Annotated in this window: 57 protein-coding genes, 1 other RNA gene and 2 pseudogenes (1 of these 60 running past the window's edge); 17 read left to right on the top strand and 43 right to left on the bottom strand. The window is 40.6% G+C overall.

Going from position 1 to position 57,671, the window contains the following annotated elements:
- The 13 genes in view from A9479_RS00310 to mraZ are tightly spaced (at most 42 nt apart) and all read right to left on the bottom strand, a layout consistent with a single transcriptional unit that may run on beyond the window.
- Positions 1-610, bottom strand: the 5' portion of a protein-coding gene (locus A9479_RS00310; protein WP_064662409.1) for a cell division protein FtsQ/DivIB. 152 nt of this gene lie to the left of the window's left edge; 610 of the gene's 762 nt are visible here — the first part of the coding sequence; its start codon is at positions 608-610; its stop codon lies beyond the left edge, outside the window.
- A gap of 1 nt (position 611) precedes the next feature.
- On the bottom strand, positions 612-1,532 hold the full coding sequence (locus A9479_RS00305; protein WP_064662408.1) for a D-alanine--D-alanine ligase: 921 nt from the start codon (positions 1,530-1,532) through the stop codon (positions 612-614).
- Positions 1,529-2,938 (bottom strand): UDP-N-acetylmuramate--L-alanine ligase, encoded by a 1,410-nt coding sequence (gene murC / locus A9479_RS00300; RefSeq protein ID WP_231893535.1) that lies wholly within the window; start codon positions 2,936-2,938, stop codon positions 1,529-1,531. Before murC ends, A9479_RS00305 begins: the two co-directional genes overlap by 4 nt.
- Positions 2,939-2,980: 42 nt before the next feature.
- Positions 2,981-4,057: an undecaprenyldiphospho-muramoylpentapeptide beta-N-acetylglucosaminyltransferase gene (gene murG / locus A9479_RS00295; RefSeq protein WP_064662406.1), complete on the bottom strand. Its 1,077-nt coding sequence runs from the start codon at positions 4,055-4,057 to the stop codon at positions 2,981-2,983.
- A complete protein-coding gene (gene ftsW, locus A9479_RS00290; protein WP_008465286.1) occupies positions 4,054-5,229 on the bottom strand; it encodes a cell division protein FtsW in 1,176 nt (391 codons plus the stop codon). The genes murG and ftsW overlap by 4 nt, the downstream gene beginning before the upstream one ends.
- On the bottom strand, positions 5,226-6,560 hold the full coding sequence (gene murD / locus A9479_RS00285) for a UDP-N-acetylmuramoyl-L-alanine--D-glutamate ligase (RefSeq protein WP_013464055.1): 1,335 nt from the start codon (positions 6,558-6,560) through the stop codon (positions 5,226-5,228). The genes ftsW and murD overlap by 4 nt, the downstream gene beginning before the upstream one ends.
- The gene (mraY, locus tag A9479_RS00280) at positions 6,561-7,643 is read right to left on the bottom strand and encodes a phospho-N-acetylmuramoyl-pentapeptide-transferase (protein ID WP_008110692.1); all 1,083 of its coding nucleotides are present in this window, start codon (positions 7,641-7,643) and stop codon (positions 6,561-6,563) included.
- On the bottom strand, positions 7,637-9,025 hold the full coding sequence (gene murF / locus A9479_RS00275; RefSeq protein WP_008110694.1) for a UDP-N-acetylmuramoyl-tripeptide--D-alanyl-D-alanine ligase: 1,389 nt from the start codon (positions 9,023-9,025) through the stop codon (positions 7,637-7,639). The genes mraY and murF overlap by 7 nt, the downstream gene beginning before the upstream one ends.
- Positions 9,022-10,500, bottom strand: coding sequence for a UDP-N-acetylmuramoyl-L-alanyl-D-glutamate--2,6-diaminopimelate ligase (gene murE / locus A9479_RS00270; RefSeq protein WP_013464054.1), 1,479 nt, complete (start codon positions 10,498-10,500; stop codon positions 9,022-9,024). Before murE ends, murF begins: the two co-directional genes overlap by 4 nt.
- Complete coding sequence (locus A9479_RS00265) at positions 10,493-12,310, bottom strand: peptidoglycan glycosyltransferase FtsI (protein ID WP_013464053.1); 1,818 nt, start codon at positions 12,308-12,310, stop codon at positions 10,493-10,495. Before A9479_RS00265 ends, murE begins: the two co-directional genes overlap by 8 nt.
- Positions 12,307-12,633: a cell division protein FtsL gene (gene ftsL / locus A9479_RS00260; protein WP_008110697.1), complete on the bottom strand. Its 327-nt coding sequence runs from the start codon at positions 12,631-12,633 to the stop codon at positions 12,307-12,309. The genes A9479_RS00265 and ftsL overlap by 4 nt, the downstream gene beginning before the upstream one ends.
- A complete protein-coding gene (gene rsmH / locus A9479_RS00255) occupies positions 12,630-13,568 on the bottom strand; it encodes a 16S rRNA (cytosine(1402)-N(4))-methyltransferase RsmH (protein WP_008110698.1) in 939 nt (312 codons plus the stop codon). Before rsmH ends, ftsL begins: the two co-directional genes overlap by 4 nt.
- A gap of 28 nt (positions 13,569-13,596) precedes the next feature.
- The gene (mraZ, locus tag A9479_RS00250; RefSeq protein WP_008110699.1) at positions 13,597-14,055 is read right to left on the bottom strand and encodes a division/cell wall cluster transcriptional repressor MraZ; all 459 of its coding nucleotides are present in this window, start codon (positions 14,053-14,055) and stop codon (positions 13,597-13,599) included.
- Positions 14,056-14,629: 574 nt separating this feature from the next.
- On the opposite strand from mraZ, the gene A9479_RS00245 reads away from it, so the two are divergent.
- From A9479_RS00245 to A9479_RS00235, 3 genes are read left to right on the top strand one after another with little or no spacing between them, the layout of a single operon-like run.
- Positions 14,630-14,947, top strand: coding sequence for a hypothetical protein (locus A9479_RS00245; RefSeq protein ID WP_013464052.1), 318 nt, complete (start codon positions 14,630-14,632; stop codon positions 14,945-14,947).
- Between the two features lie 5 nt (positions 14,948-14,952).
- Positions 14,953-15,393 (top strand): hypothetical protein, encoded by a 441-nt coding sequence (locus A9479_RS00240; RefSeq protein WP_036955990.1) that lies wholly within the window; start codon positions 14,953-14,955, stop codon positions 15,391-15,393.
- Positions 15,394-15,406: 13 nt separating this feature from the next.
- Positions 15,407-15,649 (top strand): hypothetical protein, encoded by a 243-nt coding sequence (locus tag A9479_RS00235; protein ID WP_008110702.1) that lies wholly within the window; start codon positions 15,407-15,409, stop codon positions 15,647-15,649.
- A gap of 22 nt (positions 15,650-15,671) precedes the next feature.
- Here A9479_RS00235 and A9479_RS00230 read toward each other — a convergent pair whose 3' ends face one another.
- A complete protein-coding gene (locus A9479_RS00230) occupies positions 15,672-16,517 on the bottom strand; it encodes a pirin family protein (RefSeq protein ID WP_036955988.1) in 846 nt (281 codons plus the stop codon).
- 253 nt (positions 16,518-16,770) lie between these two features.
- Here A9479_RS00230 and A9479_RS00225 point away from each other — a divergent pair, with 253 nt between their 5' ends.
- A complete protein-coding gene (locus A9479_RS00225; protein WP_064662405.1) occupies positions 16,771-19,797 on the top strand; it encodes an EAL domain-containing protein in 3,027 nt (1,008 codons plus the stop codon).
- Positions 19,798-19,820: 23 nt separating this feature from the next.
- On the opposite strand, the gene A9479_RS00220 is transcribed toward A9479_RS00225, so the two are convergent.
- The gene (locus A9479_RS00220; protein ID WP_008465271.1) at positions 19,821-20,768 is read right to left on the bottom strand and encodes a YihY/virulence factor BrkB family protein; all 948 of its coding nucleotides are present in this window, start codon (positions 20,766-20,768) and stop codon (positions 19,821-19,823) included.
- A gap of 123 nt (positions 20,769-20,891) precedes the next feature.
- Between A9479_RS00220 and A9479_RS00215 the strand changes: the two genes are divergently transcribed.
- Positions 20,892-21,995 (top strand): mechanosensitive ion channel family protein, encoded by a 1,104-nt coding sequence (locus A9479_RS00215; RefSeq protein ID WP_064662404.1) that lies wholly within the window; start codon positions 20,892-20,894, stop codon positions 21,993-21,995.
- A gap of 227 nt (positions 21,996-22,222) precedes the next feature.
- Here A9479_RS00215 and rnpB read toward each other — a convergent pair.
- Positions 22,223-22,588, bottom strand: an RNA gene (rnpB, locus tag A9479_RS00210) — RNase P RNA component class A.
- A gap of 42 nt (positions 22,589-22,630) precedes the next feature.
- On the bottom strand, positions 22,631-23,488 hold the full coding sequence (rsmI, locus tag A9479_RS00205; RefSeq protein ID WP_064662403.1) for a 16S rRNA (cytidine(1402)-2'-O)-methyltransferase: 858 nt from the start codon (positions 23,486-23,488) through the stop codon (positions 22,631-22,633).
- A 60-nt stretch (positions 23,489-23,548) separates the two neighbouring features.
- Here rsmI and A9479_RS00200 point away from each other — a divergent pair, with 60 nt between their 5' ends.
- From A9479_RS00200 to dolP, 4 genes are all read left to right on the top strand, one after another.
- A complete protein-coding gene (locus tag A9479_RS00200; RefSeq protein ID WP_013464046.1) occupies positions 23,549-25,429 on the top strand; it encodes a penicillin-binding protein activator in 1,881 nt (626 codons plus the stop codon).
- Between the two features lie 9 nt (positions 25,430-25,438).
- Entirely contained in the window at positions 25,439-25,810 is a 372-nt protein-coding gene (locus A9479_RS00195; RefSeq protein ID WP_058154142.1) for a YraN family protein, read from the top strand.
- Between the two features lie 151 nt (positions 25,811-25,961).
- The gene (locus A9479_RS00190; RefSeq protein ID WP_013464044.1) at positions 25,962-26,555 is read left to right on the top strand and encodes an SIS domain-containing protein; all 594 of its coding nucleotides are present in this window, start codon (positions 25,962-25,964) and stop codon (positions 26,553-26,555) included.
- Positions 26,548-27,114 (top strand): division/outer membrane stress-associated lipid-binding lipoprotein, encoded by a 567-nt coding sequence (gene dolP / locus A9479_RS00185; protein ID WP_064662486.1) that lies wholly within the window; start codon positions 26,548-26,550, stop codon positions 27,112-27,114. Before A9479_RS00190 ends, dolP begins: the two co-directional genes overlap by 8 nt.
- A gap of 1,382 nt (positions 27,115-28,496) precedes the next feature.
- Here dolP and A9479_RS00170 read toward each other — a convergent pair.
- The 6 genes from A9479_RS00170 to A9479_RS00145 all read right to left on the bottom strand — a co-directional run bounded on the left by A9479_RS00170 (position 28,497) and on the right by A9479_RS00145 (position 33,134).
- Positions 28,497-28,934, bottom strand: a complete 438-nt coding sequence (locus tag A9479_RS00170; protein WP_028834446.1) for a ClpXP protease specificity-enhancing factor — start codon at positions 28,932-28,934, stop codon at positions 28,497-28,499.
- Positions 28,934-29,560, bottom strand: coding sequence for a stringent starvation protein SspA (gene sspA, locus A9479_RS00165; protein ID WP_013464041.1), 627 nt, complete (start codon positions 29,558-29,560; stop codon positions 28,934-28,936). Before sspA ends, A9479_RS00170 begins: the two co-directional genes overlap by 1 nt.
- A gap of 79 nt (positions 29,561-29,639) precedes the next feature.
- Entirely contained in the window at positions 29,640-30,383 is a 744-nt protein-coding gene (locus A9479_RS00160; protein WP_008110862.1) for a cytochrome c1, read from the bottom strand.
- The gene (locus A9479_RS00155; RefSeq protein WP_008110864.1) at positions 30,380-31,645 is read right to left on the bottom strand and encodes a cytochrome b N-terminal domain-containing protein; all 1,266 of its coding nucleotides are present in this window, start codon (positions 31,643-31,645) and stop codon (positions 30,380-30,382) included. The genes A9479_RS00160 and A9479_RS00155 overlap by 4 nt, the downstream gene beginning before the upstream one ends.
- The gene (petA, locus tag A9479_RS00150) at positions 31,645-32,235 is read right to left on the bottom strand and encodes a ubiquinol-cytochrome c reductase iron-sulfur subunit (protein WP_008110867.1); all 591 of its coding nucleotides are present in this window, start codon (positions 32,233-32,235) and stop codon (positions 31,645-31,647) included. Before petA ends, A9479_RS00155 begins: the two co-directional genes overlap by 1 nt.
- A 551-nt stretch (positions 32,236-32,786) precedes the next feature.
- Positions 32,787-33,134 (bottom strand): four helix bundle protein, encoded by a 348-nt coding sequence (locus tag A9479_RS00145; RefSeq protein WP_064662485.1) that lies wholly within the window; start codon positions 33,132-33,134, stop codon positions 32,787-32,789.
- A gap of 168 nt (positions 33,135-33,302) precedes the next feature.
- On the opposite strand from A9479_RS00145, the gene A9479_RS00135 reads away from it, so the two are divergent.
- A protein-coding gene (locus A9479_RS00135) for an IS3 family transposase (RefSeq protein WP_128860809.1) occupies positions 33,303-34,471 on the top strand; the annotation gives its coding sequence in 2 pieces (ribosomal slippage) (positions 33,303-33,573 and positions 33,573-34,471; 1,170 coding nt in all).
- 153 nt (positions 34,472-34,624) lie between these two features.
- Here A9479_RS00135 and rpsI read toward each other — a convergent pair.
- Together rpsI and rplM are read right to left on the bottom strand one after the other, a co-directional pair.
- The gene (rpsI, locus tag A9479_RS00130) at positions 34,625-35,017 is read right to left on the bottom strand and encodes a 30S ribosomal protein S9 (protein ID WP_024600778.1); all 393 of its coding nucleotides are present in this window, start codon (positions 35,015-35,017) and stop codon (positions 34,625-34,627) included.
- An 8-nt stretch (positions 35,018-35,025) separates the two neighbouring features.
- Positions 35,026-35,454 carry a 50S ribosomal protein L13 gene (gene rplM, locus A9479_RS00125; RefSeq protein ID WP_002957960.1) on the bottom strand — a complete coding sequence of 143 codons (429 nt, stop codon included), beginning with the start codon at positions 35,452-35,454 and terminating at the stop codon, positions 35,026-35,028.
- 178 nt (positions 35,455-35,632) lie between these two features.
- Here rplM and A9479_RS20210 point away from each other — a divergent pair, with 178 nt between their 5' ends.
- Positions 35,633-35,806: a hypothetical protein gene (locus A9479_RS20210; RefSeq protein ID WP_369118550.1), complete on the top strand. Its 174-nt coding sequence runs from the start codon at positions 35,633-35,635 to the stop codon at positions 35,804-35,806.
- 104 nt (positions 35,807-35,910) lie between these two features.
- Positions 35,911-36,258 carry a four helix bundle protein gene (locus tag A9479_RS00115; RefSeq protein WP_064662399.1) on the top strand — a complete coding sequence of 116 codons (348 nt, stop codon included), beginning with the start codon at positions 35,911-35,913 and terminating at the stop codon, positions 36,256-36,258.
- A 45-nt stretch (positions 36,259-36,303) separates the two neighbouring features.
- Here the strand turns inward: A9479_RS00115 and mutM are convergent, their stop codons facing one another.
- A complete protein-coding gene (mutM, locus tag A9479_RS00110) occupies positions 36,304-37,113 on the bottom strand; it encodes a bifunctional DNA-formamidopyrimidine glycosylase/DNA-(apurinic or apyrimidinic site) lyase (protein WP_064662398.1) in 810 nt (269 codons plus the stop codon).
- A 12-nt stretch (positions 37,114-37,125) separates the two neighbouring features.
- Positions 37,126-37,626, bottom strand: a complete 501-nt coding sequence (locus A9479_RS00105; protein ID WP_064662397.1) for a hypothetical protein — start codon at positions 37,624-37,626, stop codon at positions 37,126-37,128.
- Positions 37,627-37,743: 117 nt separating this feature from the next.
- Here A9479_RS00105 and A9479_RS00100 point away from each other — a divergent pair, with 117 nt between their 5' ends.
- Positions 37,744-38,667: a manganese-dependent inorganic pyrophosphatase gene (locus A9479_RS00100; RefSeq protein ID WP_013464036.1), complete on the top strand. Its 924-nt coding sequence runs from the start codon at positions 37,744-37,746 to the stop codon at positions 38,665-38,667.
- A gap of 667 nt (positions 38,668-39,334) precedes the next feature.
- Here A9479_RS00100 and A9479_RS00095 read toward each other — a convergent pair.
- On the bottom strand, positions 39,335-39,706 hold the full coding sequence (locus A9479_RS00095) for a GxxExxY protein (protein WP_064662396.1): 372 nt from the start codon (positions 39,704-39,706) through the stop codon (positions 39,335-39,337).
- 683 nt (positions 39,707-40,389) lie between these two features.
- Between A9479_RS00095 and A9479_RS00090 the strand changes: the two genes are divergently transcribed.
- The 3 genes from A9479_RS00090 to A9479_RS00080 all read left to right on the top strand — a co-directional run bounded on the left by A9479_RS00090 (position 40,390) and on the right by A9479_RS00080 (position 44,136).
- Entirely contained in the window at positions 40,390-41,772 is a 1,383-nt protein-coding gene (locus A9479_RS00090; protein WP_064662395.1) for an MBL fold metallo-hydrolase RNA specificity domain-containing protein, read from the top strand.
- Between the two features lie 58 nt (positions 41,773-41,830).
- Complete coding sequence (locus A9479_RS00085) at positions 41,831-42,175, top strand: four helix bundle protein (protein WP_013464033.1); 345 nt, start codon at positions 41,831-41,833, stop codon at positions 42,173-42,175.
- A gap of 593 nt (positions 42,176-42,768) precedes the next feature.
- A complete protein-coding gene (locus tag A9479_RS00080; RefSeq protein ID WP_064662394.1) occupies positions 42,769-44,136 on the top strand; it encodes an MFS transporter in 1,368 nt (455 codons plus the stop codon).
- 369 nt (positions 44,137-44,505) lie between these two features.
- On the opposite strand, the gene galU is transcribed toward A9479_RS00080, so the two are convergent.
- Positions 44,506-45,390, bottom strand: a complete 885-nt coding sequence (galU, locus tag A9479_RS00075; protein ID WP_064662393.1) for a UTP--glucose-1-phosphate uridylyltransferase GalU — start codon at positions 45,388-45,390, stop codon at positions 44,506-44,508.
- A 155-nt stretch (positions 45,391-45,545) separates the two neighbouring features.
- Positions 45,546-46,406 (bottom strand): UDP-N-acetylglucosamine--undecaprenyl-phosphate N-acetylglucosaminephosphotransferase, encoded by an 861-nt coding sequence (wecA, locus tag A9479_RS00070; protein ID WP_082918282.1) that lies wholly within the window; start codon positions 46,404-46,406, stop codon positions 45,546-45,548.
- A 5-nt stretch (positions 46,407-46,411) separates the two neighbouring features.
- Between wecA (A9479_RS00070) and A9479_RS19570 the strand changes: the two are divergent.
- Positions 46,412-46,579: pseudogene (locus A9479_RS19570) on the top strand (MBL fold metallo-hydrolase RNA specificity domain-containing protein); the annotation flags it as partial.
- 321 nt (positions 46,580-46,900) lie between these two features.
- Here the strand turns inward: A9479_RS19570 and rfaH are convergent.
- The 13 genes and pseudogenes from rfaH to A9479_RS00005 form a co-directional block, all read right to left on the bottom strand.
- Entirely contained in the window at positions 46,901-47,383 is a 483-nt protein-coding gene (rfaH, locus tag A9479_RS00065) for a transcription/translation regulatory transformer protein RfaH (protein ID WP_064662392.1), read from the bottom strand.
- 347 nt (positions 47,384-47,730) lie between these two features.
- Positions 47,731-47,937: pseudogene (locus A9479_RS00060) on the bottom strand (UTP--glucose-1-phosphate uridylyltransferase); the annotation flags it as partial.
- A gap of 16 nt (positions 47,938-47,953) precedes the next feature.
- A complete protein-coding gene (locus A9479_RS00055) occupies positions 47,954-48,559 on the bottom strand; it encodes an SDR family oxidoreductase (protein ID WP_064662390.1) in 606 nt (201 codons plus the stop codon).
- Entirely contained in the window at positions 48,556-49,005 is a 450-nt protein-coding gene (locus A9479_RS00050) for an adenylyltransferase/cytidyltransferase family protein (RefSeq protein WP_064662389.1), read from the bottom strand. Before A9479_RS00050 ends, A9479_RS00055 begins: the two co-directional genes overlap by 4 nt.
- Positions 49,006-49,189: 184 nt before the next feature.
- Positions 49,190-50,260, bottom strand: coding sequence for a UDP-N-acetylglucosamine--undecaprenyl-phosphate N-acetylglucosaminephosphotransferase (wecA, locus tag A9479_RS00045; RefSeq protein WP_064662388.1), 1,071 nt, complete (start codon positions 50,258-50,260; stop codon positions 49,190-49,192).
- Between the two features lie 129 nt (positions 50,261-50,389).
- Positions 50,390-51,490, bottom strand: coding sequence for a dTDP-glucose 4,6-dehydratase (rfbB, locus tag A9479_RS00040; RefSeq protein WP_064662387.1), 1,101 nt, complete (start codon positions 51,488-51,490; stop codon positions 50,390-50,392).
- A gap of 52 nt (positions 51,491-51,542) precedes the next feature.
- A complete protein-coding gene (gene rfbD / locus A9479_RS00035) occupies positions 51,543-52,418 on the bottom strand; it encodes a dTDP-4-dehydrorhamnose reductase (RefSeq protein WP_064662386.1) in 876 nt (291 codons plus the stop codon).
- Between the two features lie 11 nt (positions 52,419-52,429).
- Positions 52,430-52,990, bottom strand: coding sequence for a dTDP-4-dehydrorhamnose 3,5-epimerase (gene rfbC, locus A9479_RS00030; protein WP_064662385.1), 561 nt, complete (start codon positions 52,988-52,990; stop codon positions 52,430-52,432).
- Positions 52,990-53,868 carry a glucose-1-phosphate thymidylyltransferase RfbA gene (gene rfbA / locus A9479_RS00025; protein ID WP_064662384.1) on the bottom strand — a complete coding sequence of 293 codons (879 nt, stop codon included), beginning with the start codon at positions 53,866-53,868 and terminating at the stop codon, positions 52,990-52,992. Before rfbA ends, rfbC begins: the two co-directional genes overlap by 1 nt.
- A 51-nt stretch (positions 53,869-53,919) precedes the next feature.
- Positions 53,920-54,741 (bottom strand): 2OG-Fe(II) oxygenase, encoded by an 822-nt coding sequence (locus A9479_RS00020; protein WP_064662383.1) that lies wholly within the window; start codon positions 54,739-54,741, stop codon positions 53,920-53,922.
- Positions 54,742-55,815, bottom strand: a complete 1,074-nt coding sequence (locus A9479_RS00015) for a glycosyltransferase family 4 protein (RefSeq protein WP_064662382.1) — start codon at positions 55,813-55,815, stop codon at positions 54,742-54,744.
- 64 nt (positions 55,816-55,879) lie between these two features.
- Complete coding sequence (locus A9479_RS00010) at positions 55,880-56,635, bottom strand: glycosyltransferase family 2 protein (protein WP_064662381.1); 756 nt, start codon at positions 56,633-56,635, stop codon at positions 55,880-55,882.
- Between the two features lie 6 nt (positions 56,636-56,641).
- Positions 56,642-57,671, bottom strand: a 1,030-nt coding sequence (locus tag A9479_RS00005) for a hypothetical protein (protein WP_231893533.1), incomplete at its 5' end; no start/stop codon positions are given.

Below are 57,671 nucleotides of genomic sequence, written 5' to 3'. Positions count from 1 at the left end.
CTAAATTTAAACGCACACCGTTATCTAACCAAAGTTGCCACGAAAACCGCTCAGATAGCGCAAGGCTATTGAGCGTTAATGCATTGACTTTGAGCATTTCATCAAACTGTTTAAACGCTACCCATGCTTCTTTTTCACTGCCCTCTGGCCCATATAGTTGGGGTAAAGTGGCACTTAATTTATCACTTTTTGCTTCAAACGCGTCACCGCTTTGATTAATCAGCAAGTCACTATTCCAGTGAGCAACCGCTTGATGTTCTACCACGTAAACTTGAATGGTATCAGGCCATTGCTTTCTTACCGATACCGTTGCAACCCAAGGCAGCTCTTGTACTAAATGCTGAACTTGCTTTACGTTTAGCTCAAAAAAACTGCTTAAATCTGCTTTTTTTATTGCCGCTGTTATTGCTTTTTCATCGGTGTACTTAGGGTTCCCCAGCACCGTTAAATGCTTAATTTGTGCATCTTTATTTTCAACTAACCAGTGCGAAACCCCACTGGTTATTTCAATTAACCCTATCACCACGGCTAGAAAAAAACTCACTCCAAAAATCAGCGACCAGTTAAGTTGCTGTTTTAGTTGCTGCGCTTTCTCTAAAAAGGGATGCATATTAAAGGGTTTGCTCCAAAATGCGAACAACTAATTGCTCAAAACTTGCCCCGTTGGCTTTTGCTGCCATTGGCACCAATGATTTTTCTGTCATGCCTGGTACGGTATTCACTTCTAGTAAGTAAAAATGTCCTTGTTCATCTTGCATCGCATCGACTCGTCCCCAGCCACTTGCACCTACTAAATCAAACGCATCAAGCGCCATCGCTTGTAATTTTTGAGTATCCGATGGTGATAAATCAGCAGGGCAATGATATTGCGTACTACTTGACTGATATTTAGCTTGGTAGTCATAAAATCCGTTTGGGGTGCTCATTTCAATCACAGGTTGTACTTCATCACCCAAGACCGTAATGGTAAATTCACGACCCGTGATCCACTGCTCTACCAATACTTGGCTGTCGAACTTAAATGCATTAGTGAGCGCATCTTCAAGTTCTTCTGCAGAGCTTGCTTGCGCCATACCGATACTGGAGCCCTCGTGCGATGGCTTAACCATTACCTTTTTAAATTGCGCCATAATGGCATTGGCATCAAAGCCTTTTTTAGCATCAACCACGGCATAAGGTGCGGTGCTTAAGCCTGCCGATTTAAACAAATGCTTACAACGAATTTTATCCATTGCCAGTGCCGAACCCAGAACATTACTGCCGGTATACGGCAGGTTCATAAATTCTAGAGCACCTTGTACCGTGCCGTCTTCACCACCACGCCCATGTAAAGCAATAAAAACGCGATCAACGTTTAACGACTTTAATTCCCATAACGAACGATTTTGTGGATCAAACGCTATCGCATCAATGCCAACTTCTAACAGCGCATTTAATACCGCTTGACCAGATTTTAATGACACGTCACGCTCTGCTGAGTTTCCACCTAGCAGCACCGCTACTTTACCAAACTGGGAATTTACCTGTGTCATACTTCACCTTGCTTTAATTTTTCTATCGACATATTCGTGGCTGCTAAATTTTTAACAAGCTGACCTATGTTACCCGCACCTTGTGTGAGCACTAGGTCGTTATTTTGTATGCAGTTGGCAAGTACGCCCGCAAGCTCTGAGCTTGAGGCTACATGTAATGGCTCTTTGCCACGCTGGCGCAAACTACGGCATAAACTCTTACTATCAGCGCCAACAATCGGCTCTTCGCCAGCACTGTAAACATCGAGTAATAAAAGCTGATCAACCTCAGCCAATACCTTAACAAAATCTTCGTATAAATCACGAGTACGCGTATAACGGTGCGGCTGATACACCATCACTAAACGCTTATCAGGCCAGCCTTCTCGTGCTGCAGTGATAGTAGCGGCCACTTCTGATGGGTGATGGCCATAGTCATCAACAAGCATCACGCTGCCGCGTTCATTTTCAAATTCACCGTAGTGCTGAAAACGACGGCCAATACCTTCAAAAGTATCTAAAGCCGCTAAAATTGCATGATTCGCAATATTTTGATCTTTAGCGACGGCAATCGCTGCGGTTGCATTAAGGGCATTATGTTTACCCGGCATATTCAGCTTGGCGGTTAAACTCTCACCTTGTTTATTAGTCACCGTAAATTGGCATGTGTTCGCTGTTTGGCTAAAGTCACTCATTCGATAATCAGCCTCGTGTGACTCACCGTAAGTGATCACTGGACGACCAAAACGGGGGATCAATTCAGCAGCAACGTCTGAATCAATACACACCACCGCTAACCCGTAAAACGGCAGGTTATGAATGAATTCAACATAAGTATCTTTCATTTTCTCTAAACTACCGCCGTAGGTTTCCATGTGATCTTCTTCAATATTAGTGATCACCGACACCATAGGCTGTAAGTGCAAAAATGAGGCATCGCTTTCATCTGCTTCGGCGATTAAAAAGTCACTTTTACCTACCTTAGCATTGCTGCCAGCACTGTTAAGCAAACCACCAATAATAAAGGTTGGATCGAGCCCGGCTTGTGCATAAATGCTCGCAATTAAGCTGGTTGTGGTCGTTTTACCATGGGTGCCCGCAATGGCGATACCGTGGCGAAAGCGCATCAGTTCAGCTAACATTTCTGCTCGACGAACCACCGGAATACGTGCAGCTTGCGCGGCTTGAATTTCAGGGTTTGTTTTATCTATTGCACTTGAAACCACCACCACATTAGCGTCTTTTACATTATTTTCATGATGGCCAATAAATACTTCAGCACCGGCTTTAATTAAACGTTCAGTCATTGCGCTGTGAGCTATATCTGAACCGGTAATACGGTAACCTTCAAAAGCAAGTACTTCTGCAATGCCACCCATGCCTGCACCGCCTATCCCTACAAAGTGAATAGTTTCAATGCGGCGCATCGCTGGGCGTGTATATTTTTCTTTTGCTAATGTCTGTTTCACTTATGTTCTCTTATTTGTTACTTGCTCACAGTGCATCGCTACGCTTGCTGTGGCATCTAAAATAGCCTGCTGTTTTGCTTTGGCAGCCATTTTAGTTATTAATAAAGGTTCGGCTAAATAGGGGCTTAAAAGTTCAACAATACTGCGCTTATTAAATTGCCCCTGTGGCATTAATAACGCCCCTTCTGCCATTACTAAATACTGTGCATTGGCTGTTTGATGATCATCAACCGCGTGTGGAAACGGCACAAATACCGCCATTTTACCCGCTGCGGCAATTTCACTTACCGTAAGCGCACCCGCACGACAAATCACAATATCTGCCCAGCTATAAGCAGTATCCATATCATCAATAAATTCAGCAACGGTCACTTGCTCATTGCCCATTTGTTGCTGCTGGTAACTTTCACTTACACTAGCAAGGTGCCCTTTACCGGTTTGATGCCAAATATTAATGGCACAAGTATCATTCAAGCGCTTAAATGCTTCTGGCAGTGTTTGGTTGAGTACTTGCGCACCTAACGAGCCACCCACAACAAGCATATTGATTGGGCTTGATACTTCCCGCTTAGGTATATCAACCACACTCTGGCGCACAGGATTACCCACCAGCTCTGCTTTGCCATTGGCAAAAGCACTGGGGAAAGCCGCTAACACGCGATTAGCACATTTAGCCAACCACCTATTACTCATGCCTGCTACGGCATTTTGTTCGTGAATCACCAAAGGAATACCCAGGCTTTTTGCCGCAATACCTGTTGGGCCAGTTACATACCCCCCCATTGCTAAAACGACGTCAGGGCGTTGTTGTTTTAATACCTTACGCGCTTGCAATATTGCATTAATAACCATGAATGGCGCTTTAATAAGGCGTTTTAAACCATTCCCTCGCACGCCTTTTACATCAATAAAATCAATTTCTATGTTGTGCTTGGGCACGACACTGGCTTCCATTCTATCTGGGGTGCCTATCCAGCTAACTTGCCAACCTTGCTGTTTGAGATAATCAGCAACGGCAATCCCTGGAAAAATATGTCCACCTGTACCCCCTGCTACAACGACTATTTTTTTACTCATCGCTTAGCTCCACCTGACGTGGCTTGTTTCGTTGCCATCTTGGTCTCAAAATCTACACGTAATAAAATACCGGTTGCTATGGTCATCATTAATAAACTTGAGCCACCATAAGAAATAAACGGCAAGGTTAATCCTTTGGTTGGCAAAATACCGGCACTGGCGCCCACATTAACCATAGTTTGAAACGCAAACCAAATACCAATTGCTAAGGCTAAGTAGCCTTCATATTCTTTGCCGTTTTTAAGCGCGTTTTGGCCAATGAGTAAAGCTCTAAATACTAAAGTACCGAGTACCATTAAAATGCTCAGCACCCCCATAAAACCTAACTCTTCAGCAATAACAGCAAAAATAAAGTCGGTGTGCGCTTCTGGTAAATATTGTAATTTTTGTACGCTGTTTCCTAGGCCTTGGCCAAACCAATCGCCTTGACTATAAGCCATTAGTGATTGCACTAATTGGTAGCCTTTGCCAAAAGGGTCATCCCAAGGTTCTAAAAAGCCAACCACACGGGCCATACGATATGGCTCTAACACAATAAGCCCAACCACTAGCGCAATACCGGTTAAAATAAGTGCAAAAAACTGCCAAAGCTTGGCACCGGCTAAAAACAACAAACCAACCGTAGTAACAAACATCACCACCACAGTCCCTAAATCGGGCTGCATTAAAATAAGTGCTGCATAAACTGCAAATACCGCTATGGGTTTAGCAAAGCCTTTTATGTTTTCTTGAACTTCATTGCGCTTACGTACTAAGTAGCCTGCGATATAACTAAAAAAGAACAACTTAGCTAGCTCCGAGGCTTGAATATTAAACGGTCCTACGGGTATCCAGCGGGTCGAACCATTGACTTCACGTCCTACAATAAGTACCACTAATAACAGTACTAAACCGATTAGTAATAAATAGGGGTTAGCTTTTTTCCACCACGACATAGGTACTTGAGTACTAATGCAAAATAAACAAAACGATAGCCCTAAAAAAATGCCATGGCGGATAGTAAAATGATAAATATTACCAAACAGTCTATCGGCTGTCGGCATTGAGGCACTGGTTACCATCACAAAGCCCACACCAATCAGCATTAGCATGCAATAAAGCAGTGGCACATCATAAAGCTGCGCTGAAGGTTTAGGGGTGAGAGCCTCTTTAATATCCGCAAAAGCAATCATGACTGCCCCTGCAATACAGATTGCACAAAATCATCGCCGCGTTGCATATAATTGTTATACATATCAATGCTGGCACAGGCAGGGGCGAGTAAAACGGTATCGCCCGATTTACTTAATTGCTTTGCAAGCGCCACAGCCTCAGACATATTATTGGTTAAATGACCTTTAGCACTCAGTGCCACTAAATCTTTGGCATCTTTACCAAAACAAATCAGCGCTTTTACATGCTTTTCAATATAAGGCTTTAACACCTCTAAATCCGCGCCTTTTGCATCACCACCAGCAATAACCACTAAGTTTTGTTGTTCACCCGCTAAACTATCAATAGCGGCAATTGTTGCGCCTACATTGGTGGCTTTAGAATCATTAAAATATTTAACGTCATTAAACTCACCCACAAACTGACAACGGTGCGCTAAGCCATTAAATTGAGCTAATGCGGTTTTGTAATGCGCCTTAGTAATTGTAAATGGGCTGAGTAACGCCATCACTGCCAAGGTATTTAAATAGTTATGCTTACCCACAACGGCTAAAGTACTTACTGGTAAATAAGCTTCGTCCTTTACCATAAAGTGCGCTTCGTTATTGTGCTGTGCTAAGTGGTAATCACCTTGTGTTTCACCAAAACTCAGTTGTGGTGCTAACGTGCGACTCACTGGGTGTGTTTGTATGTCATCAACATTAATCACTAAGTGTTCAGCACCGTTATAAATACTTAATTTTGAATCTATATAGGCTTGGTAACTATCATAACGATCTAGATGATCTTCTGAAATATTAAGCACGGTTGCACTAGTCGTTTTTAGGCTGCGTGTGGTATCAAGCTGAAAACTTGATAGCTCCAATACAAATACATCAAAGTCACCGTCAAGCAAATCCAGTACCGCTGTGCCAATGTTGCCACCGAGTGCCACCTTATAACCTGCGGTTTTTAATACTTCGTAGGCAAGTGTTACTACGGTTGATTTACCATTAGAGCCGGTTACAGCAACGACTGGTTTGCTATTAATGCGCGCAAATAACTCAACATCACCAATCACTTCAACGCCTGCGTTAATTGCCTTCGCAACCGCAGGGGTTTTTAAGCCCAGCCCGGGACTAATAATAATCATATCGCAAGCACTGAGCGCCGCATTTTCTAGGTTACCAAAGTGAGTTTTTAATTGAGGTGCGTGCTGATTGAGCCAATCAACACCTGGCGGATTCTCTCTGCTATCGACCACATAAGGCTGTATTGATTGAGATAATAAAAAACGCACAATGCCCAGACCGGTTACACCGAGTCCGAGCACTGTTATGTGTTTATTTTTTATCTCGTTTAAATACTGCATTTATCGGATCTTTAATGTCGCAAGGCCAGCGAGTACCAGCACAATAGAAATTATCCAAAAGCGCACAATAACGCGTGGCTCCGGCCAACCTTTAAGTTCGTAATGGTGATGAATAGGCGCCATTCTAAAAATGCGTTGCCCACGTAATTTGTAAGAGCCAACTTGTAAAATTACAGATAGCGCTTCCATTACAAACACGCCCCCCATAATAATCAGTAACAGCTCTTGGCGAACAAGCACGGCAATAATCCCCAATGCACCACCCAGTGCTAATGAGCCTACATCGCCCATAAATACTTGCGCCGGATACGTGTTAAACCATAAAAAACCTAACCCAGCCCCTACAATAGCGGTACATACCACAACCAACTCACTCGCCAGTGGTAAATGCGGAATATGCAAATAAGCCGAAAAATTAATATTACCCGTTAAGTAAGCAATAATGGCCAGTGCTGCAGCCACTAAAATGGTAGGTACTATGGCCAAACCGTCTAGACCGTCGGTTAAATTAACCGCGTTTGACGTGCCCACCAACGCAAAGTAGGTGATCACGATATAAAACAGCCCCAGCTGTGGCAGTACATCTTTAAAAAATGGCACAACAAGAGATGTTTCTGTCGCTTGTGTGCTGCTCATGTAAAGCGCAGTGGCTACAACCAGTGCAATTACCGATTGCCAAAAGTATTTCCACTTTGCAATAAGTCCTTTTGGATCTTTACGGATCACCTTACGGTAATCATCAATAAAGCCCACAATACCTAATGAGCCAATTACAAATAAAGTGGCCCATACGTATTTATTAGACAAGTCTGCCCATAATAATGTGCTGGTAAAAATAGCCCCTAAAATAAGTAAGCCACCCATGGTCGGTGTACCCGATTTAGATAGGTGCGATTGCGGACCATCATCACGTACTGTTTGCCCTATTTGCATGCGTTGCAGCGCACGAATTAACTTAGGACCAAAATACAACGACATCATCAATGCGGTTAAAATACCTAAAATGGCACGCAGGGTTAAATACGAAAAAACATTAAAGCCACTATAATATTGAGTTAAATACTCAGCCAGCCAAACTAACATGATGATACTCCATTGATGGCTTGTTGCTGGCCATTAACTAAATCGGTTACTAAAAGCTCCATGCGAGAACTGCGTGATCCTTTCACGACAAGGGTAATTTTTTTATCTACTTTGCTAATGCTGTTTTGAATTTGCTGCAGCATTTGCTCACGATTAGAGAAATGGCGATTTGGCAGCCCAAATACATCACTGGCACATTTACTTAATACTCCGAGTGTAAATAACTCATCAATGCCTTGCGCTAATGCGTATTCACCGACTTCTTGATGATATTTACGGGCATCTTCGCCAAGTTCACCCATATCACCGAGTGCCAAAATACGATGACCTTGAATATCACTAAGTAAATCAATCGCAGCTTTCACCGACTTTACGTTGGCATTGTATGTATCATCGATAATGGTGAGTGAATCACTGGCTTCAATTAGGTTAACCCGTCCTTTAACTTCACCCATGGTCGCTAACGCGCTGGCAATGTCCTCAAGTGACACGTCAAACTCACTGGTTAACGCCGCAGCAATAAGCGCGTTACTAATATTATGTTTACCTGGCAGTGCTAACTTAACCGGCACACTGTGTTGCTTGGTGCACAAAGTAAAGCTTGCGCGAGCTTGTGCATCTAGGCTGATGTCCTCAGCCCAAATATCGAGCTTTTCACTACTCGAAAAACATTTAATATTGCGCGTTGCTAACTTATCAAGCCAATATTGACTAAAGTCACTATCGCAATTGACGATGGCGATGCCATCCTCTTTTAATCCGTCGTAAATTTCACCTTTTGCTTGTGCCACACCTTGCAGGCTACCAAAGCCTTCTAAGTGGGCAGCAGCAACATTACATACCACAGCTACATCCGGTTTGGTCATCGCGGTGGTGTACGCAATTTCACCTATGTGGTTAGCGCCTAATTCAATAACCGCAAAGCGATGTTGTGGCTCTAATCTGAGTAAAGTTAACGGTACGCCAATGTCGTTGTTAAAATTACCTTTAGTGGCTAATACATCCCCTTTACTTGATAAAATAGCGGCACACATTTCTTTAACTGTGGTTTTACCTACACTGCCAGTAATAGCGATAGTTTTAGGTGCAACTTGCGCCATCACTGCTGTACCAATTGTGCCTAATGCAATACGGGTATCGGCAACTACAAATTGAGCAATATCGGTATCAACAGCGTGATCGACAATCACGCCTATAGCGCCTTTTTGTTTTGCTTGTTCAATAAATTTATGGCCATCAAAATTTGGGCCCTTAAGCGCCAAAAACACTTCACCATCACATAAAGTACGGGTATCGGTGTTTATATTTATCACCTTGCGATTATCACCTTGATAATCGGTTGCTAGCACATTAGCTAGCCAATCAAAATCCATCGGGATCATGCTTGAGACCCTCTTACTGCTTTTTTTAATTGTTGTTGTACAAATTGGCGGTCACAAAAATCGATGCGTGTATCGCCTATAATTTGATAGTCTTCATGCCCTTTACCGGCAATTAAAATAACCTCACCGGCTTTTGCGTTATCTATAGCAAATTGTATCGCGGCACCGCGATCGGCCTCTAAATGAGCGTTTTCTGGATGCTCTAATCCCGCAGCTACATCATTAATAATGTCATTAGGGTCTTCAGAGCGTGGGTTATCACTGGTAATGATCACTTTGTCTGCAAACTGCTCAGCAGCTTGTGCCATTAGTACACGCTTTCCTTTATCTCTGTCGCCGCCACAACCAAACACACAACTCACTCCACCTGGTACATGTTGCTGCAGCGCTTGTAACGCTAAAGCCAACGCATCTGGTGTATGCGCGTAATCAACAACGCAAGTAGGCATACTTGGCGCTGTAAATGCTTGCATCCTGCCGGCTACCGGCTGTAAATACTCACATCCTGCTACTAACTGTGTTAATGGATAGCCTAGCGCTAATAGCGTTGCTAACGCAGCCGTTAGATTATAAAGGTTAAATTCACCAAACAGCGGTGATTTTATGGCAACATCACCCCAGCTAGTAGTTAATTGCGCCGAAATACCGGTTGCTGAATACTGAACATCTGAAAAATACACAAACTGTGCATTTTTAGGGGCTAAGTTTTTACGGCCATAACAAATAAGACTATTAAAGCTGTATTTTTCAATCCATTGCTCTGCTTGTCCGTCATCCTGATTAAGAATGACATGATCAGCATCAAAATCACGAAACAGCATCAATTTAGCATCACCATAGCTTTGCATATCGCCATGGTAATCTAAGTGATCGCGCGACAAGTTAGTAAACACTGCAGCTTTAAAATAGCATTGATCAACACGGTGCTGTACCAAACCATGCGATGACACTTCCATAGCAACCAATTGGTGTTGCTCATTTTTTAAGTCGCTTAAAATACGCTGTAAATCGACTGCCGAAGGCGTAGTATTTTGCAGTGGTGTTAAATTATCTGGATGGCCGTAACCTAAGGTACCAATAATAGCGGCTTGGGTATGACAAAATTGCGCTAAATGAGCAATCATTGCTGTGGTAGTCGATTTACCATTGGTGCCCGTTACGCCAACTAAATCTAAGTGCTTGCTCGGTTGTTGGTAAAATTGACTCGCCAATACAGGCAGTTTCTTATTCAACTCTGAGACTAAATAAAGCGGCTCAAAATCACTTTCAAATTCACACAGTCTGTCGGCAATAATTGCACTGGCACCATTTTCAATTGCTTTACTAATAAAGTGCCCACCATCTAACTGGTGCCCTTTTATCGCCACAAACACATCACCTGGTTTTACATCGCGGCTATCTAAACGCAGCTCGTTTACCATTAAACGTGCTGCATCTATTTCTAAATGTTTTAAAATTGTGTGTAAATCACGCACCATCATCTTTGCCCTTCACGTATGCCACCGAGTCTTTGTCTGGGGCAACGTTTAAAATTCTTAATGAATTAGAGATTATTTCTGCAAACGCTGGACCTGCTGTTGCGCCGCCATAATAAACATCTCCACCGGGCTCGTTGATTAATACCACAACGGCTAATCGCGGGTTACTCGCAGGGGCAATGCCCGCAAAATAACCTACATATTCGTCACCATAGCCCCCTGCGGCGGCTTTTTTAGAGGTGCCTGTTTTACCAGCAGCGCGGTAACCATCCACTTTAACGCGGCGTGCGGTACCGCCTTCTTCAAATACGCTTTCCATCATATGGACAACGGCTTCAACATCTTCTTGTTGAAAGACACGCTCACCTTCAGGTATAGAATCTTGCTTTAGTACAGTAAGCGGACGATTAACCCCGCCTGCCCCTAACATGGCGTAAAAACGTGCCATTTGCGCGGTACTCACGGCAATATTGTAACCAAACGAGAGCGCTGCAATTTCGTGATCTGACCAACGGCGATTAGGGTAAAATAAGCCACTACTTTCGCCTACCATGCCAGTACCACTATCACTGCCAAACCCCACTTTTTGATACAGGCCCACAAAGTACTCTTTGGGTACTGTTTGGCTTATTTTGGTTACTCCCATATTACTGGAGTATTTTAAAATTTCGCGCAGCGTCATTTCGCCATGATTACGGGTATCTTGTACTAAGCTGCCCCCTAAGCGCATCCAGCCTGGGTAGGTATCAACTTTGTCATCCGGTTGGATTGTGCCGTAGTCTAATCCAGCTAAAATGGCTAGAGGCTTAACAGTTGAGCCGGGTTCAAACAAATCGGTAATAGCGCGGTTACGACGTTTATGAGGAGCCGCCCCGCTTAAGTTGTTAGGATTAAATGATGGGCTATTGACCATGGCCAAGACTTCACCGGTTTTAACATCTACTACCATGGCAGAACCTGAGGTCGCTTTATAAGTTAATACCGCTGATTTAACTGCTTTATAGGCAATGGCTTGAATTCGCTGATCAATACTTAGCTGAATGCTTTCAGGCTCTACTCGCTCGCGTTCATCAAGCACTTCAACTTCACGCCCTTGCGCATCTTTGCGAATGGTACGGCGACCTTCTTCACCGGTTAACGCGTTTTCATAAAGCTTTTCTATGCCCTCAATGCCTTTACCATCAATATTGGTAAATCCAATAACATGTGCGCTTACTTCACCAGCAGGGTAATAACGTTTTGATTCATCCAATAAATGAATACCAGGTAGGCGTAAATCACCGATGTAATTAGCCACAGCGGGAGTCACTTGGCGTTTTAAATACACAAAGCGACGAGTAGGATCATCAAGTAATCGCGTGTTAATTTTACTAGGCTCAATGCGCAACACATCAGCCAATTCACGCCAGCGTAAATCATTTTTATAATACAGGGCGGTACGCTTATTTAACTCAGCAACATTTTCACGAAGCGTTTGCTGATCTTCACCGTTTTTGCGTGCTTGCCTAAGTACTTTACTAACCAGTGATTTATGCAGGGCTTTAGGATCCGCATACACGCTTACCACAGGCACACTAACGGCAAGCTCTTTACCGTTACGATCGAAAATCATCCCGCGTTGCACATGCAGTTTTTCAATCCGTACCGTACGTTTATCGCTTTCAGAGCGCGCTTTATCAGGTTCAATTACTTGCAAGTACGCAGCACGCGATACCAAGGTCACAAACACTAAAAAAATCACCGCGCACACTAAAATAAAGCGCCATGCTATTAGGTTATTGACTGGTTTTTTGCCTCGCATTCTCATTGTAATATAATTACCTGCTCATCTTGGCTGGTTGGCCGCTTCATTTCGAGTTGTGACGTTGCCACTTCTTCAATGCGCGCATGTTGTGAATAAAACTCTTCTTCCACTAAAAAATAACGCCATTCTAAATCCAATTCGTCACGCTCTTGGAGCAACGAATCTTGCTCAATTAATTGCGCTCGAGAGAGATGAGTTACTTGCACCACACTCAAGCTTGATGCGAATATCACAACCAACAAGGCCAAGGTGATCTTGTTCGCACCTAGGCCTTTAATTATTTCAAGAAATAAATTGGGTTGGCGATAGCTCGCTTTTTTACTCATCCCAACCTCTGTGCGATCCTTAGCACTGAGCTGCGAGAGCGTGGATTACGCGCCACTTCATCAGCACTTGGTTTAATAGCTTTACCCACTGCTTTTAACGTCAGATTTTTATTTATTTGTGCGTCGGTTAAAGGCAGACCTCTGGGTATCGCTTCTCCCTTACTCTGTTTTTTAATAAATTGTTTAACAATGCGATCTTCTAAAGAATGAAACGAAATAACCACTAAGCGACCACCCGGCTTAAGAACTTTAATCGCCGCTTGTAATGCCGTTTGAATTTCCTCTAATTCGCTATTGATATAAATACGAATAGCCTGGAAAGTCCGCGTTGCAGGGTGTTTAAACTTATCTTTCACCGGTACGGCTTCATCGACTAAATCAGCGAGCTGCTTAGTGGTAGTGATTGGCGTGTGTTCACGCACTTCTAAAATTTTGTGCGCAATGCGCTTACCAAATTTTTCTTCACCTAGCTTTTTGATCACATGAGTAATGTCATCTAATTCAGCCTCAGCTAACCACTGCGCTGCGCTGCGACCTGTACTTGGGTCCATTCTCATATCAAGCGGACCATCTTTCATAAAGCTAAAGCCACGCGCTGCGTCATCTAGCTGCGGCGACGACACACCAATATCAAGTAAAATGCCATCAACCTGACCAATAAGATCGTTTTGCTCAGCTACCTCGTATAACTTTGAAAAACGAGAATGAGCAATTGAAAAACGCGGGTCATCAGCAAACTTTTCAGCAGACTTTATCGCTTGTGGATCTTGGTCAATGGCCTGCAAACGACCGCTTTCACCTAAGCGCGCTAATATTTGCCCTGAATGTCCGCCACGTCCAAAGGTACCATCCATGTATATGCCGTCTGGCTTAATTGCAAGTGCATCTATGGTTTCGTCCATTAATACGGATACGTGTTCAAATTGCGCTGTCATTAGCTGTTATTTGCCTTTTATTTTGCTGCTAGAGGGTGAAGTTATCTAAATCGTCATTCGGTTCAAAATCACCGAGCCTTTCAAGCTCAGTGTCTTGGCGCATCTGCTCGTGCCAACGTGCTTCATCCCAAATTTCAAATTTATTCATTAAACCCACCAGCATAATTTTTTTGCCAAGTTCTGCATGTGAGCGCAATGAAGGCGCCAACAAAATTCGACCGTTTTTATCAAGCTGATATTCTGTCGCATTACCTAACAACATACGTTGCATCCGTCGTGCTCTAGGATTCATATTAGATATTTTTGCTAAACGGCTTTCTATTTCTAGCCATTCAGCAAGAGGGTATAACCAAAGGCAAGGCTCATTGAGTGCAACTGTGCAAATTACCGTTCCCTGATCTTCAGACAATAGCGTATCTCGGTACTTTGTCGGTACCGCAAAACGTCCTTTATCATCCAAACTCAGTGAACTTGCGCCACGAAACATAAAAAGCCTATTGTAAATTTATTTTAATCAACTTTTTGATTAACCCGATCCAGTTTGATCCACTAAACACCACTTTTTACCACAGTGCTCCAGTTTAGGGCTTGACAAGCCTTTTTGTCAAGTAAGTCACCCAGCTTTAGCACCCCGCGAAGCCTGAAAAAATAAGGCTCCGATTAAAGCGGTTGAATTGTTTAATAAAAAATCTGATCAGCCAGTAAAAAATTTTTTATCGTGCTTTTTATTAGCTCGTTGGCATTATTTGCTTAATGAATAAACAGTGAATAATTACAATTTATTTGAGCCCTGCTGACCTTTGTGAATTAGAGTTTGGTCAAACTAGATGCGGTTTAATCACGTCGCGAGGTTTGTAACTGAGTGGACAAAGAAAAAATCAATCTCGAATGATCAACACGTCCTAGTTTGTAAAAATTACAAACTGTTGTCGCAATAGTTACAGCTATAAACCCACTCAAAATTCGTAAATAAAATACAATTCATATAAAACAACAGGTTAAAGACTGGTTTAATCATTGCATCTAAACAATTACTTTTAAAAAACTATTAAGGATTGATTATGGCTACGGCAACAAAGAGCAAAACTCCTATTGATGCAAAACAAGAGATTGAAGCACCGCTAACAGATAAAGCGACATCAGCAGCGCATGACGCAGTTGATGCATTATCAAGTAAAGCGGCGGTAGCTGAAAATGGTGTTCGTAAAGGCGCAAGCAGCTCAGCTGAAACGCTTAATGAAAAGCAGTTAGCCGCTCGTGAGAAACTAGCAGAGTGTTCGTCTAAAACGCGTCAACTCGCATCAGAAAACCCATTAGCAACGGCGGGTCTGGCGTTTGCTGCTGGTATGTTAGTTACAGCACTGTTTCGTCGTAAGTAATACTAATGCAAAACCAACACTCAACACCAAGTGAATCACAAGGGACAGATTCGGCGTCATCGGCAAAACACGCCGATGACTGGCAAGATCATGTTGCTAAGCTTGCTGATTATGCAGCGCAGCTCAAGGATGATTATCACCAACAAGGAAAGTTGACACATCAGCTGGCTACAGCTGAGTGGAAGCTGTCGTTAAGATCCTTAGCACTGATCACCATTCTACTAGGATGTTTTGCCAGTGGCTTGGTGTTATTGTGGGTGGGATTTTTAGGTATTGTAGGCTTTGCCACCTTTGATCTGTTTAGCTCTATCTGGCTGAGCATTGCAGTGGTGATCAGCCTACAAATTTTATGCTTAGTTTGGCTGTGGCGAAACGCCGTTTATCTAAGCAAAAAAATTGGCTTTACTAAAACGCTAAATAGCCTAAGGCAGCTGCTTAAATTATAAGGCACACACTATTATGTTAATCAATTATTTGATCAACTCACCGAACGCTCGCGTGCAACAGCTAGATAAAGAAGTTGTTATGCGATCAGAGCTAAAACGTCAGCATCTTGCAGCTATAAAATACAGAGCCAAACGCTTTGCAGCAACAAAAGTGGGGCTCGCCAGTGCGTTTGCAGCTGGCGCTGTAGTTGAGTCTGCTAAAGGTGATGCTAACACGATAAAAAAATACACTTGGTTATTAAAGCTACTTGCTTAAAAGTCATTCGCGCATCGATTTATCACGACAATGAGCCAAAAAAACCATTTTGATAATCGCTTACAGCCTGGCGAATTTCAGCCTCGGTGGTCATTACAAAAGGTCCCATGTGCGCAATTGGCTGGTTAAGTGGATCGCCTGCTAAAATAAGAACCCCCGCCGCTTTCTGTGCCTGTAATGCAATGTCACTCAATGGTTCTAATATAAGTAACTTACCCGCATTAAACACGTCACCTGTCTGAGATATTAATGAGCCTGTATGAATATAAATCATTACTTTTTGCTGTTTTAAAGCCGGTAAATTAAGCCCTTCACCCGCAGGCAAAACTACATCGGCTATAGCGCCATTAGCAGCTAAATTTTGTAAGCTTGCAGCCAATTGGTGTGATTCAAATTGCCATGTCCCTGCTAAGGCTTTAAGTGAAACACCTTGTTGATTAGTAAAACTCGGTGCTGGATGCTCTGTGGTATCTTGGTATTGAGGCTCACGCATTTTTTGAGCACTTGGCATATTGAGCCAAATTTGAAAACCATGTAAGCCTTGTTCAGCATCGGCAAGGGGCATTTCACTGTGCATAACACCGCTACCGGTACTCATCCATTGTACGTCACCCGCACGAATCGCCTTTTTGTTACCCATTTGGTCTTGATGTTCAAACCCGCCTTTTAAAATATAGGTAAAGGTTTCGATCCCGCGATGAGGGTGAGGAGGAAAACCACCAATATAGTCACTCTCATCATCAGATTTAAGCTCATCAATCATTAAAAATGGGTCTAAATATTTACCATCAAATCCTGGAATACGGCGGATATTGACGCCATCCCCATCTTGGGTAGCATAAGCGGTTAAAACTTTGGTTATTTTCATTTTTTGCCTAATATGTTATGTAAATATATAAGATATTAAATTATTACTTCATCATATTTTTTATACGTAAATTAATATATTTCAATTATATGCAACACTATTTTATTGCTAAATCTTAGATATAACCTTAGTACTTCAATGGTTATTTATAGTAGGATTATCAAGCGTCACTCTACTTTGCACTAATTTGGATACGATTATTTTTACTGCATCATTAAAACATCAACTCTACCGCCTTCTTATGCTAATTTGCATGCCTGTAGCTGCTATTATTTTAGTAACCTTGTGGTTTAGTCGTGACGCGGCTATTAAAGAGCACGAGAAAAAAGTGCGCTCTATCACTGAGCACCTAATTATCAAGCAGCAAAGCATGATTAATGATGTAGAGCATATTACTGAGTTTTTAGCAAAAAAGCAGAAAGACATTAAGTCTTTATCTTCTCGCTGCCCTTCGTATTTTTTAGATGTTAAGGCACTCAATGGCAATATCGCGAATATTGGTTTAGTAAACAAAGACGGCGATTTAATTTGTTCCTCAAATAATGGTGCCCCTAATATCAACGTTAGTGATCGTCCCTACTTTAAAAACGCACTCGCCAGTAAAGAGTTTAGTATTGGCCATTTCCAGCACGATCGCAGCCTTGAAGCCCAGAGCATTAACTTTGCTTCCCCTATTCTTAATGAAAACAATGATATTGAAGGCGTGATAGTAACTGTAATTGCTTTAGACTGGTGGAGCTCGGCACTTAATAGCTTGAATTTACCGACAGAAGTTCGAGTCGCCATCACTGACTCTAATAATCTTATTTTAGCCAACTCCCCTTTTTCAGCCGATAGATTAGGTTATAAATTGGAAGAGTTTGATTTAGAACATAATTTACAAGCAGGTGTCATTTTTAAAGGAAAAGATGGTATCCGTAGAGTTTTTCATCAAACGACTCTCTATCGAGATGGCAATGACAATAAGCTCTCTATTTATATTACTCAACCAATAGATAAAACACTTGAGCGGATAGATATTAACTTTGTAAAAATGGTTTTAGGATTTTTAATGACCATTCTTCTTTTAGCTGTATTAGCTAGACGACTGGTCAATAAAAGCATTTTAAATCCGATTAAAAGTCTAACGCAGGCGGTTAACCGCTTAGCGGCCGGTAATATGCCTCATGACGATGAGCAGCCCAATAGTCCTGAGCTAAATAGACTTTACCATCGTTTTAAATACATGGCCGAAACTCGCTTAACGGCTGAAGCATGCCTTAAACATAAGCATGACGAGCTCAATAGCCTGCTTAATGCATTACCCGATGCTTTTTTACGCGTAGATGTCAATGGCAATATTCTTGATACCGGTGGACGTATTAAATCGTTAAATTATAGCCATTCAACACCCCCTAAAAAATTATCGTGTTTATTCTCTGATGCTAATTTAAAACAAGTGCAAGGGTACTTAATACCCCTGAACGCCCCTGTCACTGTTGAGCTTGAACAAAAACAAGACAATCAGTTTTATGAAGCTAAAATTAGCCCAATGAAAAAAGCCGATGAGTTTATTATCGTTATTAGTAACATCACGCAACGAAAGCAAAATCAAGAATCGTTGCATTTAGCGTCATTAGTTTACAACAACAGCAGTGAAGGCATCGCAATCACGGATGAAAATGGGGTTATTTATGATGTGAACCCTGCGTTTTGTGAAACAACTTTGTATTCTCGAAAAGAAGTACTCAATAAAACGGTGGGTATTTTATCATCGGGTAAACACGATAAGCAGTTTTATAATTACATGTGGCAATCGCTCAATAAAACAGGGCGTTGGCAAGGTGAAATAACCAATCGTCGTAAAAATGGCGAGCTGTATGTTGAATGGTTAACCATCGATACTATTTACGATAAAAATAAAGCCCCGACTAGTCGTATTGCTATTTTTACCGACCTAACCGAGAAAAAACAAGCAGATGAATTAATTTGGCGACAAGCGCACTTTGATCATTTAACCGACTTGCCTAATCGATTAGAACTAAAAGAGCGCTTAAACCAACGATTCGCAAACCTTACCAATGCAGATCAAAAACTGGTCATTATGCTATTAGATATTGATCATTTTAAAGATATTAACGACACATTGGGCCACCATTACGGCGATAGATTACTTAAGTTAGTATCTGAGCGAATTGTGCAAACGGCCAAAGAGGCTGACTTTGTAGCACGAATTGGCGGAGACGAGTTTGTTGTTGTATTTAGTGATTTACATGGCAGCGATAATATAAAGCAAATGGCAAAATCACTTTTACTTAGCCTTGCCTCCACTATTTTTATTGAAGATGAAAAAGTGTATATCAGTGCCAGTATTGGTATTGCCTGCGCGCCAGATGATGGCCAAAATCCAGAGCAATTACTTAAAGCCGCTGACCAAGCTATGTATAAAGCAAAAAATAGCGGTCGCAATGGCTTTGAATTTTTCTCACATGATATGCGTGAAGATGCAAACGCAAGAATGCAACTACTCAAAGAGCTTCGCTCAGCTATAGAGCTAGAACAATTTGAATTGTATTACCAACCTATCGTATCGCTTGATGATTTACACGTTCATAAAGCTGAGGGACTTATTCGTTGGCAACACCCAGAAAAAGGCCTGATCAGCCCTGCTGACTTTATTCCTCTTGCTGAAGAAACCAGACAAATAAATGCGCTGGGTCAATTTGTATTTGCTGAGGCACTACAAACACTTAATGATATTAAAAAACACATTCAAGATGAATTTCAAATAAGCATTAACGTTTCACCAGTGCAATTGGCAACCGTCGATAGCGGCATAGACGAATGGTACGATATGCTAGCAACGGCAAATATACCAGCCTCAGCGATTGTGGCCGAAATTACTGAAGGCTTAATGGTTAACCCTGAAGAACTTACCCAAAGTCGTTTGAAAGCCTTGGTTAAGTCAGGGATGCAATTGGCCCTTGATGACTTTGGCACCGGTTATTCATCGCTTGCTTACTTGCAAGAAATGGATACCGACTACCTAAAAATAGATAAACGCTTTGTTGATAATATTCAAAAAGGCAGTCAAGAGCTGGCTTTGTGTGAAGCAATTATCATGATGGCTCATCAGCTTGGTTTAAAAGTGATTGCCGAAGGCATAGAAACAAAATTACAAATGGATTTATTACTTGAGGCCGGTTGTGATTATGGCCAGGGCTATTTGTTTTCAAAGCCGCTGCACAAAGCCTCGTTTATGCAGCTGATAACAACAAATCAAGTAATTAGTTTAAAATAAAAGTCATTTAGCCCTAATACTGGTTATTTTGTGTCGAGGTGGTCTGCTACATACGCACCTCGCTGCCCTCTTTTTTTATCTGGTCCAATGGTGCTGTCTTGAGCAGTTTGCTGCTCTAACGCAGCATTGATTGTGGCTCCCAAAATAATGATATAAGCGCTAATAAATAGCCACATAAGCATAATAACCACTCCACCTAAAGAGCCATATGTTTCGTTGTAACTAGCAAAATGAGATACATAAAATGAAAAGCCAAAAGATGCCACAATCCATAATACGGTGGCGGTGAATGAGCCCACGGTAACCCAGCGCCATTTAGCTGCTTTTCTGTGAGGCGCATAACGGTATAAAATTAATAATGCAAAGTTAAAGGTCAATGCCAGCAATGGCCATGATATAAGCATGATTAAAAAATCAATACTCTCTTTAATTCCTAGTAAATTAAGCGCTAGCGGTAATATACCTATAATTACCAGTGCTATTACAGCCACCACAATTGCACCCACTGAAAATAACAAACGTACAAGTTGCGCCTTTAAGAATGAGCGTTTTTCGTATTCGTGATAACTAATATTACATGCTGTGATCAACGCTTGGCTGCCCTTAGAGCTACTCCAGATAGTTAACAGTAAAGTACCCAGCGCACTAAGGCTTAAACTAGTTTGTGACTTTTGCGCAAGACTTGAAACTTGAGATAAAATAATTTCTTGAGTGCTTTGTGGTAATAACGCCATAAACTGACTTAAATACACACTAATATCATTCGGTGATGCAAAATAAGCATACACAGACACCAATGCCGCAATGGCGGGAAAAATAGCCAGTAACGCATAAAATGCCACGCCAGCCGCCACTAAAGATAAATTATCACGGCTCATTTGTTTTACTATTCGCCTTGTAATATCCCACCAGCCACGCAGAGGGATATGGTTAGGCTGCTTGGCTCTTTGGCCACGCTTAAAGTCACTCATAGTTAACTCCCTTTTTCTAATTAAGTAGCAAAATGTTTGCCAAACAAATACTGCTTGGTATTAAACTTGCTGCTATTGTTTAACACAGACCCTAATTACTTCGACCTAACACGGATGACCTCTATGCTCAGTGCTTTAATTGCAACACTCGCTAATAACACATCAATTCCAGCAATCGACACCGTTAAGCCAAACTCAATTTCTTGGAGCTTTTTAAAAGATCAAAGCGTGCAATTACTACACACATTCATGCAATTACTGCCCACTTTATTATTAGGGATTGTTATTTTGGTGATTAGTTATTTAATTGCCACACCATTATCACGCTTGTTAATAAAGCCTGTTACTTACATGACCAAGAGTAAATTAGTACATCTAGTTGCTAGGCGAGGTATTAGCACCTTAATTATTTTACTCGGGTTTTATCTATTTTTACGCTTGGCAGGACTTACCGAATTCGCGGTCGCAATTATGAGTGGCACCGGATTAATTGGGCTTATTTTAGGCTTTGCCTTTCGGGATATAGCTGAGAACTTTATTGCCAGTTTACTTTTAAGTGTACAGCGTCCATTTAAAATAGATGATGTAATAGAAGTTGATGGCAGAATTGGTATTGTTAAAAAAGTAACTGCACGGGCAACCACTTTAGTTGACTACGATGGCAATCATATTCAAATACCCAATGCGACTGTGTATAAAAATACCATTAAAAACTTAACCGCTAATCCAAAAATGCGCGGTCATTTTTCAATCGGTATTGGCTACGATAATGACATTCGCGACGCACAAAGTCTGGCAATTAGTATAATATCGCAGCAAACCTCTGTGCTTAGCGATCCACCTCCCCAAGTATTGATTGATAACTTAGGCTCCGCCACTATTAACTTTACCCTTTACTTTTGGGTCAACGGCGAACAATACAGCACGGTAAAAGTAGCCTCACAGCTTATGCGAGAGTTAATCAATAGTTTTACGCAACATAATATAAGTATGCCTGACAATGCCAGAGAGCGTATATTGCTCAATAGCCAAGGTGAAGATATTTATCCCATAGCAAGCGAAGCTAAAACAGAGACAACAGAAGAAATTAACGAGCAATCACATATTCAAAAACATAAAACCACAGAGCATGAACACAGTATTGATGATGTAAGTAGTGATACGGATGATATTCGCGAGCAAGCCGATGAATCACGCGACCCAGAGCAAGGTAAAAATATTATATAGATAGGTTCGAGGTTCGAGGTTCGAGGTTCGAGGTTCGAGGTTCGAGGTTCGAGGTTCGAGGTTCGAGGTTCGAGAAATTTAAAAGCTTTGCGGTTAACATTACAAGGTTTTTTATGCCTGAAGGCGATAGTTAGTCTCGCGTCGAGTTTAGGTTTAAGCCCGCAACCTGACAGCTTATTCCAAACACAAAAAAGCCCGCAGCGTTAACTGCGGGCTTTTTTATTGAATGAGTGAGTTAGCCGGTAAGCCGGGTTCTGTCCTTTCCGAAGAAAGTGATAATCATTCGTCTAGGCCATAAATCGCTCTATGGCTCAAGCAACCTACCCGGTTCCAACGTGGGCCACGCCATAAGGAACCCTATTTGGTCTTGCTCCGAGTGGAGTTTACCTTGCAACCGACTATTACTAGCGGCCCGGTGCGCTCTTACCGCACCCTTTCACCCTTACCAATCCGAAGATTGGCGGTCTTCTCTCTGCTGCACTTGTCGTGGGCTCACGCCCCCCAGCCGTTAACTGGCACTCTGCCCTGTGGAGCCCGGACTTTCCTCCCCCTGCGCATTTTCGTTGCAGGCAGCGATTATCTTGGCTAACTCGGCGCGCAGTATACATGAGAGCACAACACTACGCAGTAAACATTTACTGTTTTTCTTCAATAATTGTTTTATACAGCGCGTTTTTCTTCATACCAAAATAATCGGCCACCACGCCACAGGCTTTTTTCATTGGCATTTCGTTTTCAAGTAGCGCTAACATTTTGCGTGCCTCTGGCGGAATATCGTCAACTACCTTAGGTTTACCCGGCAGCATGAGTACTATTTCACCGCGCTGTTTAGTAGGATCGTCAGTTAAAAACTGCTTTAACTCAGTCACTGTGCCATTAAAAAAGGTTTCAAATGTTTTAGTGAGCTCTTTGGCAAATACCACTTGCTGCTCACCACCTAGCGCTGCTTCTAAATCGTCTAAGCTTGCCATAATACGGTGGGTACTTTCATACATAATACTGGTAATACTTGAGTTAACCGCATCAATAAAAAAATCTTGGCGTGCTTTACTTTTAGCGGGCGTAAAGCCAACAAACTGAAAACGGTCGGTTGGCAGCCCTGAACAACATACCGCCGTAATAGCAGCGCATGCACCAGGTACAGGTGTGACAAGTGCGCCCTGCTCACGGCATAAATTAACAACGGCATAACCAGGGTCGCTTATAAGCGGCGTGCCGGCATCGGATACTAATGCAATATTTAACCCTTGATTAAGTTGATCAATAATTTGCTGCGCTTTTTGCTTTTCATTATGGTCATGTAACGCAAAGGTTTTAGCCTTAATACCAAAGTGGCTGAGTAGCTTGCCAGTATGGCGAGTGCCTTCAGCAGCGATTAAGTCAACCTGCGATAATGTCGCGATTGCACGCTGACTTAAGTCGTCATAATTGCCGATTGGGGTGGCAACAACGTAAAGAGTGCCAATTTTCTGTGAATTCTCCTCATTTAACATTGAGGTCTCCTGCGTCAGTCAGTAATATAAGCAAATCGCGTTAACGTATGGGAAATCATTGTGCGACTTAAACTAGTTAGTCTATTAATTATATTGTCAGGGTTATCGGCGTGTAGCACAACCGAAAAACCAACTAAAACCAGCGATAACTTAAATAGCAGTGCCAATACGCTGAAAAATGAAGCACTGAACGCGCAATCGATTTATCAATTAGCGCAAAACCGTTTTGGTGCAGATAAAATTCAACTGCTTTATAGTGCCCGTGATAGCGCCATTACTGAAGAAAACTGGCCGCTACTCGAAACAATATGCAGCGAACTTGCACTTACTGCCAGTGTTGATCAAATTCAAAACCGTTTATATATTGCCTTTGCACAAAAAGAGCAGAATAAAAACCAGCAAGCACTTGAAGTATTAAACTCACTTGAGGGACAACTCAAGCAACCCGAACATTTTGCCTGGCACCAATTTTTAACTGCCAGCATTTTTGCTTCTCAAAATTTGCCAAAGCGTGCTGCACCCTATTTTTTTGCGGCGTCAGAATCTGCAACTAAAAACACTATTTCAATTCCTCAGCTTAGTGATGCACTTTGGAAAAATTTAAAGCAACTCTCATCTTACGCATTAGAACGATTTAACCGTGGTTCTGTGATCCAACAAGGTTGGGTTAACTTAGCTTTGTATCATCAAGTTTACGCCAACAGCTCGGTTGATTTAGACCAAGCCATTAATAATTGGCGCCGCCGTTACCTGGGGCATCCTGGTAACAATGTACTGCCAAAACAAGAAACGTATGCTAATGAATTAGCGCCAATTAATATTGAGCGTTTGGTTGTTTTACTGCCTCAGTCAGGTGCTAATAAGCGCCTTGGGGATGCCTTAAAAGCCGGTATATTGGCAGCGCTTGATAAAAAAGAGATCAACGAAACACTGTTTATAGATGAAAACACTGAAACAGAAGCGTTGAGCGCACAAATTTCTCAGTTACAGCCTGACTTTGTTATTGGCCCACTATTAAAAGCCAATATAGATAAGCTCGCTAATACCAATACATTACTCGATATACCCACCTTACATTTAAATACCTTTGATGGCGAAAGAACCTCGCTGCAACATTACTTTTTTGCGCTTAATCCTGAACATGAAGTACAGCAAACGCTAGAGCACTTTTTAGCACAGGGTTATCAAAAGCCGATGTTGCTAGCGCCAAATAATACCAATGGCCAGCGCTTAGTTGACTACTTTAATCTGCAGTGGCAACGCTATAGTGAAACAACCACGCAAGTTGGTTTTTATAACGATAACAAAGATATGCCCAATACGATTACTAGCTTGTTAGAAGTTGATAAGTCAAAAGAGCGTATTAAATCTGTTAAAGCACTTTTTAATAAAGAAGTTGAAAGTGAAACACGCTCACGTGGAGATATTGATGCCATTTACATACTCGGCGACGCCATTGAAACCCGATTAATTAAGCCTTACCTTGATGTTAATGTGAGTACCTTTGCCGATAGAATTCCTATTTACGCCAGCTCTAAAAGCCACAGTAAGCAAATAGATACCACTGACAAAGGTGATTTAGACGGACTCTACTTTACTGAACTGCCTTGGATGTTAGACTCACAAATTAAGCAACATAATCTGCGTCAGCAATACAATGATTTATGGCCTGAACAAGCCGATATAAGCCAACGTTTATTTGCGATGGCTTATGATTCCGTCACCATGCTTAACGATATTAGACAATTGAGTGTTACACCCGATAAATACTTTTCAGGGTTGAGCGGTAAATTGTCGATTAATAGTGCCGGTGATATTGAACGTTCACTGCAATGGGCTCAGTACAGCAACCGCCGAATAAAACCGGTGGAGTTAAAAACACAACGCCCTGTACCGCTATTTATGCAATCAGCTAACGACGGCATAACCATAATTAACTAAGGGGTCGACATGTCGTGGTTTAAACAGCTGTGGCAAAATAGTCGTGAAAAAGGCCAGTATTATGAGCGCCAAGCGCAAAAGTATTTAGAAGCACAAGGCTTAAAAGCGATTGAGCGTAATTACTACTGCCCCTATGGCGAACTTGATGTCATTATGAAAGACGGTGACACCTTAGTGTTTGTTGAGGTTAAGTTTCGTAAAAATAATATAAAAGGCGGCGCTAATTATGCTTTAAGCCCGCAAAAGCAAGAAAAATTAAGACGAACTATTTATCATTACCTCGCGGCTAAAAACTTAAAGAATCAGCCATTACGTATTGATTATGTTGCTATAACAGGCGAGCCATCACTACACATAAACTGGCTAAAAAACGTATTTTAATACCGAGCACATACAAATGAGTGAGCAATTATTACAACAGCTAAATGCATTAATGCGTAGTTAAAAATTAACAAGCTGCTTCTAAAAATCATCATCCTTAATAAAGCGGGTGTGAGCTCACACAGAATTAGATATTAATTGTTGGTAATCCATGCAAGACACAATAAAAGAAATTTTTAAAGAAAGTATTCAAGTTCAAATTGCAGCAGGTGAAGTACTTCCTAGCGCATTGGAGTCAGCGGCATTCACCATTGCACAAAGCCTGATCAATGGTAATAAACTGATATGTTGCGGCACAGCAAACTGCCACATGTTGGCACAACACATGGCTGGCGTATTAGTAAACTTTTACGAAACAGAGCGCCCTTGCTTACCTGCAATTGCCCTTTCGCAAGAAAATATTAACCTAGGTCAAGGCCATCAAATAGATGACCACGATACCTTTGCACGCCAAGTACGTGCCTTTGCTCAGCAAGGTGATTTGCTCCTTGCATTAGCAATTAATGGCAATGAAAAACATATAATTTCTGCAGTAGAAGCGGCACTAACCAAAGATATGAAGGTCATAGTAATGGTAGGTGATGATGGCGGTGAACTCGTTGGCTTGCTTGGCCATAACGATGTAGAAATACGTACACCGTCTAAACGCCCTAGTCGCATTATTGAATCGCATTTAGTTAACCTTCACTGTTTAAGTGAATTGGTAGATTTAACTCTTTTCCCGCAGGATGAAAATTATGTTTAAACGCTCCCTGATTATTTTAGGCACCGTTGTGTTATTACAAGGTTGTGCTGCTGCTGTAGTGGCCGGCACAGCCAGTGCTGTTACTGCAGCAAACGATAGACGAACCATTGGCTCGCAAATAGACGACAACAACATTGAAATAAAAGCCAGCATTGCTATTAGTGAAGATGAACGTCTTAATAAGTTTGCTCATATCAGCGTTATAAGCGTTAATGGCGTGGTTTTAATGGTAGGGCAAGTTCCTAACCAAGAAATGAAAAACCAAGCGCTTAAAACCATTGAGAACCTATCTGGCATTCGTAAAATTCACAACCAACTACGCATTGGCTCTAATATTGGTATCACCACGCAAACTCACGACTCATGGTTAACCTCAAAAGTAAAAGCGCAGCTTTTAGCGGCTGAAAACATCAGCAGTAATAATATAAAAGTAGTGACTGAAAATGCCGAAGTATACTTAATGGGGCTAGTGTCTGACGCTGAAGCAAACCAAGCCGTTAATATTGCCCGTAATATCTCTGGCGTAGAGCGCGTTATTAAAGTGTTTGAGTATTTGTAAAAAATAAGGTTCGAGGTTCGAGGTTCGAGGTTCGAGGTTCGAGAAATTTAAAAACCTTGCGGTTAACATCGCAAGGTTTTTTTATACCTGTAGGCGGGAGTTTACCTCGCGCAGGGTTTAGTAAAATACGCGGCATAAAGCCCCGCCTACAAAACCATTTTGAACCACAGAGTACACTGAGGCGCTTCGCGCTACACAGAGAAAAAAAGCAAATAAAACATGTATTTAATCATTTTCTCTGTGTGCTCTGCACCCTCTGTGATAAATAGAATCACTAAAAATCCGCTGCTACACCAGTCAATCTTAACCCGCTTCTCGCAGCCCGTCGCCCGTCGCCCGTGAACTTAAATCAAACTTGCACGGCGTAAGCCCCACTTAAAAAACATTTTTACCACAGAGTACACAGAGACGCTTCGCGCTACACAGAGAAGACAGGACAAATAAAACATGTCTTTAATCATTTCCTCTGTGTGCTCTGCCCCCTCTGTGGTGAATAAAATCTCTTTAAGATCTTTTTGCACAAAGAGAAGTGAATGAGGAGTAAATGAGAACACAAAAACCATGAGCCCGAGTGATTAATTGTTTTTTCACTAGCTCTAAAAGCGCAGCGTCTCTTAACCTCTTTGTGAATAAATTTATTACCTAAAACCACCTGCGCGGCATAAAACCCCGCATACAAAACATTTCTTACCACAGAGTACACAGAGACGCTTCGCGCTACACAGAGAAGACAAAGCAAATAAAACATGTTTTTAATCACTTTCTCTGTGTGCTCTGCACCCTCTGTGGTAAATAGAATCTCTTTAAGATCTTTTTGCACAAAGAGAAGTGAATGAGAAAACAATAACCATGAGCCCGAGTGATTAATTGTTTTTTCACTAGCTCTAAAAGCACAGCGTCTCTTAACCTCTTTGTGAATAAATTTATTACCTAAAACCACCTGCGCGGCATAAAGCCCCGCCTAAAAACATTTCTTACCACAGAGAACACCGAGGCGCTTCGCGCTACACAGAGAAGACAAAGCAAATAAAACATGTTTTTAATCATTTTCTCTGTGTGCTCTGCACCCTCTGTGGTAAATAGAATCTCTTCAAGATCTTTTTGCACAAAGAGAAGTGAATGAGCAGTAAATGAGAAAACAATAACCATGAGCCCGAGTGATTAATTGTTTTTTCACTAGCTCTAAAAGCACAGCGTCTCTTAACCTCTTTGTGAATAAATTTATTACCTAAAACCACCTGCGCGGAATAAACCCGCAGCTACACCAGTCAATCTCAACCCGTTTCTCGCAGCTCGTCGCCCGTGAACTTTCACCTTTAGCCTACTTTTAATCAGGCATAAAAAAACCGCTTATTAAGCGGTTTTTATCTAACATTTAAGGGTTATTTTATAACGCGTAAATGTGAGCCTTTTTTCTTTTCAGGCTTAGGATCAGGTGTTTCATCAACTAGTTCAGGTGATGAATCGACACTTTCAAGCTCTGGAGCAAAATCGTCTTCGTCCTCTAAAAACTCATCTGCAGTAAAGACTGTGCCTTCGCCATTTTCGCGTGCATATATTGCAAGTACAGCCCCTAAAGGCACGTACACTTGCATTGGCTGACCGCCAAAGCGTGCGTTAAAGCTAAGCTGAGAATTATCTAACGAAAACTGCGTAACCGCTGAAGGGCTTATGTTCAATACAATTTGGCCGTCTTGGACAAACTGTGTTGGCACTTGCACTGCAGGAAAATCAGCATTAACCACTAAGTGTGGTGTGCATTCGTTATCAACAATCCAATCAAAAAAAGCGCGTAGTAAATAAGGACGATTAGAGGTCATTATAAACGGATCTCACGCTCTGCTTCAGTTAAAGAAGCTTGGAATGATTCACGTTCAAATAAACGGATCATATACTCTTTAAGTTCTTTAGAGCCTGCACCATTTAGCTCAATACCAAACTCAGGTAAACGCCATAATAGTGGAGCTAAGTAACAATCAACTAAGCTAAACTCTTCACTCATAAAGTAAGGCGCTTCACTAAAGATCGGTGCTATTGCAAGTAATGCTTCTGTCAGCTCTTTACGCGCTTGCGCTGCTTCAGACGTGTTGTTAATGATTTTTTCAGCTAGGCTGTACCAATCAGTATCAATACGGTGCATCATTAAACGACTACGACCACGCATGACCGGGTATACAGGCATTAGTGGAGGATGAGGAAAACGTTCATCAAGGTATTCCATGATGATGTTTGCCTGATATAAACCAAGCTCACGGTCAATCAGTGTTGGCACTGTGCCGTAAGGGTTAATTTCGTGAAGTGCTTCTGGCAGATTATCCTTTTCAGCCATATGAATATCTACACTTACACCTTTTTCAGCAAGTACAATGCGTACTTGGTGGCTATACATACAGTTAGCACCAGAAAAAAGGGTCATTACAGGGCGCTTATTGGCAGCTACGGCCATGCCTACCTCCATTAAATAACTAAAACAGCAATAGGGGCTTAAGCCCCTATTGCAAAATTACCTTTAAATATGTTCAAACTTAATGAACATCTCTCCAGTATTCTTTCTTCAGCATAAATGCCAAGATAAATAGAATCACTAAGAATCCAAGTACCTTAATACCTAGCGCTTCCGATTCGAGACGTGTAGGTTCACCTACATACTCTAGGAAATTCGTTAAATCACGAACTGCTTGGTCATATTCATCTACACTTAATTCGCCCGTACCATCTGTTTCTGTACCAGTAATATGAGTGGTTGTTTTACCATTTACTGTTACTTCTTCAGTAATTGCAGTAGGAACACCTTGCAACTCTTGAAGAACATGTGGCATACCCACCGATGGGAATAACGTATTATTTACGCCAAACGGACGAGATTCATCTTTGTAAAACGATTTTAAATAGGTATAAATCCAATCACTGCCACGCACACGCGCAACATTTGTTAGATCCGGCGGAGCCGCACCAAACCATTTTGCAGCATCTTCTTTCTTCATTGCATTATTGATATGACTACCTACTTTTGAACCATCAAAAATAAGTTGCTCTTGACCAATCTCTGTTGGAATACCAATATCGCGGAAAGTACGTTCATAACGTTGATACTGCATTTGGTGACAACCAAGACAGTAGTTCATGAACAACTTTGCGCCACGTTGCAAAGAAGGTTGATCAGATATATCGTTACCCGCTTCCATTAGAGGAACTGACGGGCCTGCCGCCATTGCTGGTAATACGTTTACTGATAAAGCGAATAAACCAATAAGTAGCTTTTTCATCATTTCGTTAACCTCTCAGGCAATGGCTTAGTTTTTTCATTCTTACTGTAAACAAATAACAGTACGAAGAACATAAAGTAAGTCACAGTACAGATTTGCGAAACAAGCGTTTTAAAGTCAGTTTGAGGTGTAGCACCAACCCAACCTAAAAGAACGAAAGTAACTACAAAGCCTGCAATGTTCCATTTGTGGAAACCACAACGGTAACGAACTGAACGAACCGAACCACGGTCAATCCAAGGCAATAATGCTAGCACGACAATAGATGCACCCATTGCTGCAACACCCATTAGCTTGTCTGGAATCGCACGTAAGATTGCATAAAACGGCGTAAAGTACCAAACAGGGAAAATATGCGCTGGTGTTTTAAGTGGGTTTGCCGGTTCAAAGTTTGGCGCTTCTAGGAAGAAACCACCCATTGCAGGCATAAAGAACACAACCCAACAGAACAAGATTAAGAAACCAACCACACCCACAATATCTTTTACTGTGTAATAAGGGTGGAACGGAATCGCATCAATGATGTCTTTTTTATCAGTGTAGTATTCATGGAACTTAAATTTAGGCTTGTCTTCTTCAGCCACGGTTCCTTTTTTACGTTTGTTATCAATACCGTCAGGGTTGTTAGAACCCACTTCGTGCAATGCAACAATGTGTAAAAATACTAAGATAACAATAACCAGTGGTAATGCTATTACGTGTAATGCAAAGAAGCGGTTAAGCGTTGCACCCGAAATAACGTAGTCACCACGAATCCACAGTGTTAAATCATCACCAATTACCGGAATAGCGCCGAACAGTGAAATGATTACCTGTGCACCCCAAAACGACATTTGACCCCATGGTAATAAGTAACCCATGAACGCTTCAGCCATTAGGGCTAGGAAAATAAACATACCGAATAACCACAGTAATTCACGTGGTTTTTGGTAAGAACCGTAGATCATGCCACGGAACATATGCATGTAAACAACGATGAAGAACGCAGATGCACCCGTTGAATGCAAATAACGTAATAACCAACCGTACTCTACATCACGCATGATGTATTCTACTGATGCAAACGCACCTTCAGCAGATGGTACATAGTTCATCGTTAACCAAATACCGGTAAGGATTTGGTTAACTAGTACTAACATAGCGAGTGAGCCAAAGAAGTACCAGAAGTTAAAGTTTTTTGGTGCTGGATACTGTGCAATGTGCATGTTCCAAACACGTGTCATTGGGATACGGTCGTCTATCCACTCAACAATTTTTCCAAACATTAGGCCACCCCTTGTTCTTCGCCCACTAAAATAGTGGTCTCATCAAGAAAAGTATATGGTGGAACTTCTAAATTTAATGGTGCAGGTACCGATTGAAATACACGGCCGGCCATATCAAACTTAGAACCGTGACATGGACAGTAAAAACCGTCATCAGTCCCTTCCACTTTCTCACCAAAGCCACCTTGTAAAAAGCTAGGTGAACAACCCAAATGCGTACAAATACCTACAGCGACAAAAATCTCTGGGCGTAATGAACGGAAATCATTGGTTGATGATTCTAATTGTTGTGGCTCTTGCGATTGCGGATCACGAAGTTGACCTTCATGTTCTTTCATCTGCTCAAGCATTTTTGGGGTCCGTGATACAACCCATACAGGTTTACCACGCCACTCGACACGTATTAATTGTCCTGGCTCAAGTTTGCTGATATCTACTTCTACAGGCGCACCCGCAGATTTAGCTCGCTCACTTGGATTCCAAGACGCAATAAAAGGAACAGCAGCCCCAGCCGCACCAACACCACCAACAACAGAGGTAGCTATGGTTAAAAAGCGACGTCGGCCATTGTCTACAGGCGCATTGCTCATCCACTTATCTCCACTATGATTCTCAACACTTGCTATATTGAGAACATCAGTTACAGCAGGTTAATTTTTCGAATTTTAAAAGAGAAACGATCATAATTAAAACCCTTGTTTAAAACAAGGTTATTCACAGCCTCCTGCTCGAATAAACCTGACTTGCTCAAATAGTTGATTAAGTAAGCTCGAGTATGAAACCAAATGACTATAGTATCGCTTCCGTAAAAACAATTTGTAAACAAGTACAATCTCACCAACTAAGTACAGTAACCACTGAATTTGGCGACATTAAACTCATTCACTTTATTTGCCCGCCAATTGTAGCAAAAAAATTCACCAATTAACTGATGGATTTAAACTAATTGCGATAATTATTTAACTTTTTTTGCGTTAGTAGGTCATTTTTAAGCTTTCGTTCAATAAATACGCATACTTGGCCTATTTTGATCAAGCTAATGTCGACATTAGTCTTAAAGGGAAAATTGAAGATGAAAGGTGAAAGGCGAAAGGCGAAACATACTCATATATTTTTGAATGAATATTAAATTTTGAACCTCTTATTCCCAAGCATCGATTGATTTCATCAATGCTGAAATCATACGGGAAAGCTCACGAGTTTCCTCAATCCATTCAGTGGCCTTTGTCGTATCAACCTCTCCTATTTTTGATGCAATGTAAATTTGAGAGCGTAATTCTCCACAACTCCCCTTAGAATATGATAAAAATCGAGTATAATCTTTAGGTGTTACCCGTTCATAACCCTCTGCTATATTTGAAGAAATTGAAAGCGCAGATCGTGTTATTTGATCTTTTAAACCAAACTCTTTGCTCTGCTTAAAATGTAAATAAATCTCGCAAGCTAAATCGGCTGAACGTTGCCATACCCTTAAATCTTCAAACCTCATAACATAACCAGTCAGCTGAAACATGCTTAACTTATAACTGTAAAATAAGAAAGACACAAAGCTTAGATCAAATTTATAGCTTGAACCTTGAGCCTTGAACCTTGAGCCTTGAGCCTTGAACCTGATACGACTCTATAAAAGTGGACACTTATTTAAGGAATAAGTGTTATGAAAATCAAAACTAGGCGTAGTCATTCAATTGAATTTAAAACAAAAGCAGTTGAACAATCGTTAGACTCTCCAGATACTGTTAATGTAATAGCTCATCGGCTGGGCATTAACCCTGTCTTATTATCTAAATGGAGACGAAAAATGACGTCAAAAAGTACATCTAACCCAATTAAAAACCAAGGCCCTGATAAGTCATATAAAGATTTGGAGCGCCAAGTGCGTAAGCTTGAAAAGCAATTGGAAGATGCGCAGTTGGAGAACGATGTGTTAAAAAAGGCGAAGGCCTACTTGGACAGCCGAAAAGAATAAGATTTGAGTATATTCACCAAGCTGCGACAGCTAAGAAAACGATAAAAAAATTATGCACATGGTTGTCAGTATCAAAAGCTGGATATTATAAATGGCTAAAGCAATCATTAAGTCAACGTGCGTCAGAAAACGACTCATTGCTTGAGTTTTTGAAAAAAGTAAGTAGTGATGAGCACTGTATTCCGGGCTACAGAAAGTTGTGGAAAGCCGCTATAGATAATGGGTATGAGTGTAGTAAAGGCCGTGTGCAGCGATTACTGCAGAGTATGGGTTACCGCTCAGCCGCGGGTAAACGCCGATATACCGGTAGCGGAAAAAAGCAGGGGCATATCACTGCAGAAAACTTATTGGGTCGTGAGTTTAGTGTTGATGAACCCAATACGGTATGGGTGTCAGACATAACGCAAGTTCGTTGCAGAGAGGGTTGGCAGTATTTATGTGTAATTTTAGATTTATACTCACGCAAAGTCGTTGGTTGGGCAACAAGTCGAGTTAACAGCGCAGACTTGGTGATTAGAGCGTTAAAAAAAACATGGGATGCACGTAAACCTGATGGAAGTCGCTTATTATTTCACTCAGACCAAGGCAGCCAGTATCGTGCAAAAGAAACAATATCGTGGTTGAACAACCGACAGGTAACAATTAGCATGTCGAGAAAAGGGAATTGCTGGGATAATGCCTGCTCAGAAAGCTTTTTTGCCCAGTATAAAAAAGAATGGATGAACAATTTAAATGAACTGAGTCGTAGTGAAATGACAGTACAAAGTCGCTTTTATATCGAAAACTACTACAACTCAGTAAGAATGCATGGCACGCTAGGAAATGTGAGTCCCATGCAATACGAGTTAATGAATTAAAAACCCGTGTCTACTTTATCGGGGTCGTATCAACCTTGAACCTTGAACCTTGAACCTTGAACCTTGAGCCTTGAACCTTGAAGCAAAATCTTATAGCTACAAAACAAAAAACCCAGCATAAGCTGGGTTTTTGAATTCTTGATAACGTAAAAATTAACGTTTTGAGAACTGTGGACGCTTACGCGCTTTCTTAAGACCCACTTTCTTACGTTCAACTTTACGTGCATCACGAGTAACGAAACCTGCTTTACGAAGTTGTGGACGTAATGACTCGTCAAACTCCATAAGTGCACGAGTGATACCGTGACGAATAGCACCAGCTTGACCAGTAGTACCACCACCAGCAACGGTGATGTGTAAGTCAAACTTTTCAGTCATGTCAACAAGCTCAAGAGCTTGACGAACAACCATGCGTGCTGTTTCGCGACCAAAGTACTCTTCTAAAGAGCGCTTGTTGATTACGATGTTACCAGTGCCTGGGCGTAAGAATACGCGAGCACTTGAACTTTTACGACGACCTGTACCGTAGTATTGATTTGCCATGATAGTGCTCCTTAAATGTCTAGAACCTGAGGCTGTTGTGCAGCATGATTGTGCTCAGTACCCGCGTAAACTTTAAGTTTACGGTACATAGCGCGGCCTAAAGGACCACGTGGCAACATGCCTTTAACAGCTTTTTCGATGATCATTTCAGGCTTTGCAGCTTGAAGTTTATCAAAAGTAGTAGACTTAAGACCACCTGGGAAACCAGAGTGAGCATAGTACACTTTGTCTTTGAATTTATTACCAGTAACAGTAACTTTCTCAGCGTTAATAACGATGATGTAATCACCAGTATCTACGTGCGGTGTGTACTCAGCTTTATGCTTACCGCGTAGGCGATGAGCGATTTCAGTAGCGATGCGACCTAAAGTTTTACCTTCAGCGTCAACTACGTACCAGTCACGTTTTACTGTTTCTGGTTTAGCAACAAACGTTTTCATTTATAAAAATCCAATGTTTTTCAATTAAAACCACAGGTAGTTATGTTTAACTACCGCTCTAAGTTTGCTACAACCCCTTCGAGTTTTAGACTTTTGCGCCGCTCACAAGTGGCTAAACTATATGAGGACATAGAACGCAACGTGGCAGACGCGGGAGTATACCAGCACTTAAACTACATTGCTACCGGCCGGTTGTTTTTTCCGCAAGAAAAGTTATTACTCAGCGGTCAGCGGTCAGCGGTCAGCGGTCAGCGGTCAGCGGTCAGCGGTCAGCGGTCAGCGGTCAGCGGTCAGCGGTCAGCGGTCAGCGGTCAGCGGTCAGCGGTCAGCGGTCAGCGGTCAGAAAAGCTAATTATAACTTTAGAGTCAACAGAAAATACTTCCTTGCTGAAAATAGATATTTGTAGTTAATAAAATATCAACTAGGATAAAAACTGAGCATAAGGATTTTGTATTATGAACTTTGAAAACTTAGATGTATGGAAGCGTTCAGCCCGCCTTAGCGCTAATATTTATAAAAATACACAACCAATCAAAGACTTTAACTTTAGAGATCAACTAATACGCTCTAGTTTATCTGTTCCTAGTAATATAGCTGAGGGTATGACAAGAGAGAGCGATAAAGAAAAAGTACGCTTTTTAGATATCGCTCGCTCCTCGCTTGCTGAGGCAAGAACCCAAATATATATTGGCATCGATATTAGCTATATTAATACTGACATAGGCAAGTCTTGGCTAGATGAAACTGTTCAACTATCAAAAATGCTAACAAGCTTGATAGCAAAAATAAAGACAAGTGAGTAACCAGTCTTAACTGACAGCTGAAAACTTACAGCTGACAGCTACTCTCTACTTCTGACACACCTCACAAAAAACGGTGCTGCGTTGCCCTAGGCGAATTTCGGTTAATTCGGTATCGCAATTTACACAAGGTTGGCCTTTTCGGCCATACACTAATAACTGTTGCGCAAAGTAGCCAGGCTTACCGTCACTTTGGGCAAAGTCTTTTAACGTTGTGCCGCCTTGAGTAATTGCAGCGGCTAAGGTGTCTTTTATAATTGGGATTAACGCTTGGTAGCGTTTAAGGCTTACCTTTCCGGCTTCTTTACGAGGGTCAATACCCGCTTTAAATAATGACTCGTTAGCATAAATATTACCGACCCCCACCACCACGGCGTTATTCATAATAAACTGCTTAACGGGCACTTTTTTATTACGTGATTGCTCATAAACACGTTTAGCAAAAAAGTCATCAGTGAGTGGTTCAGGGCCTAATTTAGCTAGTAGCTTGTGCTCTTCATTGGGTGCTTGCCATAAACAACAACCAAAGCGGCGTGGATCGTTTAAACGCAGTGCCTTGTCGTTCGCTAAAATAAACTCAACATGGTCGTGTTTTTTAAGTGGCTCGGTTTTATTTACAACGCGCAAGTTCCCTGACATCCCTAAGTGCAATATAGCCGCCCCAAGCTCACATTCTAATAGCAAGTATTTTGCGCGGCGTTCAATACTGCTAACCACCAACCCCTCAAGTTGGTATACCTCATCTGGCACAGGCCAGCGCATACTTGCATTATGAATGTTTACCTTAGTAACGACTTGGTTTAGCACATGGGGGGTAATGCCCATGCGGCTAACTTCTACTTCTGGTAATTCAGGCATTTAAAAACTCACTTATGAAAAGGTAAAACTAGGAAATAATTGCTTGGCAGTGCTTAAATCAAGCAACATTAGTCGCTGACTGGTTTTCTCGAGAAGATAATACTGACCATTTGCTTCGTATAATAAGTACACCCAAGGTAGGGGCTCACCCGCGAGTTCAAACGTCGCTGCCGATAGTGGCTTATTAACATCAAGCGCATCAGGTGTGGCTGTCGTCATTAACGCTGTATTTTGCCATAAATAAACAAGCTCACTAAGTTGCTGCTCTGAACCTTGCCAACTAAGCGGTACCTCTTTGATCAAAGCAGTAGTACGCCAGCTTGTACCAATGCGCTCAATTTTTTGGTCGCTAAATTCAAGTGTTAACACAAAGCTTTGCACAGGAAGTAGTGGCTGCAGTTGCGCCTGCGTTTCATCGGATCCAATCTTTTTATGAAGACCATTTAAAAAGAAGATCATGATCAACATAGAAAAAATAATAACATTGTTCCAACCTTTGCGGCTTAATCGCATATGCAGTTCCTAATTTGTATAAGATTTTCAAGTTTAGCTAAAACTTAATTGCACTGTCTATATGTTAAAAGCTGGATACTTTGCTAGAATATCGGCAAATTTTAAGGAGTTTAGTCAATGTCAATGTATGTAGTGGGCCATAAAATCCCAGATTCAGATTCAATATGTGGTGCAATTGCACTGGCTTATTTAAAAAACCAAATTGATGAGCCGGCAATTCCAACCCGCCTTGGTGAAGTATCACCAGAAACACAGTTTATTTTAGATAAATTTGGCTTCGAAGCACCTGAGCTAAAACTTAGCTACGCTGGCGAAGACGTTTACATTGTAGACCACACAGAAAAAACCCAAGCACCTGACGATATCGACCAAGCTCGCGTAGTGGGCGTGGTTGATCACCATAAACTAGGTGATTTAACCTCATCAACACCGCTTGAGTGTTGGATCCGCCCTGTTGGATGTTCAAACACCATTATTAAAATGATGTATGACTTCTACAACGTTGAGATCCCTAAAGACATTGCCGGCATTATGCTTTGCGCCATTTTAAGTGACACGGTTATTTTTAAATCGCCAACCTGTACCACTGCCGATATTAAATGTGTTGAAGCCCTTGCTGAAATTGCAGGCATTGAAGACTTTAAAGAACTAGGCATGGACATGTTCCGCGTTAAATCAGCCGTTGAAGATACGCCTGTACGTGATTTAGTAATGCGTGACTTTAAAGACTTTAACATGAACGGTAACCTTGTTGGCATTGGTCAGTTAGAAGTTATTGACCTTGCAGTATTTGACGAGATTAAAGCTGACCTTGAAGCCGACATTGCCAAGCTTAAAGAAGAAGGCGGTCGTCATTCAGTATTTTTACTTCTGACCGACATTATGAAAGAAGGCTCACAAATGCTAATTGCATCAGACGATGCCAGCCTAGTTGAGCAAGCCTATGGTGAAAAACCAGAAGACGGTAAAGTATGGCTAGACGGCGTATTGAGCCGTAAAAAGCAAGTAGTACCACCACTACAAGACGCTTTTAAGAGCTAGGTTCCAGGTTCCAGGTTCCAGGTTCCAGGTTCCAGATATTTAGAAACCTTGCGGTTAATATCGCAAGGTTTTTTTATACCTGTAGGCGGGAGTTTACCCCGCGCAGTGGGTAGGTAAGTTCGCAGCCCGCTTTTGAACCACAGAGAACACCGAGGCGCTGCGCGCTACACCGAGAAAAGCTTCAATTACTGAAATTTCAAAATCTAACAACTGTTTTTTTATCTTTTACCTTTAATCACTTCCTCTGTGCACTCTGTGGCCTCTGTGGTAAATAGTGATTTAATTTTTTTCACCACAGAGAACACCGAGGCGCTTCGCGCTACACCGAGAAATCAATTACTGATATCTTACATAATAACTGCTCTTTATTTTTAATCACTTCCTCTGTGCACTCTGTGACCTCGGTGGTAAATAGTGTTTTAATTTTTTTGCACCACAGAGAACACCGAGGCGCTGCGCGCCACACCGTGAAATCAATTACTGATATCTAAATTCTGATATTTGACACAATAACTGATCTTTACATTTAATCACTTCCTCTGTGACCTCTGTGGTAAATAGTGTTTTAATTTTTTCACCACAGAGAACACCGAGGCGCTTCGTGCTACACCGAGAAGACAGTCATTTGTAACTTCTTAATCTTGAAATTATTTAGGAAGTAAAGTAGTTAAATTCTGATCCTTTTAATACCGTCAACGAGCTTAACTTCATTAAAATTAACTAGTAAACCTGTTCTTATTCCTGTCAGCTTTAAATACGTCATCAACTGAGCAGAATGAATAGGCCGCAATTTATCAACTGCTTTTAACTCAACAATTAGCTTATCCGGTAACAATATATCAAGTCTATAACCTGTATCGATTGATACATTCTTATATTTTATAGGTAGTTCAGCTTGTGCAATAGCTAGCAGTCCGGATTGATTTAGTTCATACATTAGGCAACTTTCATAACTAGACTCTAATAAACCAGGACCTAAATTTTTATGAACCTCAATGGCGCAACCAATAACCTTATGAGTTAGTAAATCTGTTTCCATTGATATTTTTATCCACTTCCTTGTAATTTATTTTGACAGTATAGTCACTTTCTCGTCTAAAGGATTATTTTGAATCACAGTGAAAATCGAAGCACTAAACCGAGAAAAGCTTCAATTACTGAAATCTCAAAATCTAACAACAGTTTTTATTTTTAATCACTTCCTCTGTGCACTCTGTGGTAAATAGTGTTTTAATTTTTTTGCACCACAGAGAACACCGAGGCGCTTCGCGCTACACCGAGAAATCAATTACTGATATCTGACATAATAACTGCTCTTTATTTTTAATCACTTCCTCTGTGCACTCTGTGACCTCGGTGGTAAATAGTGTTTTAATTTTTTTGAACCACAGAGAACACCGAGGCGCTGCGCGCTACACCGAGAAATCAATTACTTACATCTAAGTTCTAATATCACTGCTCTTTAACTTTTGTCTTTAATTAATACCTCTGTGCACTCTGTGACCTCTGTGGTAAAAAATCACTAACTTACGTTTTGGGCTACGAGCCGCGAGCTTCGAGCCCGTCGCCCGCTGCACTTGGCCCATCAGTTGCGGTATAAAGCCCCGTCTTATTAAAATACCTGCTATATTTATCGATAAAATAAAGGCGTTAGGCTCTAAGTGCTAGGCTCGGGCTTCAAGCCGCAGCCCGCAGCCCGCAGCCAAAACATAAGGACATAAAATGCACATACTTCACCACGGAGCAGTAAATGGCGTGACAGGCTCATGCCACCAGCTGATAATAAACGACCAAAGCTCTTTTCTAATTGATTGCGGACTATTCCAAGGTGAAGATTCTGTAGATGATCTAAGCATTGAATTTAATATAGACACTGTTCGCGCATTAATAGTTACCCATTGCCATATTGATCATGTTGGCCGAATTCCCTATTTACTGATGGCTGGCTTTAAAGGGCCAATATTTACCTCTGTCGCATCAGCAAGCTTATTGCCGTTAGTCATTGAAGATGCATTAAAAGTGGGCGTTACGCGAGACCAAAAAATAATAGATACCTGCTTAAGGCTGCTTAAACAACAAGTTGTAGCTGTAGACTTTAAAGCCTGGTTTGAGCTTCCTTGCAAAGGTGAACACACAGCGAAAGCCCGACTACAACGAGCAGGGCATATTTTAGGCTCCGCTTATTTAGAAATAGACATAAGCACGCCTCCTTATAAAGCGAGCAATAATCATAGAGTGGTTTTTTCTGGTGATTTAGGGGCGCCCTATACGCCTTTACTACCCGCACCTAAAGCGCCCTATAAAGCCGATACCTTAGTCATAGAGTCAACTTATGGTGATAAAAATCACCAAGGCCGCAAGCAGCGTACGCAAACCTTAAAAAACGTGATTGAACGCGCCGTTGCCGACAACGGCGTAGTACTTGTGCCTGCCTTTAGTATTGGCCGCACGCAAGAGCTGTTATACGAACTTGAACAACTTGTTCATGCTTCTGCTAAAAACTCACCTTGGCGCACAATACAAGTAATACTCGACTCCCCCATGGCAGCTAACTTTACTCAGCAGTACCGAAAATTTAAATATTTATGGGATGAAGAAGCCAAACAAAAAGTAGCCAAAGGTCGTCACCCACTCGACTTTGAAAACCTCACTACAATAAACACCCATAGCGAGCACTTAGCGTTAATAAATTACTTAGCCAGCCGCCAAACACCTGCCATTATTTTAGCAGCAAGCGGTATGTGCACCGGCGGGCGTATAGTTAATTACTTAGAGCGATTTTTAACCGACAAAACCACCGACGTACTCTTTGTAGGTTACCAAGGGCGCGGTACATTAGGTCGCGACATACAAACCTACGGACCAAAAAATGGCTACGTGTTGATAAATAATACTAGGGTGAATATTAACGCCAAAATACACACTATAAGCGGTTATAGTGCTCATGCAGATCAGGCCGGTCTCATCAAATTTGTAACAGGTATGCGCAAAAAGCCCCACCATATAAAAATAGTTCACGGCGATGATGACGCTAAAAATGCACTCGCAGCAAAATACAGAGAAATATTGGGAGATGAGGTGACGGTAGAAATTGGCAAGGGATAAATAACAGTAAAATAAGAAGTCAGATATCAGAAGTCTTATTTTAACCTAGGAGATCGTAATGAACTTTGAGCATTTAGATGTATGGAAAAGATCTGTAAAACTAAGTTGTGAAATTTATAAATCTACCGCTAATTTAAAAGATTATGGGTTTAGAGATCAGTTAACTCGGTCTGCGCTATCGGTTCCCAGCAATATAGCTGAGGGGGTTTGCAGAGAAAGCTTTAAAGAAAAAAGCCGCTTTATTGATATTGCACGCGCCTCACTAGGTGAAGCGCGCACCCAAATCTATATTGGGGATGAAATTGGCTATTTACCAAAAGGTATAAGCCAAGTATGGGTTTTAGAAACAAAAGAGTTAGCAGCTATGCTAACTAGCTTAAAAAATAGGTTCGACTCTGCTTGATGTCTGATTTCTACTATCTGCTGTCTGCTATCTGATTTCTAAAACCTGCTCTTTTACTTTAACCATTCGCCTTTAACCTAAAATATTTATTTTTGAACCACAGAGAGCACCGAGGCGCTTCGCGCTACACAGAGTAATACCTTTTTGAACGCTGACAGCTAACTGTTTTTACTTTTAATCACTTCCTCTGTGACCTCTGTGACCTCTGTGGTGAATAATTTTTTACCTTTGACGCGACATAAAGCTACCAGTGCGCGGCATAAAGCCCCGCCTACGTTCAATCCAAACACCGTGCTTGGCTTAATCTCAACCTTTAACCTTTAATCCAAAACGTAAAATACGCGGTATAAAGCCACGCCTACATTCACACACCCATATTAACTTGCCCGTAGGCGGGAGTTTACCTCGCGCAGGATTTAGGCTTTAGGTTTGAGGTTCGGTGTTTAGCTCTAGGCTCGTAACTCGTAACTCGTAGCTCGCAGCCCATAGCCCGTTGCCCACCGCTCGTCGCCCGCAACCCGCTGCCCTTTAAATCCTGTACAAGCAAGTATATTCACGTATCATTTTAAGGCCAGTAAATAAAAGGATACCTCTTGTTTAATCTCCCCCCCACTACGATTGCACTTATTATCGTTTGTAGCGGCTCTATTATTGGACCGCTTGGCATGGCAGGCGTTAATATCGCTATTCCTGACCTTGCTGAAGATTTACACGCAAGCGCAAAAATGATTGCGTGGATGCCCACCTTGTATTTACTCAGTAGCGTTATCTTTATGCTGCCGTGCGGTAAAATAGCAGACAACTATGGTCGCAAACGCGTGTATGCATTTGGTTTAGGCTTAAATGCACTGGCCTCGCTAATGTGTGCGTTAGCAAACTCTATTGAGTGGGTGCTTTTTTGGCGCTTTATACAAGGGGCTGCAGGCGCCATGATTTTTGGTATAGGCGTTGCCATTATCACCTCTGTCACGCCTGATAATAAACGCGGAATGGCACTGGGCATCTCTGCGGCGTGTGTATACATAGGACTCAGTGCAGCGCCTGCGGTTGGTGGCTGGCTCACTGAAATATGGGGATGGCGCGCCGTGTTTTACTCGCAAATCCCCTTGGTACTTATGCTACTTATTGCCATTAAACTATTTTTACATGGCGAATGGAAAAACGATAAAAAATCACCGTTTGACTGGTGGGGCATGGTTATTTTCTCGCTCTTTGCACTGTGCTTAGTATTAGGATTAAGTGATTTACCAAATGTAGCTGGCTGGCTATTAACCGCACTTTCAATCATTTGTTTAATGCTATTTATTGTTCACCAAAGTCGCAGTCGGCGCCCCTTAATTAGAGTACAAATGTTTTTAGAAAGTCGTGTGTTCAGCCTATCGTTGACTACTTCGTTTCTCATGTATGCCAGTAACTTTTCACTGGCCTTTTTGTTAAGTTTGTACCTGCAATATATAAAAGGATTAAGCCCCGTACATGCAGGACAAATAGTATTACTACAAGCGGTTTCAATGGCTATCATGGCGCCCCTAGCAGGTAAACTTGCCGATAAAATACAACCACGCTTACTAGCCACGCTAGGCTGTGTAATTGTTCTGGTTGGATTTTTCCTGTTATCCCAGTTATCGGTTAGTTCAAGCACCGCTTACATTAGTGGCTCACTGTTATTATTAGGGATTGGGTTTGGCTTATTTTCGACCCCTAACAACAATGCCATTATGGGTGCAGTGGATAAAAGTGAGCTAGGTGTGGCGTCTTCCTCAATGAACTTATCACGCACTATTGGTAATTTATTTGGCATGAGCTTAATCAACTTAATTGTGCATTATTACCTTGGTGACAGCACCTTCTCAGCGCAAAATAGCTACGCACTAATGAGCACCATTTCATTGGCGTTTAAAATGTCATTAGGGTTTGTCATGCTGGCAAGTTGTATTTCTGCGCTGCGAGGTCGGGCTTAAAAGGCTGCTAGGTTCGAGCTGCAAGGTTCAAGGTTCAAGGTTCCAGGTTCCAGGTTCCAGGTTCCAGGTTCCAGATATTTAAAAACCTTACGGCTAATATCGCAAGGTTTTTTTATACCTGTAGCAGCGGGTTCATCCCGCGTCGGTATTAGAATTTAGGTTCGAGGCCCGAGGTTCGCAGCCCGTAACTTCCTCTAAAAGCGCTGCGTCTCTTAAACTCTTTGTGCATAAATATTTTAAGATCTTATTCACAAAGAGAAGTGAATGAGGAGTAAACGAGAACATAAAACCATTAACCCAACTGGTTAATTCGAAGTTCTAGGCTGGAGGCCTGAAGCTCGTAGCTCGTTACCCGATGCCCGTCGCCCGTTACCCTTTAACCAACTCTTTCATATATTCAGTAAACTCAGCACCTAACGTTTCATGGCGCATGCTGTATTCTACAATCGCTTTTAAATAGCCGAGTTTATCACCACAGTCGTGTGAGCGGCCACTCATATGAAACGCTTCTACCGTATCAATAGCCAATAATGCATCAATCGCGTCTGTAAGCTGTATTTCACCACCTGCGCCTACATGAGTTTTAGCGAGTAATGGCCAAATATTTTTACTTAGAACATAACGACCAACAACGGCTAAGTTTGAAGGAGCAACCTCTGCGGCTGGTTTTTCAACCATTCTTTTAATTGCTGCACTTTCACCAGCAGCAAGCTCTACACCATTAATATCAGCAATGCCATACTTACTTACATCTTCAATAGCAACGGGCTCTAACATAATTTGGCTGGCATGGGTTTGCTTAAAACGTGCGATCATCGCCGCTAAGTTTTCAGTTTTTTGATCTGCTGTATAAGCATCTAAAATTACATCGGGTAAAACCACAACAAAGTCACTATCACCAACTATTGGCTTAGCACATAAAATAGCGTGCCCTAAGCCTTTAGCTTCACCTTGGCGAACGTGCATAATAGTAACATCTGCTGGGCAAATAGAGCGCACCTCATCTAGCAAAGTACGTTTTACACGTTTTTCTAGCGTGGCTTCTAACTCAAAACTGGTATCAAAATGGTTTTCAATGGCATTTTTAGAGCTATGTGTCACGAGCACAATTTCTTTAATACCCGCCGCCACACATTCATTTACTATGTATTGAATAAGCGGTTTATCAACCAAGGGGAGCATTTCTTTAGGGATTGCCTTAGTCATTGGCAACATACGGGTGCCTAAACCGGCAACAGGAATTACAGCTTTCACAAATGGTCCTTTAATATAAGTGAGTATATTTGCTTACAAAAGTAGCATAGCTAAATATATACAGCCTGAATCAGCTAAAAGTAGGTAGAGTAAGTTATAAATATTTCAGAAAGTAAAACACCGAGTTGCTAACTCGTTGTTTTAGAAAAAATATACTAGTTTGATGAAAACTGTTTTTCAGGTAAATTTAGCTTGCGTCGGAAGTAATTCATTACAGTGCAATAGTTTATTAAAAAAATAAGGTACACAGTAAAGATAGCAATAAAACCATAAAACATAACAAACTCAGGAACTAATAAAACTTCACCAACAATCCCCACCGCGGCAAAAACCGAAGAAATAAAGCAAATTAGAGTTAATGTTTGTAGTGATGAAAAGCCTAAGCGTTGGCAAATATGATGTAAATGCTCACGGTCTGGCTTAAATGGAGACTTACCATGCTTAACTCGGCGCACCATAATTGCAACCATATCCATTAACGGCACTGCAATTAACCATAGTGCTGTAACAGGTCGAATCATGGGGTTACCAGCCGTTTGGCTTGCGCCTATAAGCAACCAAATAACAGTAAAGCCAATCATCATGCTTCCCGCATCACCCATAAACACTTTACGCTTATGACCAACAAAGCCCAAGTTTAATAGTATATAAGGCACCATACACACTACCAATAACAAACATAAATAACTTAGGCTTTGTTCACCCGCTAATAAAAGTAATATACCAATACTCGCAAAAGTCACTATTGATAAGCCACCTAATAGGCCATCAATACCATCAACCATGTTAAATGCATTAATACACCCAATAACAGCAAGTACAGTTACCACACCACCAAATAGTCCTAGCTCAATAGCGCCAAAACCAAGTAAATTTCCCAATGTATGTAGTTCTGCATTAGCAAAGTAAATCATAGCTACAGATATTAACGCTTGCACTAACATGCGTATTTTTACGCTTAAATCAAAACGGTCGTCTAATGCGCCTACCGCTGTTAACCCGCAAATACAGAGCATGTACAAGTTTGCATGCAGATCAAGCCGGTCTCATCAAATTTGTAACCGGTATGCGCAAAAAGCCCCACCATATAAAAATAGTTCACGGCGATGATGACGCTAAAAATACACTCGCAGCAAAATACAGAGAAATATTGGGAGATGAGGTGACGGTAGAAATTGGCAAGGGATAGGTTCGAGGTTCGAGGTTCAAGGTTCAAGGTTCAAGGTTCAAGGTTCAAGGTTCAAGGTTCAAGGTTCAAGGTTCAAGGTATTTAAAAACCTTAAGGTTAATATCGCAAGGTTTTTATATCCGTAGCAGCGGGTTCACCCCGCGTCGGTATTAGGGTTAGGTTCGAGGGCCTAGGTTCTAGGTGCTAGGCTCGTAACTCGTTGCCCGCTGCCCTAAGTTCTAGGCTCGTTGCTCGATGCCCATCGCCCGGAGCTCGTTACCATGAACTTTAACACCGCACTTGGCTTAATCTATACCTAGAACCTAGCACCATCACTTTTATCTAAGATTCAATATCTTTATTGTCTACGCTCATTTCTATTTGTTTGTTAAGTAAGTTAATTAATAAAATACTGCGCATATCGCCGTCGGGTTCTTTGTAAATTGCCTGTATACCTTTAAAAGAGTCATTATTAACACTCACTACATCACCCGCTTTTGGTATTGTTGACTCAACGGTTTTTGAACATTCACTTTGTAATTGCTCAATTAAAAAATTGGGTACCACTTGATAACTCGCACCATAAGATACAAACCCACCGATCCCGCGGGTATTTTTTACAGCAGAAAAATTTCCGCTGTTTAATTTAAGACGAACAAACAAGTAATTAGGAAACAAAGCGAGCTGTTTAACAGTACGACGACCTTTAACCAGCTTTTCTGTTGTTAATTTGGGGTAAAATGCCTCAATCCCTTGGTTGGTTAAGTTAGTTTTTGCCCTTTCCTCTTGTCGGGGCTTGCACATAACTAAATACCAATTTTCCATATTATATCCCGTAACCTTAGCTTAACGAGCAGTCGCCAGCATTTATCAAACCGAACTTGCCATTGTAAACTACTCACGGAATTGATGCGAGCCTGATAGTTAGGTTTTAGGTTTTAGGTTTTAGGTTTTAGGTTTTAGGTTTTAGGTTTTAGGTTTTAGGTATTTAAAAACCTTGCGGTTAACATTGCAAGGTTTTTTTATACCTGTAGCAGCGGGTTCACCCCGCGTCGGTATTAGGATTTAGGTCCGTAGCCCATTACTCGTTGCCCGTTACCGGCAACCCACTACCGTGAATTTTAAAACCATGCTTGGCTTAATCTCTACCTAGTACCTGGCCCCTAGCACCTTTACCCTTTAAGCAACTCTTTCATATATTCAGTAAACTCATCACCCAAAGTTTCATGGCGCATGCTGTATTCTACAATTGCTTTTAAATAACCGAGTTTGTCGCCACAGTCGTGTGAGCGGCCGCTCATATGAAACGCTTCTACCGTTTCGCTTTCCATTAACGTATCAATCGCATCTGTTAGCTGTATTTCGCCACCAGCACCGACCATAAAATACTAAATATTAATTTGGAAGTAACTCTTCCCTGTACTCATGCTTCCTATAGAAGTATAGCTTACCGTTATCTCCTTCTAGCAATGCTTTTAAAATTGGAGCAGCCCCCTCTTCTATAGTCATAACATTAGGGTTATTAATAGTTAGACTTGAACGTAATTTAGTCTCAATTGCTCCTGGACAAAAAACATTAATATTATAACCATCTAGGTGAAGACCTTTAGATAATGTTACAACTCCAGCTTTAGCTGAGCAGTAAGAGGTCCAATCTTTATAATTATTAAAAGCAGCTGTGGACGCTATATTGAATAGCTGAACAGCAGCATTTTCTTTTATAGCCATTCTCGAAACTAAATAAGTTCCTATCAAGTTTACTTCGATATCCTTTATCCATAAACGAGGATCTGAATCAGCAATTAAGCTTGAGTATAGAGTTCCAGCAGCATTAATGACAACATCATATTTTTTATCTTTAAAGTACATTTCTACAGAGCTTGGTTCACTAACATTTAACTCCAGCCTATTTGGGGCATCAACTAGATAACCCAAGCGATTGAGCTCATCCGATAAAAAACTAGCTAAGTCCCCGTTACCACCTGTTATTAAAACTTTCATGACTTAGGCTCTGGAATTGGATGTACATCACTTGACTCAATAAGCTTCTTATATTCGTCATATATTTTTTTCTTTAAATTCGTCGAGCTAACTCCAGCCCCGTAAGGAAAATAAAAAACTTTAACACCTTGTTTTTTTAAGTAATCGTACTTCCCCTTCCAATCATCTCCAATAACAAAAACATCTATATTTAGGTTTTCAATTGTCTCATGATGATCTAAGGTGCGTTGCGGTATTACAACATCAGGGCCTTTAAGACCCTCAACAATAGCTATTCGCTCTTCAAATGGTACTGCAGGTGGTTTTTTATATGAGCATACGAGCTCGTCTGTACTCACACCCACTATTAAAGTGTCACCTAAACCTCTACCATAAGTAATCATTTTTAAATGATTACTGTGGAATAAATCAAACGTTCCCGAAACATATACAACTGTATTACTCATAAAATATCCTGTTTTTTACTTTATCAACCCAATAAACTAATATTATCAACACTAAAATGTATAAACATGGTAAGGAATTAAAAAACGTTTAGAATAAAAATCCATAACATCAATTCTCTCTATAATGCCGCTTTGTAACGCTACAAATCACCAATGATACGAAAATTTCGGCTCTTAAATAAAGTTAACTCTTAAATGTCAACTCTGGTAAATTGAGTTTACGCCTAATAAAGTTGGTCACTGTATAGTGATTTGCTAACAAAGCTAAGTAAATAACAAATAAGATTATAAACCCATAAAACATAATGTAATCTGGTAATAATAGTATTTCACCGACAATACCTATACCAGCAAACAATGATGCAGTTAAACAGATTAGTGTCAATGTTTGTAAAGATGAGCAACCTAAGCGCTGGCAAATATGGTGTAAATGATCGCGGTCGGGTTTAAAAGGTGATTTACCTTGTTTAACCCTACGTATCATTATTGAAACCATATCCATTAGTGGCACAGCAATAAGCCATAATGCAGTTACCGGGCGAATCATCGGGTTACCCTCAGCTTGGCTTGCACCAATTAGCAACCAAATAACGGTAAAACCAATCATCATGCTACCTGCGTCGCCCATAAATACTTTTCGTTTATGGCCTACTAGCCCTAAGTTCATTAAAATATATGGGATCATGCAAACAACGAGCAATAAACACAAATAACTTAAGCTTTGCTCACCAGAGAGAAACAACAATATACCCACGCTGCCAAATGTGACGATGGATAAACCACCTAACAAGCCGTCAATGCCATCAACCATGTTAAAGGCGTTAATGCAGCCTATTACCGCAAATATTGTGATCAAAGAACCAAACATTCCAAGCTCAATAACACCAAAGCCTAATAAGTTTCCTAAGCTATGCATCTCGGCATTAGCAAAATAAATCATCGCTATAGATATGAGCGCTTGTACTAACATACGTATTTTTACACTTAAATCAAAGCGGTCGTCCAATGCGCCAACAGCCGTTAAACCACATATACAAAGCATGTATAAATTGGCATGGTTAATCATACCTGGGTGTGAGTATATATAGTGTATAATAGTAATACATATAGAGATCCCACCAACAAGCGGGATATTACCTGAATGCAGCTTTCGCCCTGATGGTTTATCTAGTAGGCCTACTTTGCGCGCAACTTTACGCATTAAAAATAAAATTGCGAAGGCAATGAAGAAGGTAAAAAGTAGATCTAAAAACATCAGAGTTCCTGTCTGTTAACAATTAGTACAATTTATAGGCTATTTGCAGTTGTTACACTTTATTAAATTATTCGCACTACTTGTATAAATGTGGGGTAAATTATAGCTTATCCCAATGAATTAACTAATTTATGAGTACTGCTCAGCTATCCAGTTTTGGTACGAGCCATCCATCACGCTCTGCCACCATTGCTCATTGTTCAAATACCAAGTAACGGTTTTTGCAATGCCTGTTTCAAAAGACTCTTTTGGTTGGTAGCTTAATTCGTTGTTAGTTTTAGTGGCATCAATAGCATAACGCCGATCATGCCCAAGTCTGTCTTTTACATAAGTAATAAGTGACTCTGTATTTTGTGCCATCGCTGCTTTTGCATTTGGAAAACGATTGGCCAGCTCTTTATTTTTCACAAATTCTTGTTCAACTAACTTTGATATTGTTTTTACTATATCAATATTGGCCCACTCATTATCACCACCAATATTATAGTTTTCACCAATTCTGCCTTTTTTTAATACTAAGTCGATACCATATGCATGGTCTTCAACGTATAGCCAATCACGTATTTGTTGGCCATCACCGTAAATAGGTAAGGCTTTATCATGCAAAATATTGGTAATCACTAACGGAATTAATTTTTCAGGAAAATGAAACGGACCATAGTTATTTGAACAATTACTTGTCGTTACATTTAAACCATAAGTATGATGATATGCACGTACTAAATGGTCACTTGCTGCCTTACTAGCAGAGTAAGGTGAATTCGGTGCGTATGCCGTATCCTCTGTAAAAGCGGGGTCGGTAGGTGAAAGCGTGCCATACACTTCATCGGTAGATACATGATGGAAACGATGCCCTTCAAGTATTCTTTCACCGTCTAACCACACTTTTTTAGCGGCTTTAAGCAAGCTATAGGTACCGAGAATATTAGTTTCAATAAAAGCATCAGGCCCTGTAATCGAGCGGTCAACATGCGACTCTGCTGCAAAGTGAACTAAAGTATCAATACCGTGATCAATCAATAAGTTTTCAATTAACGCTTGATCGCAAATGTTACCGTGCACAAAAGTAAAGTTAGCTTCATTTTTAACACTGTCTAAATTAGCAATATTACCTGCGTAAGTTAGTGCATCAAGTACAACAACTTTGTCGGCTGTATATTTCTTCATCCAATAATGAACAAAGTTAGCGCCAATAAAACCAGCACCACCTGTAACTAATAATTTTTTCATAATAATTCTCTATATAAACACTACGTTCTAACGTTAAGTTAATGTGATAAAACTAAGACTTCTCAGCTTTTAAGGCAGTCATCATAGTGTGTAATTCTGCTTGCCAATGACTAAAGGTAAGTTCAGGCAAAGCATTCGTTAAACTACTTTTATCTAGCACGCTGTAATTCGGGCGTTTAGCAGGTGTTGGATATTGTTCGGTAGTAATAGGTTTTATTGGTATTATTTTATCTAACAAGCCAAGTTCAAAACCAATACGTTGAATCGCAACAGCAAAATCAAACCAGCTCGCAACGCCAGTATCGGTGTAATGGTGAATACCAGTAACAGCATTTGCTAAGCTCGCCATACAAGCTTTTGCTAACCCTTTAGCATAAGTAGGTGAACCTATTTGATCACTAATAACACCAAGCTCAGGTTTAGTGCGCATTAAATGCAGCATAGTTTTTACAAAGTTATTACCGTGTGTTGAATACACCCAAGAGGTGCGAATAATACAGCTTCGCTCAGGGTAAAGCTTGGTGATTAACTGCTCGCCTTGGGCTTTGCTAGCACCATAAACTCCTAATGGATTTATTTCATCATCAGGTAAATATGGCACACCTTTATCACCATGAAAAACAAAGTCGGTAGATATATGCACAAAAGCCACTGCTAGCGTTTTACAGGCCTGTGCTAAATTACCTACTGCATTGGCATTAAGCGCATAGGCATTATCAACATCACTTTCAGCCTTATCAACTGCAGTATAGGCAGAAGCATTAATAACACCACCGGCTTTTTGCTGCTGTAAACATTCTGTTATTGCTGTAACGCTTTGCAGAGCAATATCATTGCGCCCTAAACAAACTATTTCATGTTCAGGGGGTATAAGCTGACTTAACTCCCAAGCCAATTGCCCCGACTTACCTATAACGATTATTTTCATAAAGTATGCATTCACTCAAACTTAGAGGCAAATGTTGGCGCATCTTTAAATAAAAGCCCAGCTTCATCTTTTGAAGCTAATAAAGGGGCTTTACCATCAACCAACGGCCACTGAATGTTTAAGGCAGGATCGTTCCACAATAACGAAACTTCGTACTCTGGCGCGTAATAATCTGTACATTTATAAACAAACTCTGCCGAGTCACTCATCACATAAAAGCCATGCGCAAAACCCTCTGGCACCCATAACTGACGTTTGTTATCACCAGAAAGTACTACACCAACATGTTGACCAAAAGTAGGTGATGATTTGCGCATATCAACCGCAACATCATACACTTCGCCCGACGTAACACGTACTAACTTACCTTGAGTGTTTTGAGTTTGGTAATGTAAACCGCGAAGTATTCCGTGGCTAGATTTGCTGTGATTATCTTGCACAAAACTGCGCTCAGCACAATGTACAGTAAATTCATCAACGCGAAATGTTTCCATAAAAAAACCACGATCATCACCGAACACATTTGGTTCAATAATTTTAACGTCAGGTATAGCTGTATCAATATAATTCATTAAAATATACGCTCATCGATTAGTTTTAATAAATATTCACCATAGCCGCTCTTGCGCAGAGGCTGTGCTATTTCTCGCAGTTTATCCGCACTTAGCCAACCATTGCGGAAAGCAACCTCCTCAGGACAGTTAACTTTTAAGCCTTGGCGCTTATCAATAGTGGCAATAAATTGCGCTGCTGCGAGTAAATCGTCATGAGTACCCGTATCAAGCCAAGCTGTACCACGGCCCATAATTTCAACTTTTAACTCACCTGCTTTCAAATACTGATCAATAACTTCAGTGATTTCCAGTTCACCACGAGCCGATGGTTTAACATTTTTAGCAAATTCAACTACGCGCTCATCAAAAAAGTATAAACCAGGAACGGCGTAGTTAGACTTAGGCTCAACAGGTTTTTCTTCAATAGAAATAGCCATACCTGAGTCGTTAAACTCAACAACACCGTAAGATTTAGGATTGGAAACATGATAGCCAAATACAGTTCCGCCGCTTTGTTGTGCATTAGCATTTTTTAGTGACTTCACCAAGTCATGTCCATAAAACATGTTATCACCAAGCACCAATGCCGCAGGAGCGCCATCTAAAAACTCTTCAGCCAATATAAAAGCTTGCGCTAAACCATCAGGACTTGATTGAACTTGATAAGATATCGACACACCGAAGTTTGAGCCATCACCTAAGAGCTCCTCAAAGCGATGAATTTCATTGGGTGTTGAAATAATCAGTATCTCTTGAATGCCAGCTTGCATTAGTGTAGCAAGCGGATAATAAACCATAGGCTTATCATAAACAGGCATAAGTTGCTTGCTAACAACTTTTGTCAGTGGGTAAAGACGTGTGCCACTTCCACCGGCTAATATAATTCCTTTATGCATTTTGTACCTTACGAGTTTTTTAAGAATTGAAGCGTTAAAATAACAAACGTTCTAATCTTCTTTCTTATAGTAATGAGATGTTTCTTTTATCCCTTTTGTAAATAGTTTACGGATTAAGTTACGAACTTTAGCATCCCCTCTTAGTAAAATATCAACAATCTTTTGCTCTGGGCGACCTCGGAATGAAGTTACATGAAAGGAGTCTTCCGCATCTACTGGGTTAGTAGCAAAGTAATAGTTAGAAACACAGCAGCGTGTTCTATCTACTTTAATAGGAGACACTGAATGCCATGAGTTGTTATGAGTAGCCATCACAATTAAACGATTAAATTTACTTTCTAACGTAATAGAATTACCCTTAACTCCATCAGGCCAGAGTTCTAAATTTCCTCCATTTTCAAGCTTCCAATCAGGTGATACATAATATAATAAATTAAATGCACGCCATAATTCTCGCTCTTTATCATGTGAGTTGTCTAGATGTGGGTTTAAATAATGGCCCTCCCCCATCAAGGATATGCCACCTGCATATAACTTATCATCTGGAAATAAATCATCTTTACCCACTATTTTGCTTATCAGAGCAACAACCTCAGGCATTTGAAAAGCATAGATAATTTCTTCTAATACGGGATCATACTGGTCCATTTGAGCCGCTATATATTTGTACTCTCTCAATGTCTTATTCAATGACATTGATTTTGGTTCAGGAAAAGCATTGTATATCGCAGCCGCTAAATCTTCTGGCAATAAATCATCAATATAAAAATATTGTATTTTAGGCATTGAAGAATAACTGTCTGTTAACTTATCCATGTGAAGTTGTAACTTTTTAACAATAAAGTTAGCAAGTTCCTTTCTTGTATAACTCATTTACTTCTCTCCTAATACTGACTTGTATGCCATAAGTGTTTGAGCAGCTGTTTTTTTCCAGGTGTAGTTATCTAACACGAATTCGCTCATCGCTTTTGGCTCCCGCGTGTTATTTATAACACGTTCAACAGCATGCTTTATTGTCTCAGGTTTACTCGGGTCACAATACTCTGCAAAAGCCCCAAAATACTCACTTGCAGATCCTCTATCTGTAGACACTATATTACATCCACAAGCAGCAGCCTCAAGCTGAGATAAGCCAGGGGTTTCTAACCAAGAAGGCAAAATATGCATAGAGTAACGGTTATAAATTGTTGCCAGCTCCGCATTATCAATGGCTCCCTTAAAAGAAATATTTTTAGGTTTGCTCTCTAATAACTTATCGTAATAAATACTATGATTCGGAGCTTTTGCACCAAATATATCAACCTCTAGTAATAGTTTAGACTTAATAATTGCATCAACATTTTTTCGAGGATCTAATCTTGCAACTGTAAGTGCTTTTTGATTCCTAGCTTGACCTTTTTGTAAATTAAAGATGCCACTATCTACAGCATTATGCACAACATGGTATTGCGCATTGGGTAATATTCTTGTTCTAATCAATTCACCTTCATTAACAGAGTTAGGTAGGAATAAGTCCACTTCTTCTAATGTCTTTTTAAAAGTTGATAACATATAACGGGTATAAGATAAAGCATTCCCCTCTCTGATACCTCGAACTGATTCTTTGAACTTTTCAACAGTAAATTCTGAAAAATGTTCATGTAAAAAGTTATGCAGCTGAGATTGTCGCCCCACTTTATTAAACTCACTAAAATCCCAATAAATACTTGAGTAAACAACTGGGACACTAGCCGCTTTTGCTTGCCATATAGCTAATGATCCCTCATATGAGCGCATCAGGTTAAAAACGTGGACTATATCATACTGTTTTACATTACGAGTAATTCCTAAATCAATATCCACTTCAATACCAAGTGCTTCAAGTTCACGTTTAGTATTTAGCATTTGTACAGTATCACCGCCGACTGAAGTAAACGCATCAAAACGGTTTTTAAATAAAACTTTCATTTATATTGACCTAAAATAGAAAATTGAAAGGGGGTGCTGCAATAAATAGCCGTATAAAGCTAACTTACTTTTTTAAAAGCAGGTATCTGAAGACGCTTTTTATATGCCAAAAAAAATGTTTAGAAATTATCTTCCTGTTAGCATGCTGAGCTTGATGTAGTGCTTTTACTTCTGGGTAGAAATATAAATTCACGCCCAAACTATGCTTTGCCCGCCAACAAATATCTAGATCCTCACAATACATAAAATAACGCTCGTCAAAACCATTTAGGCGCTTATAAACCGCAGCTTTTATGAGTAAAAATGAGCCGGCAGCCCAATCAACAGTAGTTCTTTCCTTAATGACAGACTTATCAAGTAACGTTGGGTTTACACCTAACAGTAGTGATTTAGCAAAGTCAATGAAGCCTGGAAAATTACGTACTGATGGGTCTGATTCGGTAAACTCACTATTTTTAAATAAATTAATAGCTACAAGTTCATCCCTACATTTGTATGCTTTATATACAAGGTTTTGTAGCATATTGAAAGCAATAGCTACATCGGGATTTAAAACTAAAAAGTACCCATTTTCGTCTAAATAACCTTGTTTATAAGCATAATTAAATAAGATATTGTTATTTTCACCAAACCCTTTAGCAACACTGTTTTTTAGATAATCAATACCGTGGTGTTTACAATACTCCTCAAAACCTTCTTCACCAACATTATCAAGTATACCAACCTCTATATGATTTAATGATAAATGAGCTAAACACCCTAACTTTTTAATAATGTTAAAATGACCATGGGAAACAACACCAATGTACAACCCTTTCATAAAATATTACCCATTTAAACTTGGCTGCTTTTGCCTAATAATTATGTGTGAAACAATAAACATAAAGCTAAAGTAAACTGTTTTATTTAAGAATGCAGAGTTAACAAAAGAAGAAATATAAAATACAAATAAAAGTAATAAGATATACTTCAATGCTGTTATGTTATTGACCATAAGAACAGGAAAAGTTAATAGAAGAGAAAATAGAGTTAAACCTATCATTCCTAAGTCCAAGGCTATAATAAATAAAAGTCCATCTGTTATTACATTATTGGCATTATTATAACCTACACCATACCCTAATAAAAAATGAAAGGCGCTGCTTAATAATAATGTGACTACTGCTTTGTAATCCTTAGCGTGTTCTAAATTTGAGCCTTTAGCCAACTCATCACTTCCATCAAAGCGTGACCAAATAGCATTTATTAACTGAAAATCATCTTTGAAAGCAAACGATAAAACTATTAAAAGAAACAGAAAAGAAAATAAGGCAATTTTTTTATAAAAAGCCCTTCTTGATAGCATGAAATAGAAAATCAAAACGATTAACGCTAAAGCAATTCCAAGTCTTGAAAGAGTAAACAAAATAGCAGTAAACGAAGTCACTAAAAGGATTTTATCAAATATTGAAAAGCAACCTATGCTTTCTTTTCTGTATAAAATAAACAAAATGCTTAAAATACAAAATACGGCAAATTCAATAGGATTGCCGACCGCGCCATTAGGTTTATAATAGACATTACCTCCAAGCCAAAAACTATCTAGGCGATATGGCTCTACTAAAGAAGGTACATACCGCAACTCCAATGGCAATAGCTCAGGTATAATAAACTGAGCCACCCCAAGTAAAATCAAAGTAAATGACAAAGCCTTAAATAACCCATCTAATTTATGACTATCAAATAAATTAAAAAACATGAAAACACAGAAACCAAAAACATATATAAAAAATGTTCTTCCTGTTGCAGAGGTTAGGTACTCGACATTAATAATGGTACACAACAAGATCATAATGTTATAGAAAAAAAATAAGAAG

This window comes from Pseudoalteromonas sp. MQS005 (assembly GCF_001661605.1).
Classification (GTDB): Bacteria; Pseudomonadota; Gammaproteobacteria; order Enterobacterales; family Alteromonadaceae; genus Pseudoalteromonas; species Pseudoalteromonas tetraodonis.
The sequence above is the reverse complement of the archived record's forward strand: the minus strand, read 5'-3'. Positions and strand labels throughout refer to the sequence as shown.

Excerpts from the sequence above, each read along its gene's own strand:
- A9479_RS00220 (WP_008465271.1), bottom strand. The coding sequence starts at position 20,768 with ATGAGTGACTTTAAGCGTGGCCAAAGAGCCAAGCAGCCTAACCATATC.
- murG (WP_064662406.1), bottom strand. The coding sequence starts at position 4,057 with ATGAGTAAAAAAATAGTCGTTGTAGCAGGGGGTACAGGTGGACATATT.
- ftsL (WP_008110697.1), bottom strand. The coding sequence starts at position 12,633 with ATGAGTAAAAAAGCGAGCTATCGCCAACCCAATTTATTTCTTGAAATA.
- A9479_RS00230 (WP_036955988.1), bottom strand. The coding sequence starts at position 16,517 with ATGAAAATAACCAAAGTTTTAACCGCTTATGCTACCCAAGATGGGGAT.
- A9479_RS00010 (WP_064662381.1), bottom strand. The coding sequence starts at position 56,635 with ATGAAAGGGTTGTACATTGGTGTTGTTTCCCATGGTCATTTTAACATT.
- rfbC (WP_064662385.1), bottom strand. The coding sequence starts at position 52,990 with ATGAATTATATTGATACAGCTATACCTGACGTTAAAATTATTGAACCA.
- A9479_RS00170 (WP_028834446.1), bottom strand. The coding sequence starts at position 28,934 with ATGACCTCTAATCGTCCTTATTTACTACGCGCTTTTTTTGATTGGATT.
- A9479_RS00100 (WP_013464036.1), top strand. The coding sequence starts at position 37,744 with ATGTCAATGTATGTAGTGGGCCATAAAATCCCAGATTCAGATTCAATA.
- petA (WP_008110867.1), bottom strand. The coding sequence starts at position 32,235 with ATGAGCAATGCGCCTGTAGACAATGGCCGACGTCGCTTTTTAACCATA.
- rfaH (WP_064662392.1), bottom strand. The coding sequence starts at position 47,383 with ATGGAAAATTGGTATTTAGTTATGTGCAAGCCCCGACAAGAGGAAAGG.
- rfbB (WP_064662387.1), bottom strand. The coding sequence starts at position 51,490 with ATGAAAAAATTATTAGTTACAGGTGGTGCTGGTTTTATTGGCGCTAAC.
- A9479_RS00020 (WP_064662383.1), bottom strand. The coding sequence starts at position 54,741 with ATGAGTTATACAAGAAAGGAACTTGCTAACTTTATTGTTAAAAAGTTA.
- ftsW (WP_008465286.1), bottom strand. The coding sequence starts at position 5,229 with ATGATTGCTTTTGCGGATATTAAAGAGGCTCTCACCCCTAAACCTTCA.
- A9479_RS00160 (WP_008110862.1), bottom strand. The coding sequence starts at position 30,383 with ATGATGAAAAAGCTACTTATTGGTTTATTCGCTTTATCAGTAAACGTA.
- A9479_RS00085 (WP_013464033.1), top strand. The coding sequence starts at position 41,831 with ATGAACTTTGAGCATTTAGATGTATGGAAAAGATCTGTAAAACTAAGT.
- A9479_RS00050 (WP_064662389.1), bottom strand. The coding sequence starts at position 49,005 with ATGAGTAATACAGTTGTATATGTTTCGGGAACGTTTGATTTATTCCAC.
- dolP (WP_064662486.1), top strand. The coding sequence starts at position 26,548 with ATGTTTAAACGCTCCCTGATTATTTTAGGCACCGTTGTGTTATTACAA.
- A9479_RS00235 (WP_008110702.1), top strand. The coding sequence starts at position 15,407 with ATGTTAATCAATTATTTGATCAACTCACCGAACGCTCGCGTGCAACAG.
- rsmH (WP_008110698.1), bottom strand. The coding sequence starts at position 13,568 with ATGACAGCGCAATTTGAACACGTATCCGTATTAATGGACGAAACCATA.
- A9479_RS00095 (WP_064662396.1), bottom strand. The coding sequence starts at position 39,706 with ATGGAAACAGATTTACTAACTCATAAGGTTATTGGTTGCGCCATTGAG.
- A9479_RS00145 (WP_064662485.1), bottom strand. The coding sequence starts at position 33,134 with ATGAGGTTTGAAGATTTAAGGGTATGGCAACGTTCAGCCGATTTAGCT.
- murF (WP_008110694.1), bottom strand. The coding sequence starts at position 9,025 with ATGATCCCGATGGATTTTGATTGGCTAGCTAATGTGCTAGCAACCGAT.
- rfbD (WP_064662386.1), bottom strand. The coding sequence starts at position 52,418 with ATGAAAATAATCGTTATAGGTAAGTCGGGGCAATTGGCTTGGGAGTTA.
- A9479_RS00215 (WP_064662404.1), top strand. The coding sequence starts at position 20,892 with ATGCTCAGTGCTTTAATTGCAACACTCGCTAATAACACATCAATTCCA.
- murD (WP_013464055.1), bottom strand. The coding sequence starts at position 6,560 with ATGCAGTATTTAAACGAGATAAAAAATAAACACATAACAGTGCTCGGA.
- A9479_RS00305 (WP_064662408.1), bottom strand. The coding sequence starts at position 1,532 with ATGACACAGGTAAATTCCCAGTTTGGTAAAGTAGCGGTGCTGCTAGGT.
- rplM (WP_002957960.1), bottom strand. The coding sequence starts at position 35,454 with ATGAAAACGTTTGTTGCTAAACCAGAAACAGTAAAACGTGACTGGTAC.
- A9479_RS00090 (WP_064662395.1), top strand. The coding sequence starts at position 40,390 with ATGCACATACTTCACCACGGAGCAGTAAATGGCGTGACAGGCTCATGC.
- A9479_RS00265 (WP_013464053.1), bottom strand. The coding sequence starts at position 12,310 with ATGAGAATGCGAGGCAAAAAACCAGTCAATAACCTAATAGCATGGCGC.
- A9479_RS00195 (WP_058154142.1), top strand. The coding sequence starts at position 25,439 with ATGTCGTGGTTTAAACAGCTGTGGCAAAATAGTCGTGAAAAAGGCCAG.
- A9479_RS00240 (WP_036955990.1), top strand. The coding sequence starts at position 14,953 with ATGCAAAACCAACACTCAACACCAAGTGAATCACAAGGGACAGATTCG.
- sspA (WP_013464041.1), bottom strand. The coding sequence starts at position 29,560 with ATGGCCGTAGCTGCCAATAAGCGCCCTGTAATGACCCTTTTTTCTGGT.
- murC (WP_231893535.1), bottom strand. The coding sequence starts at position 2,938 with ATGCGCCGCATTGAAACTATTCACTTTGTAGGGATAGGCGGTGCAGGC.
- wecA (WP_064662388.1), bottom strand. The coding sequence starts at position 50,260 with ATGTTTTTAGATCTACTTTTTACCTTCTTCATTGCCTTCGCAATTTTA.
- A9479_RS00245 (WP_013464052.1), top strand. The coding sequence starts at position 14,630 with ATGGCTACGGCAACAAAGAGCAAAACTCCTATTGATGCAAAACAAGAG.
- A9479_RS00015 (WP_064662382.1), bottom strand. The coding sequence starts at position 55,815 with ATGAAAGTTTTATTTAAAAACCGTTTTGATGCGTTTACTTCAGTCGGC.
- A9479_RS00115 (WP_064662399.1), top strand. The coding sequence starts at position 35,911 with ATGAACTTTGAAAACTTAGATGTATGGAAGCGTTCAGCCCGCCTTAGC.
- A9479_RS00225 (WP_064662405.1), top strand. The coding sequence starts at position 16,771 with ATGCCTGTAGCTGCTATTATTTTAGTAACCTTGTGGTTTAGTCGTGAC.
- wecA (WP_082918282.1), bottom strand. The coding sequence starts at position 46,406 with ATGCTCTGTATTTGCGGGTTAACAGCGGTAGGCGCATTAGACGACCGT.
- A9479_RS00155 (WP_008110864.1), bottom strand. The coding sequence starts at position 31,645 with ATGTTTGGAAAAATTGTTGAGTGGATAGACGACCGTATCCCAATGACA.
- rsmI (WP_064662403.1), bottom strand. The coding sequence starts at position 23,488 with ATGTTAAATGAGGAGAATTCACAGAAAATTGGCACTCTTTACGTTGTT.
- A9479_RS00105 (WP_064662397.1), bottom strand. The coding sequence starts at position 37,626 with ATGCGATTAAGCCGCAAAGGTTGGAACAATGTTATTATTTTTTCTATG.
- rfbA (WP_064662384.1), bottom strand. The coding sequence starts at position 53,868 with ATGCATAAAGGAATTATATTAGCCGGTGGAAGTGGCACACGTCTTTAC.
- A9479_RS00055 (WP_064662390.1), bottom strand. The coding sequence starts at position 48,559 with ATGAAAGTTTTAATAACAGGTGGTAACGGGGACTTAGCTAGTTTTTTA.
- mraY (WP_008110692.1), bottom strand. The coding sequence starts at position 7,643 with ATGTTAGTTTGGCTGGCTGAGTATTTAACTCAATATTATAGTGGCTTT.
- mraZ (WP_008110699.1), bottom strand. The coding sequence starts at position 14,055 with ATGTTTCGTGGCGCAAGTTCACTGAGTTTGGATGATAAAGGACGTTTT.
- A9479_RS00190 (WP_013464044.1), top strand. The coding sequence starts at position 25,962 with ATGCAAGACACAATAAAAGAAATTTTTAAAGAAAGTATTCAAGTTCAA.
- mutM (WP_064662398.1), bottom strand. The coding sequence starts at position 37,113 with ATGCCTGAATTACCAGAAGTAGAAGTTAGCCGCATGGGCATTACCCCC.